We start from the raw sequence: 57,671 nt of genomic DNA on the forward strand, positions 1-57,671 counted from the left end.
CCCATTAGATGGCTCAAGTAATATTGATATCAACATGTGCGTAGGAACAATCTTCTCGATTCTTCCTGCAAAAAATGCAGTGACACAGTCACAAGATTTCATGCAAGCAGGAACTCAACAGGTTGCTGCTGGTTATGTGTTATATGGCCCATCAACAATGATGGCTTTAACCGTTGGAAATGGTGTAGCGTTCTTTACTTTAGACCCAGAAACTCAAACATTCTTACTTACTACAGAGAATGTTCAAGTATCAGCAGATACTCAAGAGTTTGCAATTAACGCATCTAACCAGCGTCATTGGGAACAACCAGTAAAACAATATATTGAAGAGTTACTTGCAGGTAAAACATCTGTACGTGAAAAAGATTTCAATATGCGTTGGGTTGCATGTATGGTAGGCGATATTCACCGTATTTTATGCCGTGGTGGTATTTTCCTTTATCCATATGACTTAAAAGACCCGAAAAAAGCAGGTCGTTTACGTTTAATGTATGAAGCTAACCCAATGAGTATGCTTATTGAACAAGCAGGTGGTTCATCAACGACTGGCCGTGTTCGTATTTTAGATATTGAACCTACAGAGCTTCACCAACGTGTTCCTGTAATTATTGGTTCTAAAAATGAAGTGGAACGCGTAACAAGCTATCATTAATAATTTAAATTATAGAGGGCGTCATATAGTATGATGACGCCCTTTTGGATATATCCTTATGGCGGTTATTTTTTTAGAATCAAAAGACAATGCAAAAATTAAACATTTGCGTGGTTTAATTGAACTCAATAGCGCCCGAAAAAAGCATCAGCAAACAGTTCTTGAAGGTACTCACCTTTGCCTAGCTTGGTTACAACAACAGAAAAAGCTCTTTTCGTTGTTTACCACTGAACAGGCATTGGAACATGACGATTTAAAGAAAATTATCGAACTTCATCAGGGTCATATTTTTATTATTAGTGAAGTTCTATACAAAGACTTAAGTACCTTAGGTAATACTCTTCCTTGTTTGGCTATTATTGATTTACCTAAAACAGCATCAACGATTGATTATAGTTTAGACACTCTAATTCTCGAAAATGTACAAGACCCAGGCAACGTAGGTACATTATTACGTTCAGCAGCAGCAGCAAATATTAAACAAATCATTTGTACCCAAGGCTCTGCCTCCCTTTGGTCTCCTCGCGTTTTAAGAGCAGGTATGGGAGCTCATTTTAGCTTATATTGTTTTGAAAACTTTCAATTGACCGATATTCTTCCTAAATTCGATATTCCTGTTTTCGTTACAAGTTCTCATCGTTCAACCAGTCTTTATTCAAAAGATCTTTCAAAGCCATGCGTTTGGATTTTAGGCAACGAAGGACAAGGCGTAAGTGATTATGCTTTAGAGCATGCGCAGTCGGTGACAATACCTCAGCCCGGTGGTCAAGAGTCATTAAATGTAGCAATTGCAGGATCTATTTGTTTTTTTGAAATGGTTCGCCAACGCCAATAAAACGTTAATTTATTTTACATCACTCATATTTGTGAAAAAAATCATTTACACTACTAAAAAATAGCCGATTGTTGTCAACCTCCCACCTCTTTTCAACGTTATATAAGAGATATATTGAAGATAAGGTGGGTACGTCCAATGACAGGATTTTCCATCTCCATGGATTTAGCACCGAAAAAGTCTCGATCGGAAGCATCTAGTGTTCATGCCAGCACGGCTGAGCAACGCCTAAAGGTTTTTATGCAAGATGTTACGGGTCGTGCTTTGGTGATGATGGAGAGTGCTACCCAAGGTCAACAAGGCATTGCGATGGATTTGGTTCAAGAAGCATTTATTGCTTTACACAAGTCTTACGCCGATCGAAGTACTGAAGAATGGTATCCGCTGTTTTATACTATTCTAAATAACAAGCTTCAGGATTGGCGTCGTAAAGAAGCACGTCGGGCAAATCCATTTTCATTCTTCAAAAAAGTTAGTCTAGACAATGATGATGAAGAAATCATTGATGTTGTCGATGAAAAAGCAATCAATCCAGCAGATTTTCTAGATCAAGCAGTGACGATAGAAGAGATACGAGAAGCGATTGCAAAACTACCTGTTCGTCAACAGCAGGCTTTCATGTTACGTGCTTGGGAAGGGTTTGACACCCATACTACAGCACAAATCATGAACTGTACTGAAGGTAGTGTCAAAACCCATTATCATCGAGCAATTCAGGGACTTAGAGAGTACTTAGCACATTTAAATCCCATGGGAGGTTCTAATGAATCATGATGATTTCACTAAAAAGGTGACGTCTAAACTCGATAGTTTGGCTGATCACCATAAAAATAAAACAGTGGTAATGAATCATGTGCTTGACCATATCCAACAGAAGCCAGCATCTTACTATAGTGTCTGGAAAATGACGGGTTTCGCACTTGCCGCAGCAATTACTGGTTTTGTGATTTTACCAAATTCAGCGGAGTTGATCGAAAAGCCACAAAATCAAGTTATTGTAAATCCTAAATTATCGCCACAGATGGTTGAAGATTTAGAAATGCTGATGGTGTTGGGTGAGGATAAAGTTCAACATGGTAGCTAAAAAGTTAGCACTTATCCTTTGTTCATTAAGTTTCCTGCAAACAAGTTTTGCGGGTTTTGAACGTTTCTGGATTTTTTCTAAAGATGCCAATACACAAGTAGATGATACTTGGAATGCTATGTCTGAAGAAGAACAACGAGCTGTAATTAAACGCTATCAAAGCTTAAAAGAATTACCAGCAAATCAAAGCGCTAATCTGCAACAACGCATGGATTGGTTCAACCAACTCCCAGATGCAGAAAAGCAGAAAATGCGTGAAGCTTGGCAAAAAATGAGTACACAAGAGCGTAATGATTTACGTCAGCGTATGCTTAAAGCAAGTGCAGACGAAAGAACAGCTATACGCGAAGAATATATCAATAAATATTTAGAACACTAACCTAAATTTCTAATAAAAATGCTTGTTTTGAAATCCGACTAGCAATAAAAAAGCCTCCTATGGAGGCTTTTTTATTTTTCTTATTTACGATAACGTCTATAAGCAATCAAACCTAACAGTGATGCAATAGAGAGAATGCCTATACCTCCCCCACCACTTCTTGAATCATCAGTTGTAGTTGCTGTGCTTACTAAATTAATCGTTCCTGCGCTAGCTGAAATAGTTCCATCTGCATCGTATACATAGTAGGTCAATGTATCATTGAAAGTATTAAACACGTTGCTCGCTTGAATATAGATGTTGCCACCATAGCAAGTATTACCACTATCACTTTTAGGGCACGGACCTTCCCGATCTGCTTTCACTACCTTGAAAATACCGTCTTTTGAGGTTTTGCTTGGTATATAAATTGGTAACTCCACACCCTGATCATTTACCCAAAATTTAGGTTTGTTTGGTTTGGTCTTAAGTGTGTTTACAGGACCATCCCCATCATCATTAGCATACTGTAATAAATTTAAAGGAATAACTTCATTTGCTAAATACTTAAACGTTACCGTACCATTACCGGCAACTGGTGGAATATTATCAAAACGAGCTTCCAATAGCCCAGATGATTGTGTGGTCCCATCTTTACTGCTAATCGTATACTTACAATAGTTGTAATCACCAGCTTGGGTAATAACATCATCCAATCTGTAAAAAATAATTTGCTGCAAAGCAGGATTCCATTCACATTTAAGTACTGCTTCTTCTTTATCTTTAATATTAAATACTTTATCGTCAATTAATCCTGTTCCAACAGTTTCAAGATTAATATTATAATCCGTTGTATTAAAGAATTTTAAAATATGATTACTATCTTCATTTGGCAAAGGTAAGCCATTTGCTTTCAAATCAATATAGATTGCTCGATATTTTGCATTTGCTTTGGTTTGATCAAGAAGATTTTTATAATTTGCTGAATCAATTTTTAATACATTCAACAAATACGCATAATCTGGATTCAATATATTCTTCTGAACCGTATCATATTGAGATTGATATTTAGCCAGCAAATCCGTAAGAGAGGTATTACCTAAACCTTTTATATCACCAGCGGTAAGTTTCATTAACTCGACTGAGCCAATATCACAACTATTACGACTATTTGGTTGATAATATAATTTACTGTCCGCAAGTCGTGATAAACCTCGTTGGTCTATAGACGTACAGGTATCTTTACCTTCAGGATCTACATCTACTAGATTTTTGCCACCAATATTATTTTTTGGATAGTAAATGGGTAGAAAACCAGTTTCTGGAGCAGAGGCATGTAAAGGTTCAAGTAATGCATTAAAAGGCTGACCAGCTATATCAACAGTTCGATGTGTAGACGTCAGTGCTTCTGTTGGTAAGTCACATTTCGCAGAATCATTTGTCAGATTCAAAGCATTAAATGATAGTGCGAAACCAGCATTTTTTAAATCAGCCGCAGGTCCTATAAAGTAATGACAAGCATAGGTTCCCAAATTATAACCAATTACATTAAACCTTAACTCTTTACTTCCCATAGTGTCATATAAGAAGGTGCTATAAGCGTTATTTTCAACAATAGTATTATTTTTTAAAGATAAAGTACTGTTAGCGCTAAGTATGGTTGAAGGATTAGGAGTACCGTTTGGAGTAGCATCACCGGTAAATTTCAAAATACTGCCATTTACTGTATTTGCAATATTTTGAGCAATGGTATTAATTGTAAAAGTTGCTTTTGGCTCCCCGCAAAACTCAAAAGTATTATTAGAGCTATTTGAACCATTATTGATAATACTAGATGAGGTAAATGTTACTTCTCGTTTTGCATAGGCTGTACCATTCCAACAGCTCATCGAAAGCACACTTCCAGATGTTGCTGTATTACCTTGAATTAAAGAATGTGTTGTAGACAAATTAACATTATCACCACCCAGAAAAATTGCTCCTCCTTTTGGAGCTTGAGAGTTTAATATCTGAGTATTGAGCAATGTGACATTGCCACCAGCATAAATCGCACCGCCAAAATCTGGTGCTACACCATTTTCCAAAATAACGTTTTGAATAAATAGAGGCTGTTTATTTACGGCTGTGTTGAAAATACGCGATTTTCCAGCAGCATTTATTATTGTTTGTAACGGTTGTAGTGCTGGATAGTCATTGGTTAACACACTTTTTTCTGACCAATTTTTATCTTGATCTTTTTCACCGAACCCATAAATTGCTATATCTGCATTGGGAACCAGCTCTTTATTTAATGTATAAGTCCCTGCTTTTAGTTGAATCACCTGACTTTTAGAAGTGTTATAGACTGTACATCCATAATCAGATCTTCGTGTTTCAGCAACTTTTATTGCTTCTCTTAACGAGCAAGCATTAGGATTCTCACCATCCTCATCTGCAAAAGTTGTAACTTCGATTCTTTGATTTGCTGTATCAGCAAAAAGAGGCATAGCCGCTAGCACGGCTAGTGCTAATACTGCTTTTTTATAATTTTTCATAGTCCTCATCCCTGATTATGACTTGAAACGGCGTAGTGCGATTAAACCAAATAACCCTAAAATTAAACCGCCACCTACACTTCCCCCACCACCAGTACTTACAGATTTATCTTCAATACCAGATAAAGGCTCTTGGACTACAGTCGCCGGAATCGAGACATATTGGAAATCTGTTCCATCATTAAATCTTGATACACTCGTAACAACTTGAATACTAAAAATGTCTGCACCATGCCAGTTTCCATTTGGTGTGTAAACGACATTTCCGTTCTGGTCTATTGTTATGCTGCCTTTAGAAACTGGAGTATCAGTGCTCTGTTTTATTTTCAAACAACCTGGTTGCCAGTCTTTACCATCAGGTCGATCACCAAATAAACGTTTACAAGTAGCAGGTGTGACCAAATCAGCTTCACTTAAAGAATCTAAAATATTAAATTTTGCAACTTGTCCATATTTAATATCTTGCCCAACAGTCGCAATTTCATTATTTAAAATATATTCAACTGCTCCTAAGTCGCACAGCTCATCATAGCCACTACGGTTTTTTCCACGTTGGTCAAGTCTTTCACAACTAGCCAATCCAACCGATGAACCGTCACTATATAGCCGTCCCTTATTGATAATTAAAGAATCAGCTAGGCTATTATAACTCTCGAGTAGACGAGGCTTAAAAAATCCCAAAAAGCTATCTTTCGGCGTGCTAAATGGGCATAACAAACCATCTTTCGCTGTTACATCACAAACACCTTCATCGATATCTCCAGCGATTAACTTTTCACTAGCAGGAAAAAGGATATTAGGTAACTTTGCAGTAGCATTACGATTACAATCAGAAATAACTAAATTACTTTGAATAACGGTCTTGTCATCTGTATTTGCAGTACAGTTCGCAGTGTTCCCCACTAATATACTGTTCGAAACAGAAGCATTTCCCTGTGGAGCATCGAGAAATAACCCAGCTGCATTTTTAATCATTGTAATGTTATTAACAAACATTCCATCTTTAATGTTTGCAATAAAGCCAACCTTATTGTGGAAGAATGTACTGTTACTAAAGCCTATAGCACGTACATTTAAGTATCCTCCTGTACTTTCATCATCAAATTTTGTTGCACCATAAAATAATGCACCATCTGAAGAAGAAACTTCATTATCACGTATTACAGATTGAGTGACGAGATATAAAGGCTGTTCACTATAAATAACACCACCTTGAGTCGCTTTATTATTTTGAATCAAGCTATTTATAATATTTACAAAACCAGCAGTTTGGCCTGTTTTAGATAACAATCCTTGATTGTAAATTGCTCCACCCTGATTTGCATATCCACCAATCAATCGTGAATTTTGGATAGTCAATTTTTCATGGTTTAAAATTAAACCACCTGTTAATACCTTAGAGTTTGAACCTGCGCCTTGTAAGTTAAGATCACTCAAGGTCACAGCAAAGGATGCTTTCTCTACACTACCATCATCAATTTTAAATAGCTGATCTGTACCCACCATCTTTATTGTTGCGTTATGGGAACCAGGCTGATCAGTATCAACTATCGTAGAATCATTTTTTGCGGTACTGATCGTAAGAGGGGCTGTAATCGTTATTTTTGAATTTAACGTATATTCGTTATCACGCTGCAAAATAATATTTGATGAGGAATCTTTATTTCCACAGCCATGATAGCCATTTGCATATTTTTCAACATCAGCAGCGTTTGATGAACCACGATAATTCAGAAATTGTACCGCTTCGCGTAAGGTACATACCGTATCATCTTTATCTTCATCAACTAAACTTGTGACTTGAATATCAGCAGAATAAGCGTGCCCAGCAGCAGCCAATAATGCAAAAGCAATGCTCCGTTTGAGCATACCCTTCTCCTTACCTATTTTTTTCATTTTTCTTTGTCAATATTGCAAAGTTTTAACTTTTGCAAACGCATCCTTTGTGCGTACTTTGTCACAGGAGTCAGAATTTCTCAAGATGTTTTGATCGCTCTATAGCGTCATTTTAGATAAGCAGCTTCATAAATATTTGCTTAATTAAACATCTATTAATATATGTAGATTTTACTTATCTAAAAATTTAGTAGTGCACTTTAGAATTTAAATTATAAGTAGTTAATAGATGAATATTTTTATAGTAAAGCACAGGCTTAAGCTAAAAATTAATTTTTTTTATTGTTGATACTCATCAATTAAAGCATAGATTTGTCTTAAAGTTGCATTTGACAGCTTCGTCTTCTCACCTTTAAGAAGTTTCTCTAATTGAGCTACCGTTTGCAATAATACAGATGCTTGATGAGGTCCATGTAAAAGCAAATAATCTACAATCTGCTGATCGAAATGGATCCCACGTCTAGACATTACAGAGGTTACTAAAGCATAGCGATCAGCATATAAGCTTCCGCTTGGCACTTTTACACTCACTGCTTGAGTAAGTCTTGATTGTAAATCTGGTAATTCTAATTTCAATTCAATCGGCGCAACACGCGAAGAAAACACGAGTTGCCCTTCATGATTATTCATTAAGTGAAAAACCGCTTTTTGCCAGTGAGGTACACCACTAATTGACTCAATATCATCTAAAGCAACTAGGTCATAGTGCTCTAAACAAGTAATTGCCTCAATTGGAGCGTCAAGCAGTTCCAGCAGAGAAACTTTTATTGCAGACTTGCCTACTTCTAAATAAGAATCACAAATTGCTGATAGCAAATGACTCTTCCCCGTTCCTGCTCCACCATAGATATAAAATCTATTGACTAGACCTGCATGTAGTTGACGCACTGCATCAACTACATGCCCCCAACCTGGTCCCGAAAAATCACTGATTCGAGCATCAAGTTGAGGTTCTATATCCAGTTGGAGTTGACGCATATAATGAATTGGCCTTGAAATTATTTCTGATCTGAAAGATTCGGTGTATCTGTATCTTGCTGTTTTTTAACTTCAAGATCAAGTTTAGTATCTTCAGTTTCTATATGAATTTGCTCAATATTGCCTTCTTGGATCACTAATGTAGAAGATGGTGCATATAATGAACTCCTTTCATAGTTTTCTCTTAAATGTTTCAAGAGCACTACAATCACAGCAGCTACAGGTAATGCGATCAACATGCCTAAGAAGCCAGCAAGTTGTGCACCTGCCAAAACGGCAAATACGACAGCAACAGGCGAAAGACCAATTTTATCACCGAGTAAGAATGGTTGCAGAATGTAGCCTTCTACTGCCTGACCAATCATAAAAACCACACCAACCAGTAATAAATGCATCCAGTCCATTCCAAACTGGAATAAACTTGCAATCACAGCGGCAATAATACCGACCGCAAAACCTAGATATGGAATAATACTGGCAAGGCCTGCCACCATACCAATAATTAGCCCGACCTCTAACCCAATGACTTGAAGACCTACCGCATAGACGATACCGAGTAAAAGCATTACGAGGAATTGTCCCTTAACAAATGCTCCTAAAACACTGTGACACTCACGAACAATTTGCAAAGTCGTTGCTTCATACGGACGCGGAATGAGACGACGTAAGTTTTGTAGCATACGGTCCCAATCAAGCAAGAAATAGAAAGCAATAATTGGAATTAAAACAATTGTTCCACCAATCTGAATAAAATTCAGACCTGATTGTGCAAGCTTTAATAAAACAGCCTGAATACTGTCTGCACTGTAATTGGTCTGGACATAATCCATAACTGCTTTCGACATTTGATCGGTGTCAATTTCCATTTGCTGGACATGGAATGTTGAAGAAATCCATGGTAATAGCTCTGCATTAATCCAATGAATCCCAGCAGGAATACTATCTCGTGCATAAACAAGCTGTTTCCAGATGAGTGGAACTAAATACCACAAAGCTACGGTTAAAGTTACACCAATACCGATAAAAACAATGCTAATTGCCAACCAACGAGGGAGCTTAATTTTTACTAGAACATCGACCAGTGGACTAAATAAATAAGCCAGGAAAAAAGCACCAAGAAATGGAATGACCACAGGCTTGAGCAAGTATAATACCCATACCAGCAATACAATACCTGCGAGTAAGAAAATACGGCGCAGCATACGATCTTGCATAAAATCTAGCCTTTTTTGATTTAATCGTTATAAATAGAAAAATATTTTTATTAAAGATAGCATTTTCGAGCATAAATAACATAAGAGTTTCGTATATTCAGGTTATAATCTGCCGCCAATGCGGAGACTTCATTTATGAGCAACTCAACTTCTACCCCAAATACCGGCTTAAGCTATAAAGATGCGGGTGTTGACATTGAAGCGGGCGACGCACTGGTCGATCGTATCAAGTCAGTCGCTAAACGTACAACTCGTCCAGAAGTAATGGGCGGACTTGGTGGCTTTGGTGCACTATGCAAAATCCCTAAAGGTTACGAAGAACCAGTTTTGGTTTCTGGAACCGATGGTGTAGGTACTAAATTACGTTTAGCACTTAACCTTAATCGTCATGACACAATCGGCCAAGATCTTGTGGCTATGTGTGTAAACGATCTTTTAGTTTGTGGCGCAGAACCATTATTCTTCCTCGACTATTATGCTACTGGTCACTTAAATGTAGATGTAGCTGCAAACGTAGTTACTGGTATCGGTAAAGGTTGTGAACTTGCAGGTTGCGCACTTGTAGGTGGTGAAACAGCTGAAATGCCAGGTATGTATGAAGGCGAAGATTACGATCTTGCTGGTTTTGCCGTAGGTGTTGTTGAGCAAAGTAAAATTATTGATGGCTCTAAAGTAAAATCAGGTGATGTACTTATTGGTGTTGCATCAAGCGGTGCTCACTCAAATGGTTATTCATTACTACGTAAAATCTTAGATGTTAAGAATGTAGACTTAACTCAAGTAATTGATGGTCGCCCACTTGCTGATGTAGCAATGGAACCAACACGCATTTATGTAAAACCAGTTCTTGAGCTTTGCAAACAAGTTGATGTACATGCTATGGCACACATCACTGGTGGCGGTTTACCGGGTAACTTACCACGTGTATTACCAAATGGTGCTCAAGCAGTAATTAATGAAGCTTCTTGGGAATGGCCAGAATTATTCAAACTTCTACAACGTGAAGGTAATGTAGAACGTTTTGAAATGTACCGTACCTTTAACTGTGGTGTAGGTATGGTGATTGCAGTTGACGCAAATGATGCAGAAAAAGCAATTGAAGTGCTTAATGCTCAAGGTGAAAAAGCTTGGAAAATTGGACATATCCAAGAAAATGCTGAATCAGTGGAAGGTGCAGACGAAAAAATTCGTGTGATCTTTGAATGATGAAAATTGCTGTTCTAGTCTCTGGGAACGGCAGTAACTTACAAGCCTTGATAGATGCACGTCTATCAGGGCAAATTGTAGGTGTACTGTCTAATAAAGCCGATGCTTATGCCCTAGAACGTGCTCAAAATGCCAATATCGCGACAGCGGTAATTTCGCATAAAGACTTTCCTAGTCGTGCCGATTTTGATGAAGCGATGCATCAGCAACTTATGGCTTGGCAAGCTGACGTTATTATTTTAGCTGGCTTCATGCGTATTTTAACTGCTAACTTTGTCGATAAATGGCAAGGTAAAATGCTCAATATCCATCCTTCGCTATTACCTGCTTATAAAGGTGTTAATACACATCAGCGTGTATTAAATACAGGTGATCGATTGCATGGTTGTACAGTTCACTTTGTAACTTCTGAACTTGATGCTGGTCAAGCAATTGCTCAATCTGCAATTGAAGTAAAAGAACATGACAATGTTGCCTCTTTGGCAGAACGTGTACATAAACTTGAGCACTTTATTTATCCTCAAGTTGCAGAATGGTTATGTAATGGCCAACTGACATGGAAAAATGGACAAGCCTATTTCCGTAATCAAATTCTTGAAAATCCTATTCGTTTTGCATCTTGGTAAAAGGTTTGCTCAACGAAAATTAAAAAAGGACATGCATGCATGTCCTTTTTTATAGAAATCTTATTAGCGTGAATTGCTATGAATAAGCTTCTTAATATAATTTACTGTGTCAATCGGATGCTCTAGTGGGAACATATGCCCTCCTTCAACAACACTAAATGGAATTCCCATTTTACGTTTTGCCATTTGAGGAAAACCTCTTTTTAAGAAGGCACTTTCTTTTCCTACAACTAAATGTACAGGCATTTTTGGTTTTGGCATAGGTAGCCACCACCAAGAAGGATTTTTACGGAAAATCGCAACTTCATCTTCACGAGAAATAGTGAGAGTTACGCCGCCACGTACCGAATCTTCTTTCAAAGCATAATCAATGTAAGCTTGAAAGCAGTCTTCATCAAAGTCTTTATAAAAACCTTTTGGACGCAATAAAGAAGCCGCTTGCTCACGTGACTCCCAATGTTCACGACGACGTGCAGATAAACCCGCAGGTGTCATGTCATCGACTATTTTAGGTTTAAACAGTTTTGCCATATGAAAAGCAAAAGAGTATCGACCCAAAATAAGAGGCGGATCTAACATAATAACTTGTGAGAAAAGCTCAGGGCGTTTAAAGGATGCCATTAAGGTCAAAACTGAACCCAGCGAATGACCAAGTCCGATCACCTTTCGCCCTTTAGCTTGACGAACAATACTATCAATCACCTGATCAACCAAAAAAGGCCAATGATCGGTAATTGGATAACGTTTGTCAGGACCAATAAGAGGAACATAAATGATGTCATACTCATCTTTTAATTGATCAAACAATTTTTGATACACCATAGATGGCACACCATTAGCATGCGCAAAGTGTATAACCGGTTTTACTGACATACCGTTATCCTGATTTAAATTATTGTAGCTTGGCGTTTTGACTGGTCTCTAAACGTTGAGCAACCGACTCACTTAAGCCTTTACCCATTTCTGAACCCATTCGACCAAGAATAGATTGTAATGGGTTACGTTCAATCGTGTAGTCAACTTTATTATCAAGCTTCAGTTCACGCATCAAGCTCGTAATGTTACCTGAACGGTCAGCAACACCTAACTGAATTGCTTGTTCACCAGTCCAGAAAAGACCAGAGAAAATAGCAGGATCATTAGATTTTAAGCGTTTCCCGCGTCCTTCTTTCACTGCATTAATAAAATGGGTGTGGACGTTATCGAGTACAGATTGAATATGCTCTCTTTGTACAGGATTGATCGGTTTTGTCATACTTAAAATGTCTTTATTGGTACCCGCGGTTAAAGTACGGTCTTCAATTCCGAGTTTTTGAGCTAAGCCAGTAATGCCATAATTTGGCATAATGACACCAATTGAACCGACCAAACTTGATGGATTCACAATAATTTCATCAGCAGCAGAAGCAATATAATAAGCACCAGAAGCACCCATATCACCAATTACTGCATAGACTTTCTTATCAGGATGTTCTTTTTTCAAAAAGCGAATTTCTTGCCAAATTTCGTCTGACTGAACAGGAGAACCGCCAGGAGAATTAATATTAAGTGCAATTGCTTTGCTATTTGAAGCTTCAAAAGCACGTTTAAGCGCTTTATTTGTATCTTCACTATTTACCGCTTGATTGCTTGAAGCATCAATGGTTCCAACAATATCAACCACAGCCAGATGAGCACTACTGCTGCTTGCTGCAGAGCTTTCCTTGCTGGTTGAGCAACCTTTACCCATTAATACAACAATGAACAATAGATAAATAAAAGTAAGTGTTTTAAAGAATATACCCCAGCGACGACTACGGCGTTGTTCTTCCACAGAAGCGAGTACCGCTTTCTCAAGGATTTGCCATTCTGGTCCGTTCTGTTTAGGGGTTATAGGTTCATTTTGTGGTTTTGGTGGCCAATCGGACATAAAATTCCAATCCAAATCAATCGAAATGATGTCATTATATACATTGATTTGATAAAAACTGTCTAAATAATATGATTTCATTTATAATATTTTTGTCTTTTTTTACTTGTTGCTTCCTCCCTACTGCTATAGATGACTAGACCAGATTCAAAAAGCATGAACTATCAATTACTCAAAACATTTAGCCGACTACCTATTCAATTTGGGCGTTCTATTGCTCGTATATTGGCTGGCCTAGTAAATACTCTAAAAATTACCAGAACATCAAAAAGTATAGAACTTAATTTAAGAATTGCTCTGCCCCATTTAACACCGCAACAGCGTATAGCGATTACAGAAAAAGCTGTAAGAAATGAGCTGACCTCATATTTTGAGTTTTTAAGTATTTGGGGTTCATCTAATCAAGAAAACATTGCTCGCATCCATCGTATAGAAGGTGAACAATATTTTCATGATGCACTAGCTGAAAAAAAAGGTGTTGTATTAGTCGTCCCACATTTTGGTACATGGGAAGTCATGAATGCATGGTGCGCCCAGTTCACATCAATGACCATTTTATATAAACCAGTCAAAAATGATGATGCTGATCGTTTTGTACGAGAAGCTCGCAGTCGTGAACAAGCAAATTTAGTTCCGACCGATGAAAGTGGTGTAAGACAAATTTTTAAAGCACTCAAAAAGGGTGAAACTACAGTCATTTTGCCAGACCACACTCCAAATATTGGTGGAGATATGGTGAAGTATTTTGGTGTTCCACTTGCTTCAAGTAATTTAAGTGCAAAACTCATCCAAAAAACAAAAGCGAAAGCTTTATTTCTCTATGCAATCCGTAATGAAAATGACGGCTTTACCATGCATATTGAACCTATGAATGAGAAAATTTATGAAGGCTCTGCGGACGATGGTACTTATGTCATCCACCAAGCAATTGAGCAGCTCATTCATAAATATCCAGAACACTACCACTGGAGCTATAAACGCTTTAAAGCAAACCCAGCTTTAGATAATGTTTATAATATTGACCCTTTAGAAGCGATTAAAACTGTTAATAAACTCAAAGCTGAAGCTTTAGAGAGCTCTACGCAACCAGAGCCGCTCAAAACGTCGGTCGTGTAAAACCATTTTGTGGCTTTCCAGAACAAAACTTAACGTTCCTTGCTCTACTGTACTTTTAAGTGGGATATGAAGGGCTTTTAAACGATTGATAACCTCTTGGCTAGGATGGCCATAACGGTTATCAAACCCTGCTGATGCAATTGCCAGTTTTGGTTTTAAAGTTGCCAGGAAATCATAAGCAGAGCTGTGCTTGCTTCCATGATGACCCAATATCAAAACATCTACTTTTAAGCGTGGATAGTCTTTTAACAGCTCGTACTCTGCTTCCCATCCTGCATCTCCCATAATCAGAAAATTTTGGTAATCACTGACTCCTTTAAAGTGGATATATACAACGCAAGAATATCGGTTCTGTTGAGAAGGTACAAAAGCTAAATCTTTTTGTTTAGGCCATAAAACTTGGATATCCACCTCTGGATATTGCCAGTGTTGACCTTGATGACAATATTGAAATGACTGTTTGAGAGTATTTGAAGATTGCTCATTTGAGAGAACCTGCTTTACAGGAATCTCCTGCTGAATGGCTGGAAAAGCACCACTATGATCTTGATCAAGATGAGAGAGCACGACACGATCTAATTGTTTTACTCCTTGTTGACGTAAAAAAGGGACTACAACATTTTGACCGATACTGAATTTCTTTTCATCGTAAGAACCACCTGTATCAATTAGCCAGTTTTGTTCAGGCTGCTGCAACAAAATAGCTTGCCCCTGCCCAACATCTAAAATATGAAGCTGAATTTGCTGGTTCGTTTTGTTCATTACAATTAGGGGTAAACAACAGAGTACTCCCCATGTTTTTGGCAAAACACCTTTAGGTAAAAATAAAATAAGAATACCTAAACTCACTGCGAATAAAGCCAGTGGCGTCAAGCTTATACCTTGTATTGGTAAAGAGAGTTTTTCTAATAAGCTTAAGCAACTTAGTAAGATACTCAGTAAAATATCATTAAACTGAAATAGCATATTCCCGAATGGTTTGACGATAAACCATGCACAAGCAGCCAAAATATTTAAAGGGACAATAACACCACCAACAATAGGCACCGCAACAATATTGGTTAATGGAGCAACCCAAGAAATTTGTTGAAAGAAAAGTAAGGTTAAAGGACTCAATGCAATAAATATTTTGCCTTGAGACTCAATTAACACCTTACTCATAAAAATCAGTTTTGAGCTTAAGCTTAAAAAATGTTGCTCAGGTAACTGCACTATAGTTTCATAAATTCTTAATAAAATAAAGCATGCCCCATAAGACAGCCAAAAACCTGCAGAAAGGACACTAAACGGGTCCATTAGCAACAATAGACTTGCGCTATATACCAGTAATGCAAATGGTTTAAGGGGTTGTTTTAATATTAGGAAGGAAATAAATATAGAGACTGATAACAATGTCCGTAGAGCGGGAATTTCAAACCCAACAAAAGCTGTATAAATTAAAACCCCGAAACTGAATGGTACAGCCAATAAAACTTGTTTGGGTTTCCATAAATAAATTTGAGGGTAATAACGACAAATGAGTTGATGACACACCCAAGACAACATGATGGCAAAAATAAGTACATGTGGCCCTGAAATCGCCAATAAGTGAGCAATTCCTAATTGTTTAAATTGTAGTTGAGTTTCATCTGATAAAAGACTTTCATCACCAGTCAGCAAAGCTAAAAGTAGACCCTTTTGCTGTAATGAAGAACTGTGTAATAGATACCTAAAAGTTAAGCGAAGCTTTTCTATATTTAAATGAAATCTATTAAAAAAGGACTGATGCTCTTTCAAATGCTGTTGATATCCTAATCGATAGATCTCATCAAGGCTTAAATGTTCAATATGCTGAACAGTAAATCCAGACATTATATTTCGCTGAATAAACCACTTTTCCTGATCAAAAGCTCCTGTTGTGGCATAACTATGAGCAGGTTTTGTTTTTCCAGATAGTCGATAGTAATGGCCTAATTCAAGTCTTTGATTGCTCTTCAACCCATCCTGATTATCATTTTTTAAATACAACAGCCAATTTACTGGTTCTTTTGATAAGTTTAATACTTGTGCAGTTTGTTGGACCTTATTATTTTTTTCTTCACTAAGTTTCTTTATATAAACAATAATATCGAGATTCTTTGAATCCGTTTCTCTTTGTTGTAAGCGTTCGATCAGTGCATTCTCGGCATATTGATACCCGACAATAAACAGACTTGTTGTACATAACAGGCAATAAATAGCCTTTAGAAGTGGTCGGCCAACGAATACTGAGCGTCTAAAAAGATAAAAAATAAAGGCAAGTAAAAGTAAAACCTTAGCTACTTCTCCATATTGCATGATTAAAGGTAAATGAATACCCATTAATGCAATACCGCAAATCCACCCCAATAGAATAATTTTAAACATTCAAAATCTTGTCATTATCATTTTAGGGGCAAAATTAAAGCCCAACTGAGTGGGCTTTAACAATGTGATTTAATGACAATTTTTTAAGAACCGCTTACCCACAAACCATCTTCCATATGTAAGATAGAATCTGCCGCCTGAGCTAATTGCTCATCATGGGTCACAATGAGCATTGCCATGTTTAGTTCTTTCTTAAGATCAGTAAGTAACTCAAAAATACCAACAGCTGTTTTACGGTCCAAATTACCCGTTGGTTCATCAGCTAGAACGACCGCAGGCTTAGTCACTAATGCTCGAGCAAGAGCCACACGTTGACGCTCACCACCAGAAAGTTCACCTGGTTTATGGTCCATACGATGAGATAGCCCAACTCGATCTAGCAAATACTCAGCTTGTGCCTTTACAGACTTAAATTGACTGTCTGCTCGAAGCATTAAAGGCATTGCTACATTTTCAAGTGCAGAAAACTCAGGTAATAAGTGGTGAAATTGATACACAAAACCAAGGTATTTATTGCGTTGGAAACCACGCTCTGCTTCACCCAAGTTATCAAAGCGCTGTCCATTTAGAAATACTTGCCCTTGAGTTGGTTGCTCTAAGCCACCAAGTGCATGCAACAAAGTACTTTTACCCGAACCACTTGCACCGACAATAGATACAAACTGCCCTGCTTCAACCTGTAAAGAAAGACCTTTAATGACTTCAACCTTAGATTTACCGTCATCAAAATGCTTATAAATCTCTTTTGCTTCTAAAACGATTTTACTCATAACGCAATGCCTCGGCAGGTTGAACTTTGGCTGCACGAAGTGCCGGATAAATAGTTGCCAAGAAACTTAAGAGTAAAGAAACAATTACGATAATTGTCACATCTTGCCATCTTAAGTAAGAAGGTAAGTAATGTACAAAATAGGCATCGAACAAATTAAGTCCGAGCACATTATTAAACCAAGAAATAATATCGCTAATTGTAAGTGCCAAAATTACACCTAAAACCGTGCCAGCAACTGTACCAATTACCCCAATCACTGTACCTTGCACCATAAAGATTTTAGTAATCATAGATGGTGACGCACCTAAAGTACGTAAAATTGCAATGTCCGATTTTTTGTCGGTAACCACCATAACCAAAGAAGAGACAATGTTAAATGCCGCAACCACAATAATCAGTACAAGTAATAAACCAACTAATGTTTTTTCCATTTGAATGGCATTAAATAAATTACCGTGTGTATAGGTCCAGTTCGTTGCATAGAAATTGCTTGGTAAATTTTTCACAATATCATCGGCAACTTGAGGAGCAGCAAAGATATCATCCATTTTTAAACGGACGCCTTGAGCACCATCAGGTAAACGCAATAAAGTCGATGCATCGTATAAAGCAATGTACCCAACCATTGAGTCCACTTCAGCACCTACGCTGAAAATACCAACCACTTTAAAGCGCTTAAAACGAGGCACTACACCTGCTGGAGAAGGCGTTGCTTCAGGTAAAACCAGTGTCACACTGTCATTTAGACGTAAACCAAGTGAATCGGCCATGTCTTTACCAAGCACAATACCGAACTCACCTTTTTTCAGTGAGTCAAGGCTACCAGCAACAATATGATCTTGAATAATAGATACATTCTTCTCATATTTTGGGTCAATACCCGTCACCATAATACCAGCCACTTGCCCTTGAGCAGTTAACATACCTTGCAATTGGGTAAAAGGTGCAACTCCAGTGACATGGGGATGTTTTTCAACTCGTTTAACCAGCTCAGGCCAATCCGTAAGAATTTGCGTCGATGAAACTGTCGCTTGCGGAACCATTCCCAAAACACGATTTTTCAATTCGCGGTCGAAACCGTTCATTACAGAAAGTACCGTGATCAGTACAGCAACACCAAGTGTCAAACCGATCATCGAAACCAATGCAATAAAAGAAATAAAATGATTACTGCGTCGTGCGCGAGTATATCTCAACCCTATATACAGTGAGATTGGTTTAAACATACCTTCTAAATCCAAGGTCATTGATGGAAAATAGAGAAGTGCAAGTTACACTTCCTATTTGGCCATATCGTTAGATGCAGTATTAAGGTTTAAAAATCAGTAAGTTCTGACCTATCCTTAACAATCCTAATATTATATTGCTGCGCTATTTTCTACTACTTAAGATATGAGATCAATTTGATCATGCATTTAGCTACGAATTAGAACAATTTAATGAATAAGCTCAACAAATTACCCTCATCTTCTGCTATTTAGATTTAATATGTTGAGCAAAATTACGGTTTGCCTGAATGTCTTTATAGAAATAAAGGAATAGACCAAACAAGATAATAAATGCTCCCACAAAAACCATCATCGAAAGGTGCTCATGATTTAAAACAGCACCAATTACCATAGCTAGCATAGGTGTAATAACGGTGGTAAGCGATAAAGTGGTTGCCTTTATATTTTGTACAAGTTTGAAATAACAGAACATAGCCACAAGCGAGGCCATAAGCACTGTATAAATTAAAGCAAATAGAGATTTAGCTTGCGGTAAATGGGTCGGTGCATATTGCCAAATAAATGGAATTAGGCAGCTCGCCAAAAGTGAAGATACCAAAATTGAGCCTGTTGCCTGAGCCATAGGTTGAATTTTGGCATTCACTTTTTTTACCCAAAAAATAGAAAATGAATAAACGAAAACACTAATCAACATTAAAACAATGCCAAATGGATGCACGTGCTGACCAGATCCATTTAAGCAAATGATTGCTAGGCCACAAACAGCAATCGCCATACCAAGCCACTGTAGTTTATAAAGATGCTGACCAAACCCGAAACGACCAATTAAACCAGCCATAATAGGTGCAAGACCGAACATGAGAGCAATCATGCCTGAACTTAAATACTGAGTTGCAGCATAGGTAAAAATTTGAGAGCCAATTAAACTAAAAGAACCTGCAAAATAACTATGGAGAGCTTGTTTATGAATCGGAAAAGCTGTTTTTAAAACCAATAACACGATAACCGAAAGAGGTAATGCTATATAAAAACGTAACAGCAAAGCCCACATAACATGTAAGTCAGACACGCTCCATACAATGGCTAAAGGCGTCGTTGCCCAAATAAATACAAGCAACACATACGTTGAAGCCAAGTTGGTTTGGGATGGCATAAGAGGCTCACTAAGCAGTTTTACGTTTTTGCTTTAAAATCGTTTGGTCGAGTGAACTCGAGAACTCACGCTTATCACGTTCTGAAATTGGAGGTGGGCCTCCTGTTTGTACACCAGCGCCGCGCAGCGTGTCCATAAAATCACGTAAGTGCAAACGAGCCTTAACATTTGCAGTGGTATAAATCTCACCCCGTGGATGAATCGCAATACCACCCTTTTCAATAACTTGAGCAGCAAGCGGAATATCCTGTGTAATGACAATGTCATTTTCAGACATGCGGTCTACAATTTCCTGATCGGCCTGATCGGCTCCACTTAAAACCTGTATTGATTTAATACGTACCGATGGGGTAATTCCGACATTTTGATTGGCTACAAAAATCACTTCTAACTGATAACGATCTGAAGCTCGTAAAATGACTTCACGCAAAATTTTAGGTAATGCATCTGCGTCTACCCACAGCTTGAATGGCAGCACGTTATTCTCTATTTCCACTAAAAATATAAGTCTAACAGATGCATTTCACTCGAGAATAGCGCTAAATATAAAACTTATTTTCTAAATTTAATTTTAACAATACCTTAACAATCGAGCATATTCACTCTTAAAAGCGAGTGATTTATCGATTGGAAGGATTTTTGATAACTAAATATGTGCTTTTACAAGAGAATTTACACATGTTGACTTGAAAAATAGCAATTACCCTCGATTTAATATAACAAGTGAGATAAACCCAACATCAATCGTACTTATGAAAAATCAAAACAGTCCAGAAGTTATTACGGTAAACGACCAAAATTTTGGTAGTCATGGCGAGCATTGGAATCTATTAACCTCCCATCCAGAGACAGATGTACCAAAATGGCTTGGACTGGCGCTTGATGCACCTGTAATGCCAATGGGCTTATGTCAGCATGAAGATGAGATGGATCAATCTTTTTGGCTGATTCAGGGTCCTCAAGGACAGAATGTCAGCATTAACCAAATTATTGCGGTTGAAAATCAAAAACCGCGCGCACTAAAAACAGCATTTCCTAGTTTTGAAAGTCCTTATCAATATAATGCAAAAATTGAGCGCATCATTACTTGTGACTCAGCAACTCAGGCAGTATTAAGTTTAAGATTAAATAAAAATACGACTGTTTATGCATTTGATAATTTATTTAGTGTTAATCGTTGTCAATATGACAAAACCCAAACTTATCAAGTTCAATTTAATGCATGGGCTTATGAGTTAGAACCAGTCCCTGCTGGTGAAACGATTGTTGTAGATGACCCAGCCTCTATTAAACACCACCGTGCGTTAAATGCAATTTTGACTGAACATAATGGAGTTGCACCTGAAAACCTACAAGAGCTCATTAATGAATGGCAACCAAAAACCGAGGAAGATCATGAACCTGTAACGGTCGATTTTTCTAAAATGGTTGCATATTTATATGGAGAAAATCTTGGTCAAGAAGACGAAGCTTGGTTTCAAGGTAATATTGTAGGTAAAACTTCAATGTCATTTATGGGAGCAGAATATACTCTTTATGATGTCACTTTAGTTTTAGAAGATGATCTTCCTGCCATATTAGTGCGCATTGCGACCCAAAATGATTTGTACAAAAACTTTAATATTGGTGAATATATTCGCGGTAATATCTGGATTCAGGCGAATATTTATGCTAAAAATAGTGAAACTAATTGAATTTCACTAATATTTTAAAAATTAGGCTATTGAATGAAGATTATACCTGAACAAACCACCAGCCTCATTCAAACTAGTAACCCACGTATAAGGGTCGATACTGGTGCGTTTTGCTTTTTTGTTTTAGGTATGTTTTTAGCCGCGATGATGATTCATCAATTTGGTTTTGTTCCTTTTTAATGAATAAATTACACAATAAAAAAGCCCTCTTTTCGAGGGCTTTTTTATTTGATTTACTTAACCATTACGTTTAGCAAAATCATTCATAAAGCGAATAAGCGCTTGAACGCCTTCTAATGGCACTGCGTTATAAATACTTGCACGCATACCACCAACTGAGCGGTGACCGGCCAAGTTCAATAAATGATTTTCTTCAGCTTCTTTCAAGAATTGCTTTTCTAGAGCTTCATCTGCCAAAGTAAATGGTACATTCATAATTGAACGATTTGGAATGGCAATCGGGTTATTATAAAAATCGCTTGAATCGATATAACCATAAAGTAACTGAGCTTTTTCAAGGTTAACTTTATGAATAGCGTCTACCCCACCCTGCTCTAGTAACCATTCGAATACTAAACCAGACAAGTACCAAGCATAAGTCGATGGTGTATTTACCATAGAACCATTTTTCGCTTGATCACCATATTTTAAAATGCTTGGAATTTCTGGTTTAGCTTGGTCAAGTAAATCATCACGAACAATAACGATTGTTAAACCAGCAGGACCAATATTTTTTTGTGCACCAGCATAGATTAAACCGAACTTGGTCACATCTAATGGAGCAGATAAAATACTTGATGAATAGTCACAAACAAGTGGTGCTTTAACATCAGGAATACCTGCAAACTGTAAACCACCAATTGTTTCATTATCTGCATAGTGAACATAAGCAGCATTATCAGATAAGTTCCATTCGCTTTGATCAGAAATTGCGAACTTACCATCTACTTTAATGCCTGCTTCGACAGCATTAATATCGCCATAGCGTTTTGCTTCTTTTAACGCTTTTTCAGACCAAATTCCTGTATGGATATAATCTGCTTTGTTATTTTTACCAAGCAGATTTAAAGGAATTGCTGAAAATTGTAATGACGCACCACCTTGTAAAAATAGCACTTTATAGTTTTCAGGAATATTCATAAGCTTACGCAAGTCAGCTTCAGCTTTTTCAGCCACAGCAACATAGTCAGCACTACGGTGACTCATTTCCATGATGGATAGACCTTTACCTTGCCAATCCAACAATTCTTGTTGAGCTTTTTCTAAAACGGCAGTAGGTAATGCAGCAGGACCAGCACAGAAATTGTACGCGCGCATGATTTTTCCCTTGTAAAGTGAAACACAATAAAAAAAGGCATTTAACCACAGATTGCTTAAGGTTGCAGCAGCTTCTCTAGTAAATATTTCAATGCTAGGGCGTATTTAGGTTTATTTTTTCAATAACTATTTTATTTATTTCTTTGCTTTCACTTATTTTTTTATAAGTTTTATTAAATAAAGTTCAACTTGACTTGTGAATGGAGTTTCCCATACTGTGATAAATATATAAAGTATGCTGTATGATTTTGCATCAAGTAAAATAAACTCAAAATCATTTTGTGCTTTTATACAATTGTATAATAAACAATATGATAATTGAATTTAATAACAAGAAATTTAAACTATAAGGGATGATCAAAAATTGTTATATAAAATGCCAACACATCAGTATCGACAGTCAATACGCCCTTTTCTCTTTAAACCCAATTATCTTGCTTTGGTATTGGGAATATTTATTGCAACGCCTATTTATGCACAAAGCTTAAGTTATGCCGAAGCTGAACAACAAGCTTTAAAAAGCTCATATAGCACCCAAGCCAACCAAGCATTGCAACAAGCTTCTCAATTAGAAGCTGAAGCAGTCAAAGGCCTAGGGTTACCTAGAGTTGATTTAAACGTAAGAGCATATGCATTTCACAGTGAAACAGACGTACCACTTGGTAGTTTCAAACAAAAGCTTGAGAATGATTTAAGCCAAGGGCTAAATGACAAATTGTCCCAGTGGAACAATGTCATTCCATCCGATGTTTTGGGACAAATTCAGGAAGGTTCAAACCAAATCATCCATGATGGCATAAATCGCTTTCCTAACTACGCTAATTTGACTTTAGAAGATCAGGTCGTACGCCCGTCTATTTCAGTTGTGATGCCACTTTATACAGGGGGCTTAACCAGCAGTGCAAAAAAGATAGCCAACATTCAGGCTCAGCGCTCAGAGCTTTCAAGCCAGCAACAACAAGATATCCAGCGGTTTGAAGTCGTACAAAGTTATTTCAATGTGCAATTACAACAGCAACTGGTCGCGAGTAGCTTATTTAACTTTAATGCAATGCAGAAACATTATAGCAATGCGTTAAAGCTCGAACAGCAAGGTTTTATTAGTAAAGGTCAACGCATGCAATTTGAAGTTGCTCGTAACAATGCAGAGCGAGCTTTACAAAACGCACAAGCAAATCTGAATGCCAGTCAATTCAGTTTAAACAATCTTCTTCATCAGCAAAGTAATGCTGATTTAAGTACTCCTCTTTTTGTAAATACAGTTCGTAGCCAATCTTTAGAAGCACTGCTAAGTAGTTACGCTCAAAAATCGAGTCTTGTGCAAAAAATGCAGTTAGATACTCAATTGGCTAATGCAAATATTCAAGCTCAGCAAGCGGCAAAGAAACCAAGTCTATTTGCTTTTGGCGAATATGCACTAGATGAAAAGGAAAACTGGATTGTAGGTGTGATGGCAAAGTACAACTTGTTTTCAGGTGTAGATAAAAATAAGAATATTCACGCAGCCGAGTTAAAACGTTATGCCTCAGAACTATTAACTGAGCGAACTAAACAAGAAATTGAAGGATTATTGAATAAATCATATAACGAGCTCAATTCAGCACAGCAAAGTCACACGTTATTGCAAAGAAATATTAGTGCAGCTCAAGAAAACTTACGTATTCAGGAGCTTTCATTCCGTGAAGGTATGGGAACAGCCACACAAGTTATTGATGCACAAAATGCATTAAGTGCTTTAAAAACAGAAATGGCTTTAAATGCATACAAGTATGTCATGTCACTTGCAACCTTATTGCAAAGCCATGGTTCTATGGACCAGTTTAAAGCTTATGTGACTCAACCACATACTGACTATATCCGCTAATAGGGGGCATAAAATGAATCAAGAATCATCTTCTTCTCAGCAAGATTCACCTGTTACGGATACAGAGCATACAGGTCAAGATCAACAAAATATTCAAACTGACAATACTCAAGAAGTAAAATCGAATAAAAGTAATCCTCAACCACCTAAAAATTCAAAAATTAAACTAATAATTGGTGTGGTCATTATTGCTTTGTTAGGTTTGATCATTTTCGGTTTGTGGAAAAGTTATCAACCAAAGCCTATTGAATTACAAGGCAGAGTTGAGGCTGAAACGATTCACGTGAGCACTAAAGTTCCAAGTCGTATTGAAGAAATTTATGTACAAGAAGGTCAAAAAGTTTCTAAAGGACAACCTCTAGTTCGTTTAGTCAGTCCAGAAATAGAAGCCAAAAAGCAACAAGCCCTAGCAACCTTACAATCAGCTTTAGCACTTCAGTCGACTGTGGATCGAGGTTCGCAACAAGAAAATATTGATACTCTGTATGCCAACTGGCAGAGTATGAAAGCTCAAGCAAATCTTGCAAAAACCACTTATCAGCGTGGAGAAAATTTATATAGACAAGGTGTTATTTCCCGTCAAAGACGAGATGAGATGTTTGCAGCCCAAACCTCTGCTCAAGAGTTAAGTGAGGCAGCTTATCAACAATATGCGCGAGCAAAGCGCGGAAGTACCAGTCAGCAGAAATCTACAGCAGATGCTCAAGTGGATATTGCAAAAGCAGCTGTCAGTGAAGCCCAAGCACTTGAAGCAGAAACCCGCTTACTCGCTCCTATTTCAGGTACAGTTTCAAAAACTTATGGGAAACCTTCTGAACTGGTTGCAATAGGTGTGCCGGTTGTCAGCATTTTAGAAGATGATGATTTGTGGGTGAGTTTAAATGTCGGTGAAAATCAGTACGCTTCTGTTTATAAAAACAAAACGCTAGAAGGATTCATTCCTGCGCTGAATCAAATCGTAATGTTTAAAGTAAAAAATATTGATGCTGAAGGTGAATTTGCCACGATTAAAACCACTCGTCAGACTGGTGGTTATGATATTCGTAGCTTTAAATTGCATCTAGTGCCTGAGCGTCCTGTCAAAGACTTAAAGGTTGGCATGAGTGTTCTATTTAAAATTAAAGAAGAAAAATAAAACATGTTTGCCAGTATATTACGTGAACTAAACTATCTAAAACGCAATAAATGGGATTTGTGTATGGTGACACTCATCCCTGCTTTTATCATTTTTTTGTTTAGCAGCATGTTTTATGCAGGTAAGGCTGAACATTTACCTATCGCAATTATTGATCAGGACCAAAGTGAGCTGAGCCGCAATATTGAAAAGTATCTTTCGTTAAATCATACGGTAGATGTTAAAACAATTACTGCAAGCTCGACCGAAGCTGAAAAACTCCTCAATGAAACCAAAATTTGGGGCTATGTTTTTATTCCTGACGGCGCTGAAAAACGTTTTGTAAAAGCTCAAGACGCTCAAATTAGCATTGCATTTAACCAATCTTTTTTTAGCGTAGGAAATACGATTTCCTCTGCCATGTTAGTCAGTACACTCAATGCTTTAGCAGACTACGCAGGCCAGAGTTATTTAGCAAATAATATCCCCTATTTAGATATTCCTACAGCACACGTCAAAATTTCAACCCTCTATAACCCAAGTATGAGCTATGAATTTTATTTAGAACCTTTCATGGTTCCTGCTGTTTTGCATCTATTACTCTGTTGTTGTGTGGCTTTTGCTATTGGACAAGAACTTAAACGTGGCTCATTAAACCAGTGGGTTAATCGTGAAAATTTTATTCGCGGCTTACTGGCGAAAAATTTACTTTATAGCTTTATTTTTTGTCTCTGGACTTGGTTATGGATGTTTTGGTTAGTTGAGATTCGCGGTTGGTTTGTCGCTGGCTCTCTCAGCTTTTTATTAGTTGCCCAGTTTTTGCTTTATTTTTCTTATGCACTTATTAGTAGTACTGTCATTCTTGCCACCAAAAATTTAAGTAAAACTTTTGGTTTTATTGCTGTATACGGTGGTTCTTCTTTAAGTTTTGCTGGTGTGACCCTGCCTTTAAATAATGCACCAATTTTCACTAAATTTTGGTCTTTAATTATTCCTTATACACCTTATGCAAAGCTCCAGACCGAACAGTGGGTCATTGGAAGTCCACTTTTTATTTCAATGACGCCCTTTTTAATACTGATTGGCTACTGTCTTATTTATTTCATTTTGAGTTCCTTGCTACTTAAAAAACTAGTTCGGGGAGCTGCGCAATGAAAGAATTCTTAAAAGCTTATGTCCAAACATTTAAAGATATTGTTAGTAATAGTTCAGTTTTCACGACACTGATTTTATCAGTCATTCTTTATAGCTTTTTTTATCCAACTGCCTATAAAGCTGAACGTGCTGAATCAATTCCAATCGTCATTGTTGACGAAGAACAAAGTCTTTTAAGCTCTCAAATTATTGGACAAACAAGCAATAGCCCGAACGTAAAAATTGTTGAAGTCACTGCTAATTTTCTCGAAGCCGAACAAATGGTACGTGAACAAAAAGCAGATGGTATTTTGCTTTTACCCAACAACTTAACACAGAGCCTACGCCGCGGAGAAACTGGTGGAATTGGCTTATACTTAAGTACAACCAACTTTTTAAAAACTAAAGAAATTGGGCTAGGTCTTGCTACTTCTATTGAGGCCACATTAAAAGAATATGTTGAAAAATTTGGAGAGCGTACTCATTTCCAACCAGCCCTTTCTATTCATCAGGTTCCTTTATTTAACCCTCTTTCAGGTTATGGAAGCTATATTTTTCCAGCAGTTGCAACACTCATTATTCATCAAACGATTGTATTAGGCTTAGCCATGCTGATTGCAAGCTACCGCGAACAGCATGAAAAAATTACCTCCATCCGCTTTGCTGGAATTTTTGCCAGCCTATTTACTATTGGTTGTTTAGGTAGTTTTTATCTTTTTGGTTTTACCTTGTGGTTCAACGACTATCCACACGGTGGAAATTTTATTGGTTTACTCGTCGCGGTTCCGATTTTTATTAGTTGTGTGATTGGATTAGGCATGTTGATTGGCTCACTTTTAGACATGCCTGAACGTGCTGGACATATTATTGTATTTAGTTCAGTTCCGCTTTTCTTATTAACTGGTACCGCATGGCCCCACCATGCCATGCCTGAATGGTTACAATGGTTTGCTTGGTGCTTACCTTCTACACACGGTGTACAAATGTTTGTACAGCTTAATCAAATGGGTGTTCCTTTAAATGTTGTGATACCTAAATTAATTTTTCTTGCAACAATTGGAATCATTTTTTTAATTATTGCCCATTCACGTTTAAAAAATTCTAAGTAAATTTAAAGGTTCATGAATGTATATAAATTATATTTTTATTTACTATAAAATCTTATAGTTAAATCTTATTTCTTAAATAATTGACCAAAAATTTATAAAAAAATAAATAAATTCAAAGCATTAGTTTGTATCAATTGTCATGAAACCTTAAGAAAACTTTAAGTTGAAATTAAGGATATTTGTTCATAGTAAAGCTGTTTAGTTTTTCAGCAGCTTTTCAGGGTATCTCTGCTACTCTGACCCATTATGGAACTTGAATATGGCAAAGGTGTGTTATTGCGCAGATGACTTTGCAATGAATGCGGAAATATCTGACGCAATTATTCAATTAATTGAACAAGGTACACTTCAAGCAACCTCATGTATGACCCAATCTGAACTATGGGAAACTGCTGCTGCCAAATTAAAACCTTTTAGTGACCAAGTTGATATCGGTTTACATTTAAATCTTACCCATGCTTTCGCTTCAGGTAATACTGTTTTTTCCTTACCCATGCTTATTTTACGTGCATGGTCTTCAAGTCTGAATCGTGAATTAATTACCCAATGTATTGAAGAACAATGGGACTTATTTGTTTCAGCCATGGGAAAGCACCCAGATTTTATTGATGGACATCAGCATATTCATCAATTTCCATTCATACGCGATATTTTGCTGCAATTGTTAAAAGAGAAAAAATTTACGGGTTGGATTCGAAATTTACAGCACCCGATAGATTTACCTCACTATCGTTTTAAAACTCGCGTGCTCTCTGCACTCGGCTCTAATTCTTTAGCAAAAGCATGTCAAACATATCATTTTAATCAAAATGACCAATTTGCTGGCATCTATGATTTTAAGCAAACTGACTATGGCGAACTGAACCAGTATTGGCTTGCGCATGCAAAAGACCACTTACTGATTATGTGCCATCCAGCGCTTGCAGAATCAAATGATCAAGATCCGATTCAACATGCCCGAATACAAGAATATGAATATTTCAGTTCGGATCAATTTCAACTTGATTGTCAGCAATATGGTATCCAGCTCACTAGACTAGGGGCAATGCAATGAACACAAAACCATTTTTATCCTGCGTTGTTCCAGCCTATAACGAAGCAGAAAATTTAAAAACTTTTATTCCTGCTTTAGCAAATAGTCTAAAACAGCAAAATCTTAGCTATGAAATTATTGTGGTAGATGATGGGAGTAAAGACGACACGATTCCTATTCTACAAACAATGATTGATGATTACCCATTAGTTGTGCTTGAACTTTCACGCAACTTTGGTAAAGAGGCAGCGCTAAGTGCTGGCTTAGATCACGTAACAGGTGAAGTGACGCTACTCATTGATGCTGATTTTCAACATCCATTTGAAGCAATTCCAACCATGATTAACCTTTGGAAAAATGGTTATGACATGGTGTACGGTATTCGCAATCGTACTACTGAATCTTGGCTTAAACGTGTTTTAACCCAAGGTTATTACCGTGTATTAAACTTAAGTTCTCCGATCGATATCCCTGAAAGCGCGGGCGACTTCCGCCTACTAGATGCAAAAGTTGTTGAAGCAATTAAACAATTGCCAGAAAAAAACCGCTATATGAAAGGTCTCTATGCTTGGGTTGGATTCAAAAGTATAGGCGTTAATTTTTCTGAGCAAGAACGTCAGCATGGTCGTTCCAGTTTTGATGTAAAAGCTCTCTTTAATTTAGCCATGTCAGGTCTAACTGGTTTTTCAGATTTACCTTTACGCATTTGTATTTATTTAGGTGCAATCTTAGCTTTAGGTGCTATGAGTTACGGAACATGGATTATCCTTAAAACATTGATTGAGGGTGTTTCTGTTCCAGGTTGGGCAACACTTGTAGCAGGCATGACATTACTAGGTGGTATACAGTTGTTGTTCCTTGGTATTGTTGGTGAATATGTAGGTCGAATTTATGCGGAAGTAAAAAATAGACCAAAGTATATTGTTGCATCCGAACATTCTCATATTAAACAAGAAAAATCCATCACAAAGCCTGAAAATACATTCTCAAGTTTCTAACATGTTTGCTCATATTTTTCAGCTCACGCGGTTTGCCACTACTGGTGCCGCAGCAGCGCTCACCCACTATAGTGTAGCCATGCTTCTGTTTAAGAAGCATGTCGAGCTGCAATATGCCAATTTACTTGCATTTTTAGTTGCCTATTGGGTGAGCTATTTCGGGCATCGCATTTTTACTTTTAAAGCACAGCATCTTGCTCATCGTCAGACTTTACCAAAATTCACATTAGTTGCAGGCTTAGGTTTTTTATTTAATGAAAGTTTTCTTTTACTTTCAAATCTTTATTTTGACATTCCTGTTTCAACCTTAGTGTGTATTGCAATTGTTCTGACTTCTGTCGTGACTTTTTTGCTTAACCGTTTTTTTGCATTTCAACATTAAGGATTGTGTATGCAGCAATGGCTTCGTAATTCGAAATTTTTATTATTTTTTTTACCATGCTGGTTACTTGTTCTTTCTTGGATAAGACCTTTGTCAGTACCCGATGAAGGCCGCTACGGAGATATTAGCCGAGCGATGGTCGAATCTGGAGATTGGTTAACTCCACGAATCGATAGTTTACCATTTATGCATAAACCTCCATTGCTCCATTGGTTAAGTTCTATTTTTATGGAAATTTTTGGGGTGCATGTATGGGTGTTACGCTTAGTACCTGTTTTGGCCGCTACACTCACCTTAGTTGGTCTATTCTGGTTTGTAAAAAAACATATTTCAGAGCGTGTAGCGCAACTCACGGTTATTATTTTAGCGACTAACCTACTTTTTTTTGGTAGTAGTCAATACATTAACCATGACTTATTAGTAGCATCCGGGATTACATTAAGCGTTTTATGCTTTGCTGATTTCACTATTTCTGCATGTAAATCTATCTTATTTTTAGGTTATGTTGCAGGCGCAGCAGCCTTTCTCAGTAAAGGACTTATTGGTGTTCTCATTCCAGGCATGATTTTATTACCTTGGTTACTCTACACAAAACAGTGGAAGAAAATACCTTCGCTTCTTAATCCATTAGGGATATTGCTATTCTTACTTATCGTTAGTCCATGGTTATACGCAGTACAAAGTAAATATCCTCATTTTTTACATTATTTCTTTATTGACCAACAATTTAGTCGATTTAGTTCAAAAGAATTTAATAATAAGCAACCATGGTGTTTCTATCTGCTTATTTTATTTTTTGGTTCTTTACCTTGGGTTTTTGCGAGTAGATTTGAGTCTATTAAGACCGTCTTTAAAGATCATAAGCAATCTGGTGTATTTGCCTTGCTTGTATGGTGGTTTATTTCTGTCACGGTTTTCTTCTCCATTCCACCTTCTAAACTAGCGGGCTATATTTTACCTGCTGTCCCGCCCCTTACTATTTTCTTGGCACTTGTGATTAACAAAGTTCTTGAAAACAGTTATAAAACCAAATTACAGGTATGGGGTACTCCTGTATTTATTATGATTCTTGGAATAGGCATTGTGGCTACCCCACATTTTCTGCGTGCGAATCAGCCTTTTTTCCAACACGAAGCGGTATTCATTTACACCATTGGCACACTGTTAATTGTGCTCCCACTGCTTCTAGTTGGCTTATATAAAAAGCAGAAAGTGAGCTATCTAAACTATATTTTTATGAGTTTGATTGTTCTATGTAGTTCGGTTCCTTTTGCTGTTCGTATTTTAGATACTAAAAATAATGTGGGCCAAACAGATTTTGCTGAGTACCTCACCCCATCTACAAAAATAGTTTTCTATAATTACTATTTCTATGATGTGCCTTTCCTTTTACAGCTTAAACAGCCTGTCTACATTGTAAATGAATGGGATAGTGTTCATTCTGATAGCGCCTCTTTAGAAATTAAGGATGGTTTGTTATTTGAGCCTGAACGTAAGAAGTATTTATGGAGCGAGCAGCAACTTAAAGATGCCTTAGCCCAAAAGCAAGATTTGATTGTGGTCAGTCAGCCAAATAATTTTGCAATTAAAGATCCTTCTGTGAAAACTCTACACTACCGAAACTATGATGTATTTATTTTCCATCCAGCAAAATAAATAGATTAGACATAAAAAAAGGAAGCCTGAGCTTCCTTTTTTTATTTTAAAACATCTTATTCTTCAGAAGTATCTTCATTATTAGATACTGCTTCTTCACTATCGGTTTCAGTCGTATCTACTTCGCCTTCAAGAAGTTCTTCTTCGTCTTCTACAGCTTCAATTGAAACCACACCAACCAAAGTTTCTTCTTCGCTTAAACGAATGAGACGAACACCTTGAGCATTACGGCCTGTCATTGCAACCTCTGCGGCACGTGTGCGAACAAGCGTACCACCATCAGAAATCAACAATAACTCTTTAGTTTCATCAATAGAAACTGCACCAACTAGCTCACCGTTACGTTCAGTTGTTTTAATTGCAATAACACCCTTACCACCACGTTTCTTGGTTGGGAAGTCATTTACAGGGGTACGTTTACCATAACCGTTGGCACTCGCACATAGCACTTCACCAGTCTCTGGCACAACTACAAGGGATACAATACGACTTACTAGATTTGAATCTGCTGAATCATCGTTATCATCTGATTCATCGTTTTCAACGTCTGCATCATCTTCACTTAAGGTACTGCTTGCGAAGCTCACGCGCATACCACGTACACCTTTCGCTGTACGACCCATTGCACGTACGTCAGTTTCAGCAAAACGAATTGCTTTACCTTCGTTAGAGAACAACATGATTTGCTGATTACCATCAGTAATCGCAACACCAATTAAGGTATCTTCTTCATTGAGCTCAATAGCACGTAAACCATTTGAACGAATGTTTGCAAACTGTTCTAACTCAACACGCTTAACCGTACCAGAAGCAGTCGCCATAAACACATAGTGGTTTTCTGGGAACTCTGTTAACGGCAAGATAGCAGTGACGGTTTCATTTGCATCTAAAGGTAACAAGTTCACGATTGGACGGCCTTTTGCCCCACGTGATGCTTGAGGAACTTCAAATACTTTCAGGCGATACACTTTACCTACGTTGGTAAAGCAAAGTACCGTCGCATGGTTCGATGCCACAATCAGATGTTGAATAAAGTCATCATCTTTCATTGAGGTTGCAGACTTACCACGTCCACCACGGCGCTGTGCCTGATAGTCTGAAAGTGGTTGAGTTTTTGCATAGCCCGTTTGAGAAACAGTTAATACCACTTGTTCTTCTGGAATTAAATCTTCACGGCAGAAATCAACACGAGATTCAACAATTTCGGTACGACGTGCATCACCATATTGTTGTAACACTTGTGCTAGCTCTTCACGAATAACAGCCATCAACAAGTTGAAGTCATTTAGAATTGCCGTCAGTTCAGCAATTTGACCTAAAATCTCAGTATATTCTGCATGTAACTTGTCTTGTTCTAGACCTGTTAAACGGTGTAAACGTAATTCTAAAATTGCGCCTACTTGCGTCGGAGATAGACGGTAAATTGAATCGCTTAAACCAAATGGACGATTTGGATCTTCACCTTCAATCTCATCTGGACGAACAGAAATAGCCCCTGCTTTTTCAAGTAATGAAATAACACCACCACCTGCCCACTCACCAGCAAGTAAACGCTCACGCGCTTCAGCAGGGTTAGCAGAAGTTTTGATGGTTTCAATAATTTCATCAATATTTGCTAAGGCAACTGTCAAACCTTCCAAGATATGACCACGTTCACGTGCTTTACGTAATTCGAACATGGTACGGCGTGTCACAACTTCTTGGCGGTGACGAATAAATGCCGCAATAATATCTTTCAGATTCATCAATTTTGGTTGTCCGTTGTCTAGACAAACCATGTTGATGCTGAATGAGTTTTCAAGCTGGGTATTTAAGAATAAGTTATTTACAACGACTTCTGCGTTTTCACCGCGTTTTAAGTCAATTGCAATACGCATACCGTCTTTGTCAGACTCATCACGAAGCTCTGAAATACCTTCAAGTTTTTTCTCTTTAACTAACTCAGCAATACGTTCAATCACTCTTGCTTTGTTGACTTGATATGGAATTTCAGTAAAGACGATGGTTGTACGACCTGTCTTTTCATCTTCTTCGAAATGGTATTTACCACGAATGTGTAAACGACCTTTACCGGTACGGTAGGCATCAACAATGCCTGATTTACCGTAAATAATACCGCCTGTAGGGAAGTCAGGACCAGTAATGTATTCCATCAATCCTTCAATTGAGATATTCGGATTATCAGCATAAGCCAAACATGCATTCACAACTTCTGTCATGTTGTGTGGTGCCATGTTGGTTGCCATACCTACAGCAATACCAGCAGCACCATTAATTAACAAGTTTGGAACGCGTGTCGGAAGTACCTGAGGAATACGTTCCGAACCGTCGTAGTTATCTTCCCAGTCAACTGTGTCTTTTTCTAAATCTGCAAGAAGCTCATGTGCCAGCTTAGTCATACGGACTTCGGTATAACGCATTGCCGCGGCACTATCACCATCGATCGAACCGAAGTTACCCTGACCATCAACCAATAAATAACGTAAGCTAAAGTCTTGAGCCATACGAACAATGGTTTCATAAACAGCTGAGTCACCATGCGGGTGATATTTACCGATTACGTCCCCAACGACACGAGCAGATTTCTTGTAGGCTTTGTTATAGTCATTGCCCAATTCGTGCATGGCATAAAGCACACGACGGTGAACAGGTTTAAGACCGTCTCTCACATCCGGCAATGCACGAGATACGATTACACTCATTGCGTAATCTAAATATGAATGCTTGAGTTCGTCCTCAATGGCAATCGGTCGGATTTCCGATACGCTCATGCATACTCCTTCTTACAGATAGATATTTCTATCCGTTTATATGTCTTGATCTTGCAAAAAATTTAGTTCCGGAAAGTGAACTAAAATCGAAAAAAATATAGCTGTATACTATAGCATAAAAGCACTTTGTAATGTGCGGAATCTACACTGCCAATCTAGTGATATTTGTATAATTTAATTGCATATTATTCTTATCATATCGCTATAACGTGCATCGTCTTGCCTTCATAAAACTATGTGATTTTTATTCTATAAAAATCAAACCTCAAATGAGATACAAGTCTCATTTATGCATTTCATATTAATATTTCCAATAAAAAAACCCTTAGTAAAACTAAGGGTTTTTAACTTTAATCAATACAGATTAAAGCTTAGATACCAATTCAGGTACTACAGCATTTAAATCGCCAACTAACCAGTAGTCAGCAACGCTGTTGATTGGCGCTTCTTCGTCTTTGTTGATTGCAACAATAACTTTAGAATCTTTCATACCAGCTAAGTGCTGGATCGCACCAGAAATACCTACAGCAATGTAAAGCTCAGGTGCAACGATTTTACCAGTTTGACCCACTTGGAAATCGTTAGGTACGAAGCCTGCATCAACTGCTGCACGTGAAGCACCTTGTGCTGCACCAAGCTTGTCAGCTAATGGATCAAGTACTTTGTGGTAGTTCTCACCAGAACCTACACCACGACCACCAGATACAACAATACGAGCAGCTGTTAATTCTGGACGATCAAGTTTAACGATTTCTTCAGATACAAACTTAGAAATGCCTGCATCTTTTACTTCGCCAACTGTTTCAATCGCAGCAGAACCACCTTCCGCAGCAACTGGATCAAATGCTGTACCACGAACAGTACCAACAATGATTGCTTCGTCAGATTGAACAGTTGCAATTGCGTTACCAGCGTAAATTGGACGCTTAAATGTGTTAGCAGATTCAACAGAAATAATGTCTGTGATCATACTTACATCAAGAAGTGCAGCAACACGTGGAAGAATGTTCTTACCAGTAGTGGTAGAAGCAGCTAAAACGTATTTGTAACTTTTGGCTAAGTCAGCAACTAAGCCAGCTACGTTTTCAGCTAATTGGTTTGCATAAGCCGCGTTGTCAGCAAGCAATACTTTGCTTACGCCAGCAACTTTAGCAGCAGCGTCAGCAACTGCTTGAGCGCCTGAACCAGCAACTAATACAGTAATATCACCACCGATTTTTTGTGCTGCAGCAACAACGTTTAAAGTAGCACCGTTAAGTGTTTGGTTGTTGTGATCAGCGATAACTAAAATACTCATGATTTTATCCTTCCGTATTAGATCACTTTCGCTTCATTTTTCAATTTTTCTACAAGCTCATCTACAGATTTCACTTGTACGCCAGCTTTACGTTCTGCTGGAGCTTCAACTTTAACAGTTTTAAGCTTAGTACCAGCTGTAACACCGTAATCAGCAGGAGATTTAGTATCAAGCGGTTTTTTACGAGCTTTCATAATGTTAGGCAATGCTGCATAACGTGGCTCGTTTAAACGCAAGTCAGTTGTAATGATTGCAGGAAGTGCAAGCTCAACAGTTTGTAAACCACCGTCGATTTCACGAGTCACTTGTACTTTACCGCCATCTACTTTCACTTCAGAAGCGAATGTACCTTGACCAGCACCTAATAATGCGCCAAGCATTTGACCTACTTGGTTAGAGTCATCATCAATTGCTTGTTTACCAAGAAGGATAAGTTCTGGTTTTTCAGCATCAACAACACCTTTTAAGATTTTAGCAACTTCTAAAGCGCCAATTTCGTCAGTGGTTTCAACTAAAATACCGCGGTCTGCACCCAAAGCCATTGCAGAACGGATTTGTTCTTGAGCTTCTTTAGGGCCAACAGAAACAACAACGATTTCTGATACTGTTCCTTTTTCTTTTAAGCGAACCGCTTCTTCCACTGCGATTTCACAAAATGGGTTGATTGACATTTTAACGTTGGTAAGGTCAACCCCACTATTGTCCGGCTTAACACGAACTTTAACGTTGGCATCAACCACGCGTTTTACAGCAACAAGAGCCTTCATGTAATCCTCGGCTGTTCTAGCAAAAGTAAATGTTGAGAAAAGTATATTAACTCTTCGATTAAAATTTTTTAGGTACCCTATCTTGCAATGTGTTTGGCATTTCGGTCAAGTCACAATTTTCTGGAACAGTACAAAAAAAATGAAATCATCAGTTCATAAAAAAAATTTTATACATGATTACCCTCTATTTTATTCTTTTTAAAGTCTATTTTATACATTGATTTTTATTATCTTTTTATTTTATTTACCTTATTAGTAAGAAACATAAGCACGGTGTAAAAGACTCAAAATTTGTCGTTTTCAGGCTATATATGCTGACAAATTGTGCAAAGATCAAAATGGTCAATTGGGTAATTTCACCCTTTTTCTTTATACAAATTTGTAAATAAATACAAATGATCTCTACATTCACCTTATTTAGTGCAATCAAAGTCGCGTATTGATAAATAATTTAACTTAAATGACTTAATGCTTGGTCGCTCGCGGATGAGCTTGATCATACACTTGAGCCAAATGATCAAAATCGATATGCGTATAAATTTGCGTAGTCGATAAGTTGCTATGGCCTAACATTTCTTGGACTGAACGCAAATCACCGCTACTCGATAACATATGGCTGGCGAAACAATGTCGAAGTAAATGCGGATGTAAATCGACATTTACACCGGCTCTTTGCGCCTGAAGTTTTACACGTTTCTCGATTTGCCGTGGAGTAAGCACACCACCTCGTTGAGAAATAAAAACAGAAGCATTTTGGTCAAAATGGCCTTTCCAGATTTTATAAATTTTGAGCCAGTCCAATAGACTTTCTTTTGCCTTTTTCCCAAACGGGACAATACGGGTTTTATTTCCTTTACCCGTAATACGAACAAGATGACGATTAAAATCGATATCTTTAATGGTTAGGCCTTGTAGTTCTGCGAGTCGTAAACCACTTGAATACAGTAGTTCCAACATGGCTTTGTCTCTTAACCAAAGCTGCTGATCAATTGGTTTTTCCGGCATGGGTTGATCTAAAATTTGATTAACCGTTTCTATGTCGATCATGCCCGGCAAGGGTCTAGGCTGACGTTTTAACTTAAAGTCGTCAGTGGGATTAATTTCTAGATATTTGCCTTGTTCCGCCCACTTCATAAACTGACGAATAGAAGTGAGGTGACGCTGCATGCTACTTGCGCTTAACTGGTCTTGCTCAACACGTTGAGCTAGATATTCACGTAAATCTGAAGCTTCAACATTTTTTAAATCAATTTTTTTTGAGTCACAGAACTCAAGAAAGCTTTTCACATCTCGCTCATAAGCCGTGATTGTATGCTCAGACTGATTTTGAATTTTTCTTTCTTTCAACCACATCGAGAGCAGTTGTAATGCAAAATCCAAATTGCTCTCCATTTATTTGCCCATTTTTTTTTGAGTGTACCAAAAACTAATTGATCATGAAAATTTCATATCGCACAGCATAATGAATCTAACTTATATATTACACTTCACTTTAAGTATTCGTCGGAACCTTGCTGTCATGACTACCATACTCATTCCCTACTTAATTGCCATTACTTTACTTACGCTTACTCCTGGCTTAGATACGACTTTAATTATTCGTACCGCTACACTTGAGGGTAAATCTAAAGCGTTCCAAGCAGCTCTAGGAATTAGTCTTGGCTGTATTGCTTGGGGAGTTGTCGTGGCCTGCGGTTTAGGCGCTCTACTTATGGCATCTGATTTAGCTTTTAATATTCTAAAATGGATGGGAGCTGCTTATCTCGCATGGCTTGGTTTAAATATGATTTTAAAACCACGTAGCCGACTCGCAGATATGCAAGAAAATAATTCCAATCGCTCTACTTCAGAGAATTGGTTTATCAAAGGTTTCTTTGGCAATTTACTCAATCCTAAAGTTGGCATTTTTTATATTTCATTTCTTCCGCAGTTCATTCCAGCGCAAGCATCGGCTGTTACTTGGGTAATGGGACTTGTAATGATTCATGTGGTGATTGGAATAATATGGTCAACTTTATTAATTTTAGCTATGCAGCCACTTTCACGTTATCTAAAACAACCTAAATTTGTGAAATATATGGATCGAATTACGGGCAGTATTTTTGTATTGTTCGCATTGAAATTAGCTTTCAGTAAGAGATAACTTAAAAAAAAGCGTGCTAACGCATAGCACGCTAAATAATAGCTAAAGATTTACATGAAGTTTTTTAAGTAGGTTTCTATTTGGACTGCAACTTCATCGGCATGTTTTTCTGCTAATTGATGGTCCCCACCTTTCACAACATATAACGTCGACTTTTCAAACTTTTGATTTAAATATTGGCCTACCTGAACTGGGCTCACTGGATCTTTATCGCCCCAGATTAATAAAGTTCCAACATTTATATCTGGCAAAAACTCTTCGTAGTTAGCATGAGTGGTAACAAACCAATCTGGATATTTTAAAAATGTTTGGCGATATGCTTCACGCCAGTCTTGAACATTAAATCGTTTAAGGTTGATTCCACCAGAAGTAGCAATTAAGACCAACCCTTTCACCAAATGAGGTTTTTTTAGCGCTGCGGCAACGGCAAAAATCCCACCCATAGATTGGGCAACAATGATAGATTCTTCATTAATTTGATCGACCACATAATTTGTTAGGTCTTCAAAACTCTTCACTTCAAGGGATTCTGGTGTATCTCCAAAACCGGGGTAACCAATAATTTTTGTACGGTATTGCTGAGGTAATTTTTCAATTAAAGGATGCCAAAATGCAGTACTGCCTGACGCACCGGGTAAGAAAATTAAATTATTCATATTTTTTATAAAGTAATGAAATTAAAAAATTATTGTACATATAAAAAAAGCCTCTTTTATCACTTTAACTGATGAAAAGAGGCTTCTATTTAGGCTATGCGATTAACCTTGGAAATAACGTAAATCCAAACGCCCATCATATACATGGGTTGTTGGACCAGTCATCCAAACAACATCACCTTCTTGCCATTCAATTTGTAGCTTACCGCCGGCAAGTTCAACTTCAACTGAGTTAGCAAGCAAACCACGGCGCATGCCACTGACCGCAGCAGCACATGCTCCTGTACCACAAGCGAGTGTTTCACCTACACCACGTTCAAATACACGTAAACGCACATGCTTTTCATCAATTACCTGCATAAAACCAGCATTCACACGTTCAGGGAATCGTTGATGTGATTCAACTTGTGGGCCAATACCTGCTACATCAGCAGTGAGTACGTCTGGAACAATAGTGACCGCGTGTGGGTTACCCATGTTGACCACATCAATACTAATGTTTTGGTCATTTGCTAACTCAAGGGTATACAAAGCTTCTGGTTGCTCAGCAATGAATGGAATTTCATTTGGTAGAAACTTTGGGTAGCCCATATTTACGCGCACCCACCCATTTTGCCCAAGCTCTGGCTTTACAATACCTGCTTTGGTTTGTACGGTAATGTTGGTTTTATTGGTTAAATGACGTTCATGTACAAAACGAGCGAAACAACGTACGCCATTACCACACTGTTCAACCTCAGAACCATCTGCATTGAAAATGCGATATTTAAAGTCAGCTTCTGGTAAATCTGGTGGCTCAACAATTAAAAGCTGGTCAAAGCCAACACCAAAGTGTCGATCTGCCAAACGTTGAATGGTTGCCGTATCTAAGTAAGCTCTTTGGCTAATCAGGTCAACCACCATAAAGTCATTGCCTAGGCCATGCATTTTGGTAAATTCTAATAACATCTCATTTACTCCTCAGGCAATAAACGTTCTTTTTCCCAAAGCGACTCAACCGTTTCACGTTCACGAATTAAATAGCTCTTTTCACCTGATACCATGACTTCTGCTGCACGGCCACGCGTGTTGTAATTTGAACTCATGACAAAACCATAAGCCCCTGCACCGAGTACAGCCAACAAGTCATTTTCTTGTAATGCGAGTGAGCGATCTTTACCAATAAAGTCACCTGTCTCACAAATCGCACCAACGAGATCCCATACTTTTTCTTCAGTATCGGTACGTGGCACAACAGGCTGAATATCCATCCAAGCTTCATATAAAGCAGGACGAATCAAATCATTCATTGCTGCATCAATAATGGCAAAGTTGCGATGACTTGTTGGCTTCAGTAAATCAACTTGGGTTAAAAGCACACCCGCATTTGCACTAATGCTACGACCCGGCTCCATATAAACCTTGAGACCTAGTTTTTCTAAAGCTGGTTTCATAGAGTTTGCATATTCTTCAACACTTGGCGGCGTTTCATCTTTATAGCAAACCCCTAAACCACCACCGATATCGATATGTTTAAGATTGATACCAAGTTTTTTCAACTCTTCAATCATTAGCATGACACGGTCTAAAGCATCAACAAACGGTTTAGTTTCAGTGAGCTGCGAACCAATGTGACAATCAATACCTACAATTTCAAGATTAGGTAAAGAAGCTGCGTATTGATAAGTTTCATAAACGGTATCACTTGGAATACCAAATTTATTTTCTTTTAAACCAGTTGAAATATAAGGATGCGTTTTTGCATCAACGTCTGGATTTACACGTAAAGAAATCGGCGCTTTCTTGCCTAAACGAGCTGCCACTTTTTGAAGGCGGTCTAATTCGGCATAAGACTCGACGTTAAAGCAAGCAATACCTACATTGAGTGATGTTTCAATATCTGCTTCGGTTTTACCTAAACCTGAAAAAACAACTTTAGATGCATCCCCACCCGCTTTTAAAACGCGTGCCAGCTCACCACCAGATACAATATCAAAACCCGCACCAAGTTTTGCCAAGACACTAAGAACCGCTAAATTTGAGTTAGATTTCACCGCAAAACAGATTTGATGATCAATAAAATCAAAAGCACGGTCCATATCCAAGTAATGTTTTTCAAAAGCCGCTTTTGAATAAACATACAAAGGTGTGCCAAATTGCTGCGCAAGCTGCTCCATAGAACATTGCTCTGCATGCAATACTCCATTAATGCGAGTGAAACTCATGAATGTGTCCTTATTTCAAAGCTTAAGGTGATGTAGTTTGGTTTTGGGCTGATGATGAATCGACTGGCTGTTCAGACTTTTCATCCTTTTGCACAGCTGGTTTTGATTCTTTATTACGATAAAGCAAGTATTTTGCACGGTTGTCATAATTTGGATCAGAAGGTAGCTGCAATGCTCCTGACTGACCGCAAGCTGTAAGCAAAATACTGCTGCTCAATAAACTGATGAGGCAAATGACACGAAGCATCTGAGCACCTGATTTAAACAATTCGATGCAGTATACCGTGATCATGCAGGCGGCTAAAGAGTAAACTTGAATAGAAAAACAATATGCATAAAAAACGCCAGCTTTTCAGCCAGCGTTTCATCATAACCAAATAAATTTAATTACTTTTTATGACGCGGTTTATAAAAGAAGAAATAACCAATGATCAAGATAACAAACCAAATTGGGCTGACTTTAAGCGCTTTAAACGTGTCTGGCTCTAAAGACAGCACGTAAATCATGCCCACAAAGAAAATAATTGTGATCCAACAGGTAAATAAACCACCCGGCAATTTAAATGTTGATTTGGCATGCAGTTCAGGGCGTGTCGTGTAGTAACGGATATAACTCCAGATAATAAGTAACCACACGCAAATGAACAAAATGGTTGAAAGCGTCGTTGCTAGCGTAAATGCTTCTACTGTATTAGGTACAAAATACTGTAATGCTGCACCTAACAATAAACACGCAGCAGAGAAATACAATGCATTTGCAGGAACTGCTCGTCTATTCAGTTTACCAAAAGCTTTCGGTCCTTGATCTTCACGCGATAAACCAAACAACATACGACTTGTTGAGAATACACCGCTATTCATTGATGACATAACCGATGACAACACCACCAAGTTCATCAAGATTGCTGCCGCTGCAACACCTGCTTGGCTAAACAAGTTTACAAACGGGCTAATCGCAGGATCAATTCTGTTCCACGGCGTTACAGACATCACAATAAGCAATGCCAACACATAGAAAATAATGATACGAATTGGAATGGAGTTAATTGCTTTTGGCAAGTTACGTGCTGGATCTTTTGTTTCCGCAGCCGTTGTTCCCACAAGTTCGACACCAACGAAAGCAAAGATTGCAATCTGGAAACCAGCCAAGAAGCCATGCACACCTGTTGGGAAGAAACCACCATTCGCCCACAAGTGAGTAAATGAAGCAACCTCACCCGTACTAGACGTAAAGCCAGTAAAGATCATCCATAGACCTACAGCAATTAAAATGATAATTGCTAAAATCTTAATGAGTGCAAACCAGAACTCTAACTCACCAAATAAACGTACTGTCAGTAGGTTTAAACCCATAATAAATACAATCGCAGCAACACTAATCATTGCCCCTTCGACAGGCGAGAAAGGTAGACCATTATTGAAGAATTGTAAGTAGTAGATAATTGCAGAAAGGTCAGCGATACCAATCGTGATCCAACATAACCAGTATGTCCATCCCACAAAGTAACCCGCCCATGGGCCAATTAAATCTGTGGTGAAGTCAATAAATGATTTATAGGCAAGATTTGAAAGAAGTAATTCACCAAGCGCGCGCATGACAAAAAACACCATCACGCCAATAATCAAATAAATGAATAAGATCGATGGACCAGCAAGACTAATTGTTTTGCCTGATCCCATAAATAATCCGGTACCAATTGCACCGCCAATCGCGATCAGCTGTAAATGCCGATTGGAGAGGCTTCGATGGAGTTCACCTTGTTCATGAGGCTCACTCAGATTTTGATTCGACATTTTATGAATACACTCCAGTAATTTTTTTAGTCCGTTAGCTAAATCCAAATCAAAAAGACGATATCGCACCATTTGCAGGTATCTTTTAAATGTATATTTTTTGACAACTTTTCAGCTAACCAATTTTGTCTGTATTGCTGATGATTCCAAGCTACATACAATTAAATCCGATAATACGCACAAGCCCATAGCAATACAACGCACTTTTTTGGAACATCCAGTTTCTCATTTAATGATCAATCTCATATGAAAAAAGGTGGTCAATATGACCACCTTTTTAGCTATTTTGGTTGTTAAACTCTAGCTTCCTGTTTTCTTAACTTGCGCATTCAGTTCTTGGTTTTTCTTCAAGCGCTCTTCCCAGAATGTCGCATTTTTAATTCCTAATTTAATAGGATCAAATGTGTACTCTTTTACTCCCGCTTTTTGTTGTTCTTCGTAATCTTTTAACGCCTTAATCGTTGGTTTATAAATAAAGTACGTTACGACAATACCAATAATATTAATCCATGCCATTAAGCCGACACCAATATCACCAATACCCCAGATATAGCCTGTGGCACTCAGTAAACCATAACCTACAGCAAGAATGATTGAACATTTCACAATGAACAATAATGATGGTGATTTTGTAATGTAGCTCAAATAAGCAAGGTTTGTTTCTGCTATATAGTAATAAGCTACGATGGTGGTGAAAGCAAAGAAGAATACGGCTAAAGCAACAAAGATCTGACCAAAATTACCAAAAATAGTGCTCACAGCCATTTGTGTAAATGCAGGAGAACCAATTTCAGTCGAGGCAGGAACATTTTGAACAATGAATTGACCTGCTTCTAAAGCCCCCTGAACATTATATTGGCTTGTCATTAAAATCATAAATGCAGTAGCAGAACAAACAATTATACTGTCAAAGTGAATTGAAAAAGATTGTACTAAACCTTGTTGAGCTGGATGTTGAACTTCTGCTGCCGCTGCTGCGTGTGGACCTGTTCCTTGCCCTGCCTCATTGGCATAAACACCACGTTTTACCCCCCAACCGATTGCAGCACCAAGACCTGCCATTGGAGTAAATGCATCTGTAAAAATCAGGCTTAATACTTTTGGAAGATCTGAGATGTTAACCACAACAATGATAACAGCCATGAGGAAATAACCAATTGCCATGAAAGGTACAACCAGTTCAGCAAACTGAGCAATTCGTTTAATCCCACCAAATATGAGGATAGCAAGCAAACCAATTACGACAACTAAAGCAACAAGTTTATAAACACCTACATCACCAAAAATAATTGCACCTTCACCAGTAATCTGAGTAAAAGCTTTTCCTACTGCATTTGCTTGAATACCCGGTAAAAACAAACCACAAGCAACAATTGCAGCAATAGCAAATACAATTCCCAACCAACGCTGACCTAATCCTCTATCAAAATAAAATGCTGGGCCACCACGATATTGTCCCTGATACTCAACTTTATAAAGTTGACCAAGTGTTGACTCTACATAAGCTGTGCCAGCACCAAAGAATGCTACCATCCACATCCAAAAAACTGCACCAGGTCCACCAAAACCAATTGCTGCAGCAACACCCGCAATATTACCTACACCAATACGACCAGCTAGAGATACGGATAAAGCTTGAAATGATGAAACTCCCTGTTCTGAAGAAGTCCCTTTTATTAATAGTCTGGCCATTTCTTTAATTTGGCGGACTTGAACAAATCGTGTCAAAATAGAAAAGAATAAGCCGACGCCTAAGCATAAGTAAATCAGCGCCTTACTCCATATAATACTATTAACCCAATCAACAATTTCTGCTGCACTCATAGATATCAACCTTTGTATTTTTTAAATACAATACTCATATTATTTTGTTCATTTTCACTTCAGCAATATCCATGCCATACTTATAATAAACAGTGAGATATACACCTTAGTAAAAATACCTTCCTTGGGGATAGCTTAGATTTTTTATATCCACTGAAAACAAACTCTATCTGACTTGTAAAAATCTTATATCGTGTTATTTTTGGTGTCTTTCCCTTATTAGTTCCTTAGAAGATCTCTTCAAATTCCATATTATCTTTTATGAAAATTTTTGGAAAAAGAATGAAAAACCTCCTAAGAACTATATTTATATAATATCGAGCAAAATTTCAATTTTTTATGAGTAAAGTCAAAACTGTTTACCGTTGCGAGCAATGTGGTGCCGATCATCTTAAATGGGCTGGTCAGTGCTCAGAATGTGGTGAATGGAATTCTCTGACTGAAGTCAAACTCGAGCCAACTACAGCCCATCGCGCGCGTCCTAAAATTGGGGGCTATGCAGGCCAAGTTGCCAATATCACAACACTAAATAAAGTTTCGGTTTCTCATGAAACCCGCTTACCTACAGGTATTAGCGAGTTTGACCGTGTACTTGGTGGTGGTTTGGTCACAGGCTCAGTGGTACTGATTGGTGGTGACCCTGGTATTGGTAAATCGACTATTCTTTTGCAAACCGCAACCCATATGGCAAGTGCAAAAAGCTCTGCACTTTATATTACGGGTGAAGAGTCATTGTCTCAGGTGGCCTTACGTGCTCAGCGTCTTGACTTGCCTACTGACCAATTAAAAGTCATGGCTGAAACCTGTGTTGAACGCATTTGTGAAGTTTTAGAGCAAGAAAAACCTGTTGTTGCAATTTTAGATTCAATTCAAACGCTTTATACAGAAACGCTCCAGTCTGCACCAGGTGGTGTCTCACAAATTCGTGAATCTGCTGCTTTATTGACCCGTTATGCAAAAAATAGTGGCACGGCACTCTTTATTGTTGGTCACGTGACCAAAGAAGGTGCGCTCGCAGGTCCACGTGTTTTAGAACACATGGTGGACTGCGTACTTTATTTTGAAGGTCAGTCAGACTCACGTTATCGTATGATTCGTGCTGTTAAAAACCGTTTTGGTGCAGTTAACGAACTGGGTGTGTTTGGCATGACTGATAAAGGCTTACGTGAAGTAGCCAACCCTTCTGCTATTTTCCTAAGCCGCTACGATGAAGCTATTCCCGGTTCAATTGTTATGATTAGCCGTGAAGGAACTCGCCCACTTTTAGTTGAAGTTCAAGCTTTAGTCGATGATGCTCAAGGACAACCACGACGTGTCGCTCTTGGTCTTGAACAAAACCGCTTAAACATGTTACTTGCTGTCATGCACCGTCATGGTGGTGTGCAAACCACAGGACAAGATGTCTATGTCAATATTGTCGGCGGTTTAAAAATTACTGAAACAGGTTCTGACTTAGCTGTTTTACTTGCCTGTGCTTCGAGTTTACGTACCAAAGCATTACCACAGCAACTTGCAGTTTTTGGTGAAGTTGGACTTTCAGGTGAAATTCGCCCAGTACCAAATGGACAAGAGCGCTTGAAAGAAGCTGCAAAACATGGCTTTAAATATGTCATTTTACCTAGAGGCAACGCACCACAAAAAGAGATTCCGGGCGTTCAAGTGATTGCTGTGGCACGCTTACATGAAGCCCTCAATGAAGCAATGCAACTCAGTGATGAATTGACATAAAAAAACATATTTTTATAGTTGAAATTTAGTGTAAATGGCTGCATAAATACAATTACAAATTAATTTTAAACAGGAATTTCCTATGGAAGTACACCAGCGCGGCTTGATAACGGGTATTTTAATGGCTGCTTTGGCAATTTCTCCGCTTGCTGAAGCAAAACGTGCAGGTGGTGGTAAAAGCCACGGCATGGCACGCTCTACCACTTCAAGCCAGTCATATCAACAACCTCGTCAAGTGGCTCCAGTTCAACAACCTGCTACAGCACCTCAAAGATCTGGTCCGGGTGTGGGTTCAATGGTTGCGGCTGGTGTAGCTGGTGCTGCCGTAGGTGCTGTTGCAGCACATGCTTTAGCTGATGATAAACCAACATCAACTGAACAACGTGTAACCCAGCCAGACAATCAGCAACAAGCTGCTCAACAACAAGAGAAGAAAGGTGGTATCCCAGGTTGGTTATGGGTATTACTTGCTGCTGCTGTTGCCTTTTTTGTATTTCGCAAATTTGGCGGGAAAAAAAAATTAGCAGCGAATAATCCTTATGCTCCAAACAGCAACGGTCAAAACACTTTTGGACGTTCGGCTACGCCAACTAACTCAAACGACAACACCAATATTTTTGGTCAGTCGGTTGCTGGCGGTACAGCTGCAACTCAGGCTCCATTTGGTGGTGCAACAACAAGTAACGGCAACCAGTTACCAGATGGTAGCGAGCCTGCTTCTTTCTTACGTGTTGCTCGTCAGCGTTTTAACCACATTCAGTCAATTAACAGTGCAAGTAACGTTGAAGAAATTCGTCGCTACTTAACACCTGAGCTTTATAACTCTATGTATAACGACATCATGGAGAATCAAGATCAGGACGTTGCTGAATTTAGTAACTTAAACGCAATGGTTGTAGACAGTGCGACTGAAAATGGTCAATACATTGTGAGCGTACGCTTCACAGGTACAGTAAGTGAAGATTTAAATAGCTTGCCACAGCCATTTACTGAAATCTGGCACTTTGTAAAACCTGTTGGCTCTCAGCAAGACTGGGTTGTTGCAGGTATTCAACAAGCTTAATTTAAATAAGCTCTAAATAAAAAAGCCACACTATGTGGCTTTTTTATTTGATTGTTTTTAAGCAATTTCGGCTGGAAATGCGATGACTTTTTCAATTTTAAGTTGATCGGTTGCAACCATAAGTAATCGGTCAACTCCCAAAGCGATCCCTGAACATTCCGGCATATGAGGTAACGCAGCCAGCAAATGCTCATCTAATGGCATGACATGAAGCCCTTGCTTAGCCCGTTCTGCATTATCTGCTTCAAAGCGTGAACGTAACACGTCTGCATCGAGCAATTCATCGTAAGCATTGGCAAGCTCTAAGCCTTCAATATAAACCTCAAAACGCGCTGCGACCTCTTCCCCATCTTCATCTACTTTCACTTTCGCCAAAGACGCCATTTCTGGTGGAAAGTCAGTTAAAAAGACAGGTGCATCAAAACCTAAACTTGGCTCAACAAAATGAGAAAACAACAAATCCATATAAGCTAAACGATCATCACCTAAATCGAGATTTAACCCCACACGATTTGCTGTATCTTTGAGTTGCTTCAAAGTGGCCTGCAAAGGATTAATGTCTAAACGGTCCTGAAAAGCATGCTTATAACTTAAAATAAATGGACGAACTTCACCAAAACGATGCTGTAAACAGGTTTGCAATAAATCGGCTGTTTCATGCATTAATGCTTTTAAGTCTAAACCCGGACGGTACCATTCAAGCATGGTAAATTCACTGTTGTGTTTACGACCATGTTCATCGTCACGAAAAACCTTGCATATTTGATAAATTGGCCCGCTACCACTGGCTAGCAAACGTTTCATAGCAAACTCAGGAGAAGTCTGTAAATACTGAGTCTGCAATTTGCCATGAATATGACGTAAAGTCTGAACCGAAGCTAAATGCACATCGGTAACGCCTGCTTGTGAAACGATTGGTGTTTCAACTTCCATGACATCACGTTCTGCAAAGAACTGACGGATTTGGGTATAAAGCTTAGCACGAGCCTTTAAAGCATCAATTGAACAAGTAGGTTGATAACTTAAACTCATGCCTGTGGTCCCCCATGTGCTGCCCATTCACGGCGCAGCGGATAATTCTTACGTAATAAATCAAATGCTTTTTGCTCTACTTTACCGTCTTTAACGCAGGCACGGATGTTGGCATCATCTTGAGCAATATCATAAATTTGAGATAGTTTTTGCTTTAAAACCGCTTTTAAATCATGTCCTGAAAAATAGTCTTCGCATGCAGGTAACTGGGTCTCGAAACGCTTGTTGATGTCATATCCAAATTTTTGGCAGAACGCTTCATAAATCATTTGTGTACCGCGAGCCTTACCTTCGAGGCTATAACCTGCAATATGCGGTGTTGCCAACGCTAACATATTTAAAAGCTCTTCTGATATCACTGGCTCATGTTCAAATACATCGAGCACCACTTTTCGCTGGGTATGTTGAATGTCTTGCATTAAAGCAGCTTCTTTCACGACTGGACCACGAGCGCTATTAATTAAAATTGTGTCAGGTTGAAGTGCTGCAAAAGCATTTTCGTCAAACAAATGATATGTCGCATGTTCACCGTTTTTGGTGAGCGGTACATGAATTGAAATGGCATTGGCTTGTTGCAATACGGTTTTAAAGCTTACATTTTCAATTGAATCTAACTGCACATATGGGTCGAAGCCAATTACATTCCAGCCAAGCAACCGAGCCATATAGGCCAAACGTTTACCTACGTTGCCAAGACCAACAATGCCTAGCGTAAATTTTTCTTGTTGTTCTAAAAGGTTCGCATCTAAATGCAGTAAAGCGGTGATGACATATTCAGCAACTGCCTGTGCATTACAACCTGCTGCATTGGCCCATGTAATATCATATTTTTCTAGGGCTTGAATATCTAAATGATCGGTTCCGATTGTGGCACTACCCACATATTTTAAAGCGGTATTTTGAATTAAACTTTCGTTCACTGCGGTGACTGAACGAACCAATAAAGCTTCAGCATCTTTTACATCTGCGTGCGTTAAGGTGCGTCCTGCATGGTGTTGAATATCGCCAAATTCTGAAAAAAAGTAATCGGTAAATGCCAAGTTTTCATCTGCGACGATTTTCATTGTCTGCAACTCATAGCTTATAAAAACGTTATTATCCTTTGAGTTGCAATAAAGCACAATGTTCAAGGCGCTAAATTCACACAGGGTTTCTAAGTTTGGCTTATCTACAAACCACCGCCTAAATAAAAATAGGCCATGACCGCAAGTGTTATCCAAATTAGAATAATAAGAACAGCAACTAAATAATTTCGTGGTGCTTTTTCATGTTCCTCTAACCACTCATTCGCTTGCTGTTCTGCATCAAAAATGACTTGTTCTGGTGTAAACCGAAGTGCTAACCAAATGAGTATGGGCAAAATAATCGCATCATCTACAAAGCCCAAAATAGGAATAAAATCTGGAATTAGGTCGATGGGACTAAAAGCATAAGCTACAGCCACCACAGCAATAACTTTTGGCAACCAAGGCATTTGAGGATGTCTTGATGCAAACCAAAGCATAATAATCTGTTTTCTTAGACGTTTTGCCCATTCTTTTAGTGATTGTACCCAAGACATTAGGACTGTCTCTGAACCTGTAGAGTTTTATCATAATCTATAAAATCTACCCATAGCTTAAAAGCAACAGAAATGTCAGATGAGCTTTGTTTTAAGACAAATATATTTTAAATGTCAGTATATAAAACAAACCTATCTCCCCTACAGAAACTTGCCAATGTCAGACCAGATTGTTTGGCTAAGTGAATAGCCATACTGGTCGGTGCTGAAATTGAAGCTAGCAAGCTAATATTCAACTGGGCACATTTTCGTATTAGTTCATAACTTGCCCGACTGGTCATGACCACAAAACCTAAACTGGTGTCGTAGTTTTCTTGCGCTAAATAACCAATTAATTTGTCCAAGGCATTATGGCGGCCGACATCTTCAAATAAAGCCACGATTTGACCATCAACCACCCAAGCTGCGGCATGTGCTCCACCTGTTAAAGCGGTAATTTCTTGCTGGGCTTTTAAATGGGAAATGGCACTCGGAATTTGCTCAAGCCATAGCTTTGATGCATGCGTTGTAATTTTGGGAACATCTAACTGAAATTGCTCTAAGCTCTCAATGCCACATAAACCACAGCCTGTACGACCTACCATCATACGGCGGTGTTGTTTTAAAGCAGTAAATGCTCTCGATGAAATGGTCATTTCCACCGTAATTCCCAATTCACTTTGATGTACATCAAGCGCATATAGCTCTTTTAAACTGGTCAAAATACCTTCTGAGAGACTAAAACCTTTGGCAAATAATTCGACATCGGTTGGTGTTGCCATCATCACCGCATGTGAAATACCGTTATACACCAAGGCAATCGGGTACTCTTGCACAATATGATCTAAAACATTTTCAGATTCGGTTTTGTTAAACCGCTGTACTTGTAATGTTTCAACCCCATAAGAATGTGGTGTCAAAGTTATTTCCCTTATTTCAAAATGGCGCTTGTTTAGAGCGCCATTTGTTTGAATTACATTTTAAATGTGGTGTTTGATTTAAAGGCTGCTGACTTTTCTATCTGCATCTTCAGGGTCAACGGCTGTTGCCAAGTTAAAGTGCTCAGGTGCATTTCCGGGATGCAAAATCACAGGAACACTTTTTGATGCCGGAATCTTGGCATATTTGTCATGACTGCTTAATGCCACCAAAGGATTGGTTTCCGGATAGTAAGCGGCCAAGCTGCCACGCGGAATGTTGTAAGGCACAATACGGAAACTATGCACAATACGCTTCACACCATCTGAGAAAACACTTTCAATATCGACCCACTGATTTGCTTCAAAGCCTGCTTCATCAATATCGGCTTGATTCATAAACAACACACGGCGCTGACCAAAGACCCCACGGTAACGGTCATCTAGACCATATAGTGTCGTGTTGTATTGATCATGAGAACGAGTAGTCATTAAGGTATATACCTTACTTTCGGTATATGCCGCAGCGTACTGATTTTCCTTATCGGCATAAACCTCACTCAGAGGTGTAATCATAAACTGCGCTTTACCACTTTTTGTATTCCAGATATGCTGATTGGCCGGATGCTCTAAGTGAAAACCGCCCGATTTATAAACGCGTAAATTAAAGTCATGGAACTCATCAAATACATCGGCAATTGAGTCACGAATGCGGTCATAGCTCTCGATATACCATTTCCATTTAATCTGACTGTCTGGAAGTACCGCTTCAGCCATTCTTGCCACAATATCCGGTTCAGACAAAATATTTTTAGAAATTGGCGTGTTGCGCCCTGCCGACAAGTGAACATTACTCATTGAGTCTTCAACTGAAATGGCTTGTGGGCCATGAAGCTGCTCATCAATTTCGGTACGACCTAAACACGGCAAAATGAGTGCATCTTTACCACACACCAAATGACTACGATTTAATTTTGTTGCGACATGAACAGTTAAATCACATTTTCTAAGTGATTCTTGGGTATATGGGGTATCGGGGGTTGCAACTGCAAAGTTTCCGCCTAAACCAATAAAGACTTTAACCTCGCCTTCAGCCATAGCTTTAATGGTTTCGACTACACCATGCCCATTTTTTCTTGGTGATTTAATACCGAATACACGGTCAATGCTATCGAGCAGCTTAGGACTAGGCAACTCATTAATACCCATAGTTCGGTCACCTTGCACGTTACTGTGTCCACGAACCGGACACAGCCCTGCACCCGGTCTGCCAATTTGACCACGTGCTAACAATAAATTTGCCAGCATATGTACGTTAGCAGTTCCGTGGCGGTGCTGGGTAATCCCCATACCCCAACAGAAAATTGAACGCTCAGAGTCTAAAAAGAGTTTAGCGAGTTTTTCTAAATGTTCAGGTGACAGACCTGAGTGCTTATAAATATCTGCCCACTCAGTTCTTTCCACCTCAGCAATCATTTCATCGAAACCAACGGTATTGACTGCAATAAAGTTTCGGTCAAAAACGCTTGGTTTACCTGAGGCAATTGCCTTTTTATCCCACTCATTTAAGTGCTTTAACATCCCTAACATGAGAGCATAGTCACCCCCAATTTTTGGCTGGAAATAATAACGACTAATTGGTGTACTGCCGTTAGTCATCATTTCAAGCGGTGCTTGTGGGTCTTGGAAACGCTCTAGGCCTCGTTCTTTAATTGGGTTAATCGCAATAATATTGCCGCCGCGTTTAGACACTTCACGTAAAGTACCTAACATACGCGGATGGTTGGTTCCGGGGTTATGACCAAAACTAAAAATAGCATCGGCTAGGTCAAAGTCGTCTAGGGTGACCGTGCCCTTTCCTAAACCAATCGAGTCGAGCAAACCGACACTTGTGGTTTCATGACACATGTTCGAACAGTCTGGAAAGTTATTTGTACCAAAGCTTCTCACAAATAATTGATATAAAAATGCTGCTTCGTTACTGGCACGGCCAGACGTATAAAACGCCGCTTGGTCTGGGTTGTCTAGTGCATGTAAATGTTGAGCAATCAACTTAAATGCATCGTCCCACGAAATAGGCACATATTTATCGGTTGCAGCATCATAACGAACTGGGTCGGTTAAACGACCTAAGTCTTCTAGGAAAAAGTCACTTTGCTCTGACAGCCAACTGACAGTATGCCCTGCAAAATATTCGGGAGTAACGGTTTTACTGGTTGCTTCAAAGGCAACCGCTTTGGCACCATTTTCACAAAAGTTAAATGCGTGAGCGTCTTTCTTTTCTGGCCATGCACAGCCGGGACAGTCAAAGCCTGTCGGCTGATTAATGTTGAGTAAGGTAATTGAGCCTTTGCCTAAAATATCTTGTCGCTTTAGGTTTCGAGCAACACTGAGCAGTGCGCCCCACCCACCAGCAGGATGAGTATATGGCTCAATTCGCGCAAAACTATTATTTTCCTGTATGTGCTTTTGTTCTTCTGAATTATCCACTTTTTCACCCTCTTATTTCTTTTACACTCAACAGGCTCAATGAAATCACAATTTAATTATGGTTTGATCAAAGCTACCCGCTGTTTACCGATGAGTAGAGTCTGCTTTTGATGTTATTGCTCAAATTTTAAAAACTGGCTCAAGGCTTCTTATAATATGTGCCATATTGTTTACAATTACAATCATTCACCCCAAGTACACCATTTAAATAATACTAATTAAAACAAATGTTTAAAAAATAATAACTGTGGTTTTTACAGATCAAAACATTATTAGCCTTTACCCTTAACAGAGTGAAAGTGTTTTTAAATTGACACTTACATGTGTTTATCTATGGTTTTTTGGCATTAAGCAGTATAAAACAATGAGAAATCTATTCGTATTAGAGCATTTATGAAGGTTGTGATTGCCCCTGACTCATTTAAAGACAGCTTATCTGCTTTAAAGGTAGCTCAGGCCATTGCCAAAGGATGGCAAGCAGTTTTTCCTCATACGGAAACTGTTTTATGCCCAATGGCAGATGGCGGTGAAGGAACCATTGAAGCTGTTTTAGAAGTCTGCAAAGGTGAATGGCGTGAAAAAACTGTGGTTGGCCCCTTAGGTCAGCCTGTTCAAGCCAAATGGGGATGGTTAGAAAAACAAAAAATCGCCATCATTGAAATGGCTCAAGCAAGCGGCATACAATTAGTCCCACCGTCTGAGCGAGACGCTTGCCACAGCACGACGTTTGGAACAGGCCAGCTCATTTTGGATGCTTTAGACGCAGGTGCAAAAGACATAATTTTAACTGTGGGCGGTAGTGCCACTAATGATAGCGGCACAGGTTTACTCAGTGCATTGGGTGCTGTTTTGCTCGATACCAACCAAAAGGTTTTACCCGCAGGTGGCCTCGCTCTAAGCAACCTATCACACATTGATTTAACACATTTCGACTCTCGCATTCAGCACACACGGTTTTTACTGGCTGCCGATGTAACCAATCCGCTTTGCGGTCCAAATGGCGCATCTCATATTTTTGGTCCACAAAAAGGGGCTTCTCCGACTCAAGTAACGTTACTCGATGCAGCGCTTGCACATTTTGCCGATGTCTCGGCACAACTTTTAGGTTTTGACAAACGAGCTGAAGCAGGCTCAGGTGCCGCTGGCGGTTTGGGCTTTGCTGCCAAAAGTTATTTAAATGCGTCGTTTAAAGCTGGTGTTAAAGTCGTGGCTGAACTGAATGAACTTGAGCATAAAATTGCTGATGCAGATTGGGTGATTACGGGTGAAGGTAAATTTGACCAGCAAACTTTAAGTGGCAAAACAGTTTTTGGGGTGAGTCAAATTGCCAAAACACACAATGTTCCTGTCATTGTGATTGCTGGGACATTAGGCGAAGGCTACCAAGCACTTTATGAACATGGGGTTACGGCTGCTTTTTCACTCGCCAATGGTCCCATTACATTAGAACAAGCCTGTGAACACGCAGCAGAACTCATTTATGAAAGAACCGTCGATATTGCAAAATTAATTCAGTTTAGCCAAACCAGCTTGAAAGATAAAATAGTTTAATCGGCTAACTTTAAAAGGCTCTCTTTACAGCTTTCCAATATTTCATCGCTAAGGTTTGATTGGTCTGGGCATGCGCGAGACAAGGCAATTGCCCCTACGGATTGAGCAAGAATATTAATGGCTTGCTTTCTCAACTCTGGCGTTTCCAAAGAAACTTGTTTTGCTCGTTCATTCATAATGAACCGAATAAGTTGCTCAATGCCCTCTTCAAATTCGACTTTTACTTCGTCTGGCTGTCTTGCAGCATCACAAGATAGCGCCGTTAGTGTGCAGCCCAAATCTCGATTATCTCGATGAGTGCGGGACACATAAAGCTGAATAAATTGAGTTAAGTTTAAACCTTGTATTCTTTTCAAAACCTGCTCAAGTCCATGTTTAACAGTAATTGAGACAAGGTCTGTTTTCGAACTGAAATGTTTATAAAAGCCGCCGTGGGTAAAACCTGCGCTAGACATTAACTCGGCAATGCCGACCCCATCGTAGCCTTTGCTACGAAACAGTTGAGTTGCCTTTTCAACAATTTTATCTCGGTTTTCTTTTACCTGAGTTTTACTGACTTTCATGTTGACGCACCCACTTTTATTCACCCTACTGGTCATAATTATACATTGATTATGATTGACATCAAAAATTAGTTATTTTAGATTATGATCATCATCTAAAAAATAAAGCGTGGAGACATCACATGTCAGCTCAATCAAAAGTACTTATTACAGGGGCTTCGTCAGGGATTGGTTCTGTTTATGCAGACCGTTTTGCACAACGTGGCCATAACTTAATTCTGGTGGCACGAGACACCAACCGCTTAGATAAAATCTCGAAGGACCTCCAAGAAAAATACGGTGTACAGGTCGAGTTCATTCAAGCCGATCTATCAAAAGATCAGGACATTAGTAAAATTGAAGATGTACTCAAAAACGATGCTGATATTGAAATTTTGGTAAATAACGCAGGTATTGCACTTAATGGAAACTTTTTAACTCAAGATCGTAATGAGATTGAAAAACTTCTGACTTTAAATATGACTGCAGTGGTGCGGTTGTCTCATGCAATTTCTCAAAAACTCGTAAATAAAGGTAAAGGTGCCATTATTAATTTAGGCTCTGTGCTTGGCTTAGCACCTGAATTCGGTTCTACCATTTATGGTGCAAGTAAATCCTTCATCCAATTTTTTAGCCAAGGTTTACATTTAGAGTTAAAAGATCATGGCGTGTATGTACAAGCAGTATTACCTTCAGCAACTAAAACTGAAATTTGGGAACGTTCAGGTATGGACTTAAGCCAAGTACCACCATTAATGGATGTGAATGATTTGGTAGATGCTGCTCTTATTGGTTTTGATCGCAAAGAAACAATTACAATTCCTGTGCTGAAAGACGAAAATCAATGGAATAATTTTGAAAAATCACGTATCACTTTACTACCAAACTTTTCTTCGGCTGAAGTAGCTCAACGTTATAAAAACTAACAAGTACCGCTACCCAACTCTTAAGTAGGAAAATCTTATGAATGTTATTGATGCTCTCCGTAAGCGCCGTGCAATTAAACGCTTCGACCCTTCTTTTCAGTTATCTGAAGATAACAAGAAAGAGTTATTACAAGAAGTTTTAGAAAATGCACCAAGTGCTTTTAACTTGCAACATTGG

The 57,671-nt window shown here is 38.5% G+C and carries 52 protein-coding genes and 1 pseudogene (2 of these 53 only partly in view); 25 read left to right on the forward strand and 28 right to left on the reverse strand.

Annotated features, from left to right (window positions below; genetic code table 11):
• The 5 genes from AC056_RS07205 to AC056_RS07225 form a co-directional block, all read left to right on the forward strand.
• On the forward strand, window positions 1-652 hold the 3' portion of the coding sequence (locus AC056_RS07205) for a class 1 fructose-bisphosphatase (RefSeq protein ID WP_004699879.1). The gene continues 320 nt to the left of window position 1, outside the view; only the last 652 of its 972 coding nucleotides appear in the window; the start codon falls outside the window, past its left edge; its stop codon occupies window positions 650-652.
• A gap of 58 nt (window positions 653-710) precedes the next feature.
• A complete protein-coding gene (locus AC056_RS07210; RefSeq protein WP_077163161.1) occupies window positions 711-1,487 on the forward strand; it encodes a TrmH family RNA methyltransferase in 777 nt (258 codons plus the stop codon).
• 159 nt (window positions 1,488-1,646) lie between these two features.
• Entirely contained in the window at window positions 1,647-2,261 is a 615-nt protein-coding gene (locus tag AC056_RS07215; RefSeq protein WP_019457282.1) for an RNA polymerase sigma factor, read from the forward strand.
• Window positions 2,251-2,571, forward strand: coding sequence for a hypothetical protein (locus AC056_RS07220; RefSeq protein ID WP_019457283.1), 321 nt, complete (start codon window positions 2,251-2,253; stop codon window positions 2,569-2,571). Before AC056_RS07215 ends, AC056_RS07220 begins: the two co-directional genes overlap by 11 nt.
• Window positions 2,561-2,950 (forward strand): DUF3106 domain-containing protein, encoded by a 390-nt coding sequence (locus tag AC056_RS07225; protein WP_004699871.1) that lies wholly within the window; start codon window positions 2,561-2,563, stop codon window positions 2,948-2,950. The genes AC056_RS07220 and AC056_RS07225 overlap by 11 nt, the downstream gene beginning before the upstream one ends.
• Before the next feature lie 80 nt (window positions 2,951-3,030).
• On the opposite strand, the gene AC056_RS07230 is transcribed toward AC056_RS07225, so the two are convergent.
• The 4 genes from AC056_RS07230 to cxpE all read right to left on the reverse strand — a co-directional run bounded on the left by AC056_RS07230 (window position 3,031) and on the right by cxpE (window position 9,551).
• A complete protein-coding gene (locus tag AC056_RS07230; RefSeq protein WP_077163162.1) occupies window positions 3,031-5,463 on the reverse strand; it encodes a CSLREA domain-containing protein in 2,433 nt (810 codons plus the stop codon).
• 15 nt (window positions 5,464-5,478) lie between these two features.
• Window positions 5,479-7,332, reverse strand: coding sequence for a rhombotarget A (gene rbtA, locus AC056_RS07235; RefSeq protein ID WP_077163163.1), 1,854 nt, complete (start codon window positions 7,330-7,332; stop codon window positions 5,479-5,481).
• Window positions 7,333-7,638: 306 nt separating this feature from the next.
• Window positions 7,639-8,337: a DnaA regulatory inactivator Hda gene (gene hda / locus AC056_RS07240; protein ID WP_004699865.1), complete on the reverse strand. Its 699-nt coding sequence runs from the start codon at window positions 8,335-8,337 to the stop codon at window positions 7,639-7,641.
• A 20-nt stretch (window positions 8,338-8,357) separates the two neighbouring features.
• Window positions 8,358-9,551, reverse strand: coding sequence for a chloramphenicol efflux transporter CxpE (cxpE, locus tag AC056_RS07245; protein WP_019457286.1), 1,194 nt, complete (start codon window positions 9,549-9,551; stop codon window positions 8,358-8,360).
• Window positions 9,552-9,686: 135 nt separating this feature from the next.
• Between cxpE and purM the strand changes: the two genes are divergently transcribed.
• Together purM and purN are read left to right on the forward strand one after the other, a co-directional pair.
• Window positions 9,687-10,757 (forward strand): phosphoribosylformylglycinamidine cyclo-ligase, encoded by a 1,071-nt coding sequence (gene purM, locus AC056_RS07250; protein ID WP_000071984.1) that lies wholly within the window; start codon window positions 9,687-9,689, stop codon window positions 10,755-10,757.
• On the forward strand, window positions 10,754-11,383 hold the full coding sequence (gene purN / locus AC056_RS07255; RefSeq protein ID WP_077163164.1) for a phosphoribosylglycinamide formyltransferase: 630 nt from the start codon (window positions 10,754-10,756) through the stop codon (window positions 11,381-11,383). Before purM ends, purN begins: the two co-directional genes overlap by 4 nt.
• Before the next feature lie 63 nt (window positions 11,384-11,446).
• Here the strand turns inward: purN and AC056_RS07260 are convergent, their stop codons facing one another.
• A complete protein-coding gene (locus AC056_RS07260) occupies window positions 11,447-12,256 on the reverse strand; it encodes an alpha/beta fold hydrolase (RefSeq protein ID WP_077163165.1) in 810 nt (269 codons plus the stop codon).
• A gap of 19 nt (window positions 12,257-12,275) precedes the next feature.
• The gene (gene sppA, locus AC056_RS07265) at window positions 12,276-13,292 is read right to left on the reverse strand and encodes a signal peptide peptidase SppA (protein WP_077163214.1); all 1,017 of its coding nucleotides are present in this window, start codon (window positions 13,290-13,292) and stop codon (window positions 12,276-12,278) included.
• A 132-nt stretch (window positions 13,293-13,424) separates the two neighbouring features.
• Between sppA and AC056_RS07270 the strand changes: the two genes are divergently transcribed.
• Complete coding sequence (locus AC056_RS07270; protein WP_077163166.1) at window positions 13,425-14,408, forward strand: lysophospholipid acyltransferase family protein; 984 nt, start codon at window positions 13,425-13,427, stop codon at window positions 14,406-14,408.
• Here AC056_RS07270 and AC056_RS07275 read toward each other — a convergent pair.
• From AC056_RS07275 to AC056_RS07285, 3 genes are all read right to left on the reverse strand, one after another.
• Window positions 14,361-16,793 (reverse strand): DNA internalization-related competence protein ComEC/Rec2, encoded by a 2,433-nt coding sequence (locus tag AC056_RS07275; protein ID WP_077163167.1) that lies wholly within the window; start codon window positions 16,791-16,793, stop codon window positions 14,361-14,363. The genes AC056_RS07270 and AC056_RS07275 overlap by 48 nt on opposite strands.
• 83 nt (window positions 16,794-16,876) lie before the next feature.
• Window positions 16,877-17,563: a lipoprotein-releasing ABC transporter ATP-binding protein LolD gene (gene lolD / locus AC056_RS07280; protein WP_004699850.1), complete on the reverse strand. Its 687-nt coding sequence runs from the start codon at window positions 17,561-17,563 to the stop codon at window positions 16,877-16,879.
• Window positions 17,556-18,791 carry a lipoprotein-releasing ABC transporter permease subunit gene (locus tag AC056_RS07285; protein ID WP_031944926.1) on the reverse strand — a complete coding sequence of 412 codons (1,236 nt, stop codon included), beginning with the start codon at window positions 18,789-18,791 and terminating at the stop codon, window positions 17,556-17,558. Before AC056_RS07285 ends, lolD begins: the two co-directional genes overlap by 8 nt.
• Window positions 18,792-18,928: 137 nt before the next feature.
• On the opposite strand from AC056_RS07285, the pseudogene AC056_RS20030 reads away from it, so the two are divergent.
• A pseudogene (locus tag AC056_RS20030) lies at window positions 18,929-19,009 on the forward strand (PilZ domain-containing protein); the annotation flags it as partial.
• Window positions 19,010-19,038: 29 nt separating this feature from the next.
• On the opposite strand, the gene AC056_RS07290 reads toward AC056_RS20030, so the two are convergent.
• Together AC056_RS07290 and AC056_RS07295 are read right to left on the reverse strand one after the other, a co-directional pair.
• The gene (locus tag AC056_RS07290) at window positions 19,039-19,947 is read right to left on the reverse strand and encodes a DMT family transporter (RefSeq protein WP_019457293.1); all 909 of its coding nucleotides are present in this window, start codon (window positions 19,945-19,947) and stop codon (window positions 19,039-19,041) included.
• Between the two features lie 10 nt (window positions 19,948-19,957).
• Window positions 19,958-20,443, reverse strand: a complete 486-nt coding sequence (locus tag AC056_RS07295; RefSeq protein ID WP_077163168.1) for a YaiI/YqxD family protein — start codon at window positions 20,441-20,443, stop codon at window positions 19,958-19,960.
• 256 nt (window positions 20,444-20,699) lie between these two features.
• Here AC056_RS07295 and AC056_RS07300 point away from each other — a divergent pair, with 256 nt between their 5' ends.
• Together AC056_RS07300 and AC056_RS19570 are read left to right on the forward strand one after the other, a co-directional pair.
• Entirely contained in the window at window positions 20,700-21,641 is a 942-nt protein-coding gene (locus AC056_RS07300) for a hypothetical protein (protein WP_077163169.1), read from the forward strand.
• 33 nt (window positions 21,642-21,674) lie between these two features.
• Window positions 21,675-21,821 carry a hypothetical protein gene (locus tag AC056_RS19570; RefSeq protein ID WP_019457296.1) on the forward strand — a complete coding sequence of 49 codons (147 nt, stop codon included), beginning with the start codon at window positions 21,675-21,677 and terminating at the stop codon, window positions 21,819-21,821.
• 57 nt (window positions 21,822-21,878) lie between these two features.
• On the opposite strand, the gene serC is transcribed toward AC056_RS19570, so the two are convergent.
• Complete coding sequence (serC, locus tag AC056_RS07305; RefSeq protein ID WP_077163170.1) at window positions 21,879-22,958, reverse strand: 3-phosphoserine/phosphohydroxythreonine transaminase; 1,080 nt, start codon at window positions 22,956-22,958, stop codon at window positions 21,879-21,881.
• 376 nt (window positions 22,959-23,334) lie between these two features.
• Between serC and AC056_RS07310 the strand changes: the two genes are divergently transcribed.
• From AC056_RS07310 to AC056_RS07345, 8 genes are all read left to right on the forward strand, one after another.
• Complete coding sequence (locus AC056_RS07310; protein ID WP_039254602.1) at window positions 23,335-24,822, forward strand: TolC family protein; 1,488 nt, start codon at window positions 23,335-23,337, stop codon at window positions 24,820-24,822.
• A gap of 13 nt (window positions 24,823-24,835) precedes the next feature.
• Window positions 24,836-25,957: an HlyD family secretion protein gene (locus AC056_RS07315; protein ID WP_077163171.1), complete on the forward strand. Its 1,122-nt coding sequence runs from the start codon at window positions 24,836-24,838 to the stop codon at window positions 25,955-25,957.
• A 3-nt stretch (window positions 25,958-25,960) separates the two neighbouring features.
• Window positions 25,961-27,091, forward strand: a complete 1,131-nt coding sequence (locus AC056_RS07320) for an ABC transporter permease (protein WP_139344631.1) — start codon at window positions 25,961-25,963, stop codon at window positions 27,089-27,091.
• On the forward strand, window positions 27,088-28,179 hold the full coding sequence (locus AC056_RS07325; RefSeq protein WP_077163173.1) for an ABC transporter permease: 1,092 nt from the start codon (window positions 27,088-27,090) through the stop codon (window positions 28,177-28,179). Before AC056_RS07320 ends, AC056_RS07325 begins: the two co-directional genes overlap by 4 nt.
• 259 nt (window positions 28,180-28,438) lie before the next feature.
• The gene (locus AC056_RS07330; protein ID WP_077163174.1) at window positions 28,439-29,233 is read left to right on the forward strand and encodes a ChbG/HpnK family deacetylase; all 795 of its coding nucleotides are present in this window, start codon (window positions 28,439-28,441) and stop codon (window positions 29,231-29,233) included.
• A complete protein-coding gene (locus AC056_RS07335) occupies window positions 29,230-30,210 on the forward strand; it encodes a glycosyltransferase family 2 protein (RefSeq protein WP_077163175.1) in 981 nt (326 codons plus the stop codon). Before AC056_RS07330 ends, AC056_RS07335 begins: the two co-directional genes overlap by 4 nt.
• 1 nt (window position 30,211) lies before the next feature.
• Entirely contained in the window at window positions 30,212-30,592 is a 381-nt protein-coding gene (locus AC056_RS07340; protein WP_019457304.1) for a GtrA family protein, read from the forward strand.
• Window positions 30,593-30,601: 9 nt separating this feature from the next.
• Window positions 30,602-32,248, forward strand: a complete 1,647-nt coding sequence (locus tag AC056_RS07345) for an ArnT family glycosyltransferase (protein ID WP_077163176.1) — start codon at window positions 30,602-30,604, stop codon at window positions 32,246-32,248.
• 56 nt (window positions 32,249-32,304) lie between these two features.
• On the opposite strand, the gene gyrA is transcribed toward AC056_RS07345, so the two are convergent.
• The 4 genes from gyrA to xerA form a co-directional block, all read right to left on the reverse strand.
• Window positions 32,305-35,019 (reverse strand): DNA gyrase subunit A, encoded by a 2,715-nt coding sequence (gene gyrA, locus AC056_RS07350; RefSeq protein WP_077163177.1) that lies wholly within the window; start codon window positions 35,017-35,019, stop codon window positions 32,305-32,307.
• Window positions 35,020-35,383: 364 nt separating this feature from the next.
• Window positions 35,384-36,316 (reverse strand): electron transfer flavoprotein subunit alpha/FixB family protein, encoded by a 933-nt coding sequence (locus tag AC056_RS07355; RefSeq protein ID WP_077163178.1) that lies wholly within the window; start codon window positions 36,314-36,316, stop codon window positions 35,384-35,386.
• A 17-nt stretch (window positions 36,317-36,333) separates the two neighbouring features.
• Entirely contained in the window at window positions 36,334-37,083 is a 750-nt protein-coding gene (locus tag AC056_RS07360) for an electron transfer flavoprotein subunit beta/FixA family protein (RefSeq protein ID WP_004699812.1), read from the reverse strand.
• Window positions 37,084-37,548: 465 nt separating this feature from the next.
• Window positions 37,549-38,436, reverse strand: coding sequence for a site-specific tyrosine recombinase/integron integrase (gene xerA / locus AC056_RS07365; protein WP_077163215.1), 888 nt, complete (start codon window positions 38,434-38,436; stop codon window positions 37,549-37,551).
• A gap of 166 nt (window positions 38,437-38,602) precedes the next feature.
• Here xerA and AC056_RS07370 point away from each other — a divergent pair, with 166 nt between their 5' ends.
• Window positions 38,603-39,226, forward strand: a complete 624-nt coding sequence (locus AC056_RS07370; protein ID WP_077163179.1) for a LysE family translocator — start codon at window positions 38,603-38,605, stop codon at window positions 39,224-39,226.
• Between the two features lie 50 nt (window positions 39,227-39,276).
• Here AC056_RS07370 and AC056_RS07375 read toward each other — a convergent pair whose 3' ends face one another.
• From AC056_RS07375 to AC056_RS07400, 6 genes are all read right to left on the reverse strand, one after another.
• Window positions 39,277-39,882 (reverse strand): alpha/beta fold hydrolase, encoded by a 606-nt coding sequence (locus AC056_RS07375; protein ID WP_077163180.1) that lies wholly within the window; start codon window positions 39,880-39,882, stop codon window positions 39,277-39,279.
• Between the two features lie 102 nt (window positions 39,883-39,984).
• Complete coding sequence (dapF, locus tag AC056_RS07380; protein WP_019457312.1) at window positions 39,985-40,830, reverse strand: diaminopimelate epimerase; 846 nt, start codon at window positions 40,828-40,830, stop codon at window positions 39,985-39,987.
• 5 nt (window positions 40,831-40,835) lie between these two features.
• Entirely contained in the window at window positions 40,836-42,086 is a 1,251-nt protein-coding gene (lysA, locus tag AC056_RS07385; protein ID WP_077163181.1) for a diaminopimelate decarboxylase, read from the reverse strand.
• 22 nt (window positions 42,087-42,108) lie between these two features.
• On the reverse strand, window positions 42,109-42,333 hold the full coding sequence (gene lptM / locus AC056_RS07390) for an LPS translocon maturation chaperone LptM (protein ID WP_077163182.1): 225 nt from the start codon (window positions 42,331-42,333) through the stop codon (window positions 42,109-42,111).
• 140 nt (window positions 42,334-42,473) lie between these two features.
• Window positions 42,474-43,880, reverse strand: coding sequence for an amino acid permease (locus AC056_RS07395; protein WP_031944927.1), 1,407 nt, complete (start codon window positions 43,878-43,880; stop codon window positions 42,474-42,476).
• Between the two features lie 300 nt (window positions 43,881-44,180).
• Complete coding sequence (locus AC056_RS07400; protein WP_077163183.1) at window positions 44,181-45,704, reverse strand: alanine/glycine:cation symporter family protein; 1,524 nt, start codon at window positions 45,702-45,704, stop codon at window positions 44,181-44,183.
• A gap of 339 nt (window positions 45,705-46,043) precedes the next feature.
• On the opposite strand from AC056_RS07400, the gene radA reads away from it, so the two are divergent.
• Both radA and AC056_RS07410 read left to right on the forward strand, forming a co-directional pair.
• Entirely contained in the window at window positions 46,044-47,432 is a 1,389-nt protein-coding gene (gene radA, locus AC056_RS07405; protein WP_077163184.1) for a DNA repair protein RadA, read from the forward strand.
• A gap of 82 nt (window positions 47,433-47,514) precedes the next feature.
• On the forward strand, window positions 47,515-48,495 hold the full coding sequence (locus AC056_RS07410) for a Tim44 domain-containing protein (protein WP_039254573.1): 981 nt from the start codon (window positions 47,515-47,517) through the stop codon (window positions 48,493-48,495).
• Window positions 48,496-48,552: 57 nt separating this feature from the next.
• Here AC056_RS07410 and epmA read toward each other — a convergent pair whose 3' ends face one another.
• The 5 genes from epmA to AC056_RS07435 all read right to left on the reverse strand — a co-directional run bounded on the left by epmA (window position 48,553) and on the right by AC056_RS07435 (window position 54,474).
• Entirely contained in the window at window positions 48,553-49,527 is a 975-nt protein-coding gene (gene epmA / locus AC056_RS07415; RefSeq protein ID WP_077163185.1) for an EF-P lysine aminoacylase EpmA, read from the reverse strand.
• Window positions 49,524-50,591, reverse strand: a complete 1,068-nt coding sequence (locus tag AC056_RS07420) for a 4-phosphoerythronate dehydrogenase (RefSeq protein WP_077163186.1) — start codon at window positions 50,589-50,591, stop codon at window positions 49,524-49,526. Before AC056_RS07420 ends, epmA begins: the two co-directional genes overlap by 4 nt.
• Before the next feature lie 104 nt (window positions 50,592-50,695).
• Entirely contained in the window at window positions 50,696-51,088 is a 393-nt protein-coding gene (locus AC056_RS07425; RefSeq protein WP_077163187.1) for a YkvA family protein, read from the reverse strand.
• Window positions 51,089-51,195: 107 nt separating this feature from the next.
• On the reverse strand, window positions 51,196-51,987 hold the full coding sequence (fdhD, locus tag AC056_RS07430) for a formate dehydrogenase accessory sulfurtransferase FdhD (protein WP_077163188.1): 792 nt from the start codon (window positions 51,985-51,987) through the stop codon (window positions 51,196-51,198).
• A 78-nt stretch (window positions 51,988-52,065) separates the two neighbouring features.
• Window positions 52,066-54,474: an FdhF/YdeP family oxidoreductase gene (locus AC056_RS07435; protein ID WP_077163189.1), complete on the reverse strand. Its 2,409-nt coding sequence runs from the start codon at window positions 54,472-54,474 to the stop codon at window positions 52,066-52,068.
• A gap of 393 nt (window positions 54,475-54,867) precedes the next feature.
• Here AC056_RS07435 and AC056_RS07440 point away from each other — a divergent pair, with 393 nt between their 5' ends.
• Window positions 54,868-56,025 (forward strand): glycerate kinase, encoded by a 1,158-nt coding sequence (locus AC056_RS07440; RefSeq protein ID WP_077163190.1) that lies wholly within the window; start codon window positions 54,868-54,870, stop codon window positions 56,023-56,025.
• Here the strand turns inward: AC056_RS07440 and AC056_RS07445 are convergent.
• Window positions 56,022-56,588 carry a TetR/AcrR family transcriptional regulator gene (locus AC056_RS07445; protein ID WP_077163191.1) on the reverse strand — a complete coding sequence of 189 codons (567 nt, stop codon included), beginning with the start codon at window positions 56,586-56,588 and terminating at the stop codon, window positions 56,022-56,024. The genes AC056_RS07440 and AC056_RS07445 overlap by 4 nt on opposite strands.
• Before the next feature lie 122 nt (window positions 56,589-56,710).
• Between AC056_RS07445 and AC056_RS07450 the strand changes: the two genes are divergently transcribed.
• Both AC056_RS07450 and AC056_RS07455 read left to right on the forward strand, forming a co-directional pair.
• Window positions 56,711-57,493 (forward strand): SDR family NAD(P)-dependent oxidoreductase, encoded by a 783-nt coding sequence (locus AC056_RS07450; protein WP_077163192.1) that lies wholly within the window; start codon window positions 56,711-56,713, stop codon window positions 57,491-57,493.
• A gap of 37 nt (window positions 57,494-57,530) precedes the next feature.
• On the forward strand, window positions 57,531-57,671 hold the beginning of the coding sequence (locus AC056_RS07455; protein ID WP_077163193.1) for a nitroreductase family protein. Its footprint extends 465 nt past the window's final position; only the first 141 of its 606 coding nucleotides appear in the window; the start codon lies at window positions 57,531-57,533; its stop codon lies beyond the right edge, outside the window.

Origin of the sequence: Acinetobacter genomosp. 33YU (assembly GCF_001990725.1) — a bacterium.
Taxonomy (GTDB): domain Bacteria; phylum Pseudomonadota; class Gammaproteobacteria; order Pseudomonadales; family Moraxellaceae; genus Acinetobacter; species Acinetobacter seifertii.

Excerpts from the sequence above, each read along its gene's own strand:
- AC056_RS07210 (WP_077163161.1), top strand. The coding sequence starts at position 711 with ATGGCGGTTATTTTTTTAGAATCAAAAGACAATGCAAAAATTAAACAT.
- AC056_RS07215 (WP_019457282.1), top strand. The coding sequence starts at position 1,647 with ATGGATTTAGCACCGAAAAAGTCTCGATCGGAAGCATCTAGTGTTCAT.
- AC056_RS07220 (WP_019457283.1), top strand. The coding sequence starts at position 2,251 with ATGAATCATGATGATTTCACTAAAAAGGTGACGTCTAAACTCGATAGT.
- AC056_RS07225 (WP_004699871.1), top strand. The coding sequence starts at position 2,561 with ATGGTAGCTAAAAAGTTAGCACTTATCCTTTGTTCATTAAGTTTCCTG.
- AC056_RS07230 (WP_077163162.1), bottom strand. The coding sequence starts at position 5,463 with ATGAAAAATTATAAAAAAGCAGTATTAGCACTAGCCGTGCTAGCGGCT.
- rbtA (WP_077163163.1), bottom strand. The coding sequence starts at position 7,332 with ATGCTCAAACGGAGCATTGCTTTTGCATTATTGGCTGCTGCTGGGCAC.
- hda (WP_004699865.1), bottom strand. The coding sequence starts at position 8,337 with ATGCGTCAACTCCAACTGGATATAGAACCTCAACTTGATGCTCGAATC.
- cxpE (WP_019457286.1), bottom strand. The coding sequence starts at position 9,551 with ATGCAAGATCGTATGCTGCGCCGTATTTTCTTACTCGCAGGTATTGTA.
- purM (WP_000071984.1), top strand. The coding sequence starts at position 9,687 with ATGAGCAACTCAACTTCTACCCCAAATACCGGCTTAAGCTATAAAGAT.
- purN (WP_077163164.1), top strand. The coding sequence starts at position 10,754 with ATGATGAAAATTGCTGTTCTAGTCTCTGGGAACGGCAGTAACTTACAA.
- AC056_RS07260 (WP_077163165.1), bottom strand. The coding sequence starts at position 12,256 with ATGTCAGTAAAACCGGTTATACACTTTGCGCATGCTAATGGTGTGCCA.
- sppA (WP_077163214.1), bottom strand. The coding sequence starts at position 13,292 with ATGTCCGATTGGCCACCAAAACCACAAAATGAACCTATAACCCCTAAA.
- AC056_RS07270 (WP_077163166.1), top strand. The coding sequence starts at position 13,425 with ATGACTAGACCAGATTCAAAAAGCATGAACTATCAATTACTCAAAACA.
- AC056_RS07275 (WP_077163167.1), bottom strand. The coding sequence starts at position 16,793 with ATGTTTAAAATTATTCTATTGGGGTGGATTTGCGGTATTGCATTAATG.
- lolD (WP_004699850.1), bottom strand. The coding sequence starts at position 17,563 with ATGAGTAAAATCGTTTTAGAAGCAAAAGAGATTTATAAGCATTTTGAT.
- AC056_RS07285 (WP_031944926.1), bottom strand. The coding sequence starts at position 18,791 with ATGTTTAAACCAATCTCACTGTATATAGGGTTGAGATATACTCGCGCA.
- AC056_RS07290 (WP_019457293.1), bottom strand. The coding sequence starts at position 19,947 with ATGCCATCCCAAACCAACTTGGCTTCAACGTATGTGTTGCTTGTATTT.
- AC056_RS07300 (WP_077163169.1), top strand. The coding sequence starts at position 20,700 with ATGAAAAATCAAAACAGTCCAGAAGTTATTACGGTAAACGACCAAAAT.
- AC056_RS19570 (WP_019457296.1), top strand. The coding sequence starts at position 21,675 with ATGAAGATTATACCTGAACAAACCACCAGCCTCATTCAAACTAGTAAC.
- serC (WP_077163170.1), bottom strand. The coding sequence starts at position 22,958 with ATGCGCGCGTACAATTTCTGTGCTGGTCCTGCTGCATTACCTACTGCC.
- AC056_RS07310 (WP_039254602.1), top strand. The coding sequence starts at position 23,335 with ATGCCAACACATCAGTATCGACAGTCAATACGCCCTTTTCTCTTTAAA.
- AC056_RS07315 (WP_077163171.1), top strand. The coding sequence starts at position 24,836 with ATGAATCAAGAATCATCTTCTTCTCAGCAAGATTCACCTGTTACGGAT.
- AC056_RS07320 (WP_139344631.1), top strand. The coding sequence starts at position 25,961 with ATGTTTGCCAGTATATTACGTGAACTAAACTATCTAAAACGCAATAAA.
- AC056_RS07325 (WP_077163173.1), top strand. The coding sequence starts at position 27,088 with ATGAAAGAATTCTTAAAAGCTTATGTCCAAACATTTAAAGATATTGTT.
- AC056_RS07330 (WP_077163174.1), top strand. The coding sequence starts at position 28,439 with ATGGCAAAGGTGTGTTATTGCGCAGATGACTTTGCAATGAATGCGGAA.
- AC056_RS07335 (WP_077163175.1), top strand. The coding sequence starts at position 29,230 with ATGAACACAAAACCATTTTTATCCTGCGTTGTTCCAGCCTATAACGAA.
- AC056_RS07340 (WP_019457304.1), top strand. The coding sequence starts at position 30,212 with ATGTTTGCTCATATTTTTCAGCTCACGCGGTTTGCCACTACTGGTGCC.
- AC056_RS07345 (WP_077163176.1), top strand. The coding sequence starts at position 30,602 with ATGCAGCAATGGCTTCGTAATTCGAAATTTTTATTATTTTTTTTACCA.
- gyrA (WP_077163177.1), bottom strand. The coding sequence starts at position 35,019 with ATGAGCGTATCGGAAATCCGACCGATTGCCATTGAGGACGAACTCAAG.
- AC056_RS07355 (WP_077163178.1), bottom strand. The coding sequence starts at position 36,316 with ATGAGTATTTTAGTTATCGCTGATCACAACAACCAAACACTTAACGGT.
- AC056_RS07360 (WP_004699812.1), bottom strand. The coding sequence starts at position 37,083 with ATGAAGGCTCTTGTTGCTGTAAAACGCGTGGTTGATGCCAACGTTAAA.
- xerA (WP_077163215.1), bottom strand. The coding sequence starts at position 38,436 with ATGTGGTTGAAAGAAAGAAAAATTCAAAATCAGTCTGAGCATACAATC.
- AC056_RS07370 (WP_077163179.1), top strand. The coding sequence starts at position 38,603 with ATGACTACCATACTCATTCCCTACTTAATTGCCATTACTTTACTTACG.
- AC056_RS07375 (WP_077163180.1), bottom strand. The coding sequence starts at position 39,882 with ATGAATAATTTAATTTTCTTACCCGGTGCGTCAGGCAGTACTGCATTT.
- dapF (WP_019457312.1), bottom strand. The coding sequence starts at position 40,830 with ATGTTATTAGAATTTACCAAAATGCATGGCCTAGGCAATGACTTTATG.
- lysA (WP_077163181.1), bottom strand. The coding sequence starts at position 42,086 with ATGAGTTTCACTCGCATTAATGGAGTATTGCATGCAGAGCAATGTTCT.
- lptM (WP_077163182.1), bottom strand. The coding sequence starts at position 42,333 with ATGCTTCGTGTCATTTGCCTCATCAGTTTATTGAGCAGCAGTATTTTG.
- AC056_RS07395 (WP_031944927.1), bottom strand. The coding sequence starts at position 43,880 with ATGTCGAATCAAAATCTGAGTGAGCCTCATGAACAAGGTGAACTCCAT.
- AC056_RS07400 (WP_077163183.1), bottom strand. The coding sequence starts at position 45,704 with ATGAGTGCAGCAGAAATTGTTGATTGGGTTAATAGTATTATATGGAGT.
- radA (WP_077163184.1), top strand. The coding sequence starts at position 46,044 with ATGAGTAAAGTCAAAACTGTTTACCGTTGCGAGCAATGTGGTGCCGAT.
- AC056_RS07410 (WP_039254573.1), top strand. The coding sequence starts at position 47,515 with ATGGAAGTACACCAGCGCGGCTTGATAACGGGTATTTTAATGGCTGCT.
- epmA (WP_077163185.1), bottom strand. The coding sequence starts at position 49,527 with ATGAGTTTAAGTTATCAACCTACTTGTTCAATTGATGCTTTAAAGGCT.
- AC056_RS07420 (WP_077163186.1), bottom strand. The coding sequence starts at position 50,591 with ATGAAAATCGTCGCAGATGAAAACTTGGCATTTACCGATTACTTTTTT.
- AC056_RS07425 (WP_077163187.1), bottom strand. The coding sequence starts at position 51,088 with ATGTCTTGGGTACAATCACTAAAAGAATGGGCAAAACGTCTAAGAAAA.
- AC056_RS07440 (WP_077163190.1), top strand. The coding sequence starts at position 54,868 with ATGAAGGTTGTGATTGCCCCTGACTCATTTAAAGACAGCTTATCTGCT.
- AC056_RS07445 (WP_077163191.1), bottom strand. The coding sequence starts at position 56,588 with ATGAAAGTCAGTAAAACTCAGGTAAAAGAAAACCGAGATAAAATTGTT.
- AC056_RS07450 (WP_077163192.1), top strand. The coding sequence starts at position 56,711 with ATGTCAGCTCAATCAAAAGTACTTATTACAGGGGCTTCGTCAGGGATT.